66 protein-coding genes, 1 tRNA gene and 2 pseudogenes (1 of these 69 cut by a window edge) are annotated in these 56,011 nt (G+C 43.9%); 56 read left to right on the top strand and 13 right to left on the bottom strand.

Features of this window, described 5'->3' with window-relative positions; translation table 11 throughout:
• Positions 1-45 precede the first annotated feature (45 nt).
• Both EAE92_RS14580 and EAE92_RS14585 read left to right on the top strand, forming a co-directional pair.
• A tRNA-Asp gene (locus tag EAE92_RS14580) sits at positions 46-122 on the top strand.
• 137 nt (positions 123-259) lie between these two features.
• Positions 260-1,042, top strand: a complete 783-nt coding sequence (locus tag EAE92_RS14585) for an endonuclease/exonuclease/phosphatase family protein (RefSeq protein WP_046397288.1) — start codon at positions 260-262, stop codon at positions 1,040-1,042.
• 236 nt (positions 1,043-1,278) lie between these two features.
• On the opposite strand, the gene EAE92_RS14590 is transcribed toward EAE92_RS14585, so the two are convergent.
• Complete coding sequence (locus tag EAE92_RS14590; RefSeq protein ID WP_046397289.1) at positions 1,279-2,664, bottom strand: amino acid permease; 1,386 nt, start codon at positions 2,662-2,664, stop codon at positions 1,279-1,281.
• 170 nt (positions 2,665-2,834) lie between these two features.
• Here EAE92_RS14590 and queE point away from each other — a divergent pair, with 170 nt between their 5' ends.
• Positions 2,835-3,506: a 7-carboxy-7-deazaguanine synthase QueE gene (queE, locus tag EAE92_RS14595; RefSeq protein WP_105398958.1), complete on the top strand. Its 672-nt coding sequence runs from the start codon at positions 2,835-2,837 to the stop codon at positions 3,504-3,506.
• Positions 3,507-3,550: 44 nt separating this feature from the next.
• On the opposite strand, the gene queD is transcribed toward queE, so the two are convergent.
• Positions 3,551-3,913: a 6-carboxytetrahydropterin synthase QueD gene (queD, locus tag EAE92_RS14600; RefSeq protein WP_214068589.1), complete on the bottom strand. Its 363-nt coding sequence runs from the start codon at positions 3,911-3,913 to the stop codon at positions 3,551-3,553.
• A gap of 262 nt (positions 3,914-4,175) precedes the next feature.
• Between queD and cysJ the strand changes: the two genes are divergently transcribed.
• The 17 genes from cysJ (at position 4,176) to EAE92_RS14685 (ending at position 20,413) form a co-directional block, all read left to right on the top strand.
• Positions 4,176-5,978: an NADPH-dependent assimilatory sulfite reductase flavoprotein subunit gene (cysJ, locus tag EAE92_RS14605; protein WP_214068590.1), complete on the top strand. Its 1,803-nt coding sequence runs from the start codon at positions 4,176-4,178 to the stop codon at positions 5,976-5,978.
• A complete protein-coding gene (gene cysI / locus EAE92_RS14610) occupies positions 5,978-7,708 on the top strand; it encodes an assimilatory sulfite reductase (NADPH) hemoprotein subunit (protein ID WP_214068591.1) in 1,731 nt (576 codons plus the stop codon). Before cysJ ends, cysI begins: the two co-directional genes overlap by 1 nt.
• Complete coding sequence (locus tag EAE92_RS14615) at positions 7,705-8,439, top strand: phosphoadenylyl-sulfate reductase (RefSeq protein WP_214068592.1); 735 nt, start codon at positions 7,705-7,707, stop codon at positions 8,437-8,439. The genes cysI and EAE92_RS14615 overlap by 4 nt, the downstream gene beginning before the upstream one ends.
• Before the next feature lie 216 nt (positions 8,440-8,655).
• The gene (cysG, locus tag EAE92_RS14620) at positions 8,656-10,068 is read left to right on the top strand and encodes a siroheme synthase CysG (protein WP_214068593.1); all 1,413 of its coding nucleotides are present in this window, start codon (positions 8,656-8,658) and stop codon (positions 10,066-10,068) included.
• 9 nt (positions 10,069-10,077) lie between these two features.
• Positions 10,078-10,986, top strand: a complete 909-nt coding sequence (gene cysD, locus EAE92_RS14625) for a sulfate adenylyltransferase subunit CysD (RefSeq protein ID WP_036808476.1) — start codon at positions 10,078-10,080, stop codon at positions 10,984-10,986.
• A gap of 11 nt (positions 10,987-10,997) precedes the next feature.
• Complete coding sequence (gene cysN / locus EAE92_RS14630; protein ID WP_214068594.1) at positions 10,998-12,440, top strand: sulfate adenylyltransferase subunit CysN; 1,443 nt, start codon at positions 10,998-11,000, stop codon at positions 12,438-12,440.
• Between the two features lies 1 nt (position 12,441).
• Complete coding sequence (gene cysC, locus EAE92_RS14635) at positions 12,442-13,074, top strand: adenylyl-sulfate kinase (RefSeq protein WP_246545226.1); 633 nt, start codon at positions 12,442-12,444, stop codon at positions 13,072-13,074.
• A 146-nt stretch (positions 13,075-13,220) separates the two neighbouring features.
• A complete protein-coding gene (ftsB, locus tag EAE92_RS14640) occupies positions 13,221-13,541 on the top strand; it encodes a cell division protein FtsB (RefSeq protein WP_214068595.1) in 321 nt (106 codons plus the stop codon).
• Between the two features lie 5 nt (positions 13,542-13,546).
• Complete coding sequence (gene ispD / locus EAE92_RS14645) at positions 13,547-14,278, top strand: 2-C-methyl-D-erythritol 4-phosphate cytidylyltransferase (protein WP_214068596.1); 732 nt, start codon at positions 13,547-13,549, stop codon at positions 14,276-14,278.
• Positions 14,279-14,291: 13 nt separating this feature from the next.
• Positions 14,292-14,765, top strand: a complete 474-nt coding sequence (ispF, locus tag EAE92_RS14650) for a 2-C-methyl-D-erythritol 2,4-cyclodiphosphate synthase (protein WP_011145090.1) — start codon at positions 14,292-14,294, stop codon at positions 14,763-14,765.
• Between the two features lie 3 nt (positions 14,766-14,768).
• A complete protein-coding gene (truD, locus tag EAE92_RS14655) occupies positions 14,769-15,818 on the top strand; it encodes a tRNA pseudouridine(13) synthase TruD (protein WP_214068597.1) in 1,050 nt (349 codons plus the stop codon).
• The gene (gene surE, locus EAE92_RS14660; RefSeq protein ID WP_214068598.1) at positions 15,796-16,560 is read left to right on the top strand and encodes a 5'/3'-nucleotidase SurE; all 765 of its coding nucleotides are present in this window, start codon (positions 15,796-15,798) and stop codon (positions 16,558-16,560) included. The genes truD and surE overlap by 23 nt, the downstream gene beginning before the upstream one ends.
• Positions 16,554-17,180: a protein-L-isoaspartate(D-aspartate) O-methyltransferase gene (locus tag EAE92_RS14665; RefSeq protein ID WP_036778033.1), complete on the top strand. Its 627-nt coding sequence runs from the start codon at positions 16,554-16,556 to the stop codon at positions 17,178-17,180. The genes surE and EAE92_RS14665 overlap by 7 nt, the downstream gene beginning before the upstream one ends.
• A 169-nt stretch (positions 17,181-17,349) precedes the next feature.
• Positions 17,350-18,327, top strand: a complete 978-nt coding sequence (gene nlpD / locus EAE92_RS14670) for a murein hydrolase activator NlpD (RefSeq protein WP_214068599.1) — start codon at positions 17,350-17,352, stop codon at positions 18,325-18,327.
• A gap of 51 nt (positions 18,328-18,378) precedes the next feature.
• On the top strand, positions 18,379-19,377 hold the full coding sequence (gene rpoS / locus EAE92_RS14675) for an RNA polymerase sigma factor RpoS (RefSeq protein WP_214068600.1): 999 nt from the start codon (positions 18,379-18,381) through the stop codon (positions 19,375-19,377).
• Between the two features lie 470 nt (positions 19,378-19,847).
• Positions 19,848-20,126 (top strand): type II toxin-antitoxin system RelE/ParE family toxin, encoded by a 279-nt coding sequence (locus EAE92_RS14680; protein WP_036778064.1) that lies wholly within the window; start codon positions 19,848-19,850, stop codon positions 20,124-20,126.
• Positions 20,126-20,413, top strand: coding sequence for a HigA family addiction module antitoxin (locus EAE92_RS14685; protein WP_214040375.1), 288 nt, complete (start codon positions 20,126-20,128; stop codon positions 20,411-20,413). The genes EAE92_RS14680 and EAE92_RS14685 overlap by 1 nt, the downstream gene beginning before the upstream one ends.
• A 96-nt stretch (positions 20,414-20,509) precedes the next feature.
• Here the strand turns inward: EAE92_RS14685 and miaE are convergent, their stop codons facing one another.
• Together miaE and mutS are read right to left on the bottom strand one after the other, a co-directional pair.
• Positions 20,510-21,271, bottom strand: a complete 762-nt coding sequence (gene miaE / locus EAE92_RS14690) for a tRNA isopentenyl-2-thiomethyl-A-37 hydroxylase MiaE (protein WP_214068601.1) — start codon at positions 21,269-21,271, stop codon at positions 20,510-20,512.
• Between the two features lie 4 nt (positions 21,272-21,275).
• Positions 21,276-23,831, bottom strand: coding sequence for a DNA mismatch repair protein MutS (gene mutS, locus EAE92_RS14695; RefSeq protein WP_214068602.1), 2,556 nt, complete (start codon positions 23,829-23,831; stop codon positions 21,276-21,278).
• A gap of 302 nt (positions 23,832-24,133) precedes the next feature.
• On the opposite strand from mutS, the gene EAE92_RS14700 reads away from it, so the two are divergent.
• Together EAE92_RS14700 and EAE92_RS24665 are read left to right on the top strand one after the other, a co-directional pair.
• Positions 24,134-24,907, top strand: coding sequence for a type IV toxin-antitoxin system AbiEi family antitoxin (locus EAE92_RS14700; RefSeq protein ID WP_065390107.1), 774 nt, complete (start codon positions 24,134-24,136; stop codon positions 24,905-24,907).
• A 33-nt stretch (positions 24,908-24,940) separates the two neighbouring features.
• Positions 24,941-25,015, top strand: a pseudogene (locus EAE92_RS24665) (hypothetical protein); the annotation flags it as partial.
• 177 nt (positions 25,016-25,192) lie between these two features.
• Here EAE92_RS24665 and EAE92_RS14705 read toward each other — a convergent pair.
• The 8 genes from EAE92_RS14705 to EAE92_RS14740 all read right to left on the bottom strand — a co-directional run bounded on the left by EAE92_RS14705 (position 25,193) and on the right by EAE92_RS14740 (position 31,659).
• Positions 25,193-25,561: a Mor transcription activator family protein gene (locus EAE92_RS14705; protein WP_065389196.1), complete on the bottom strand. Its 369-nt coding sequence runs from the start codon at positions 25,559-25,561 to the stop codon at positions 25,193-25,195.
• Entirely contained in the window at positions 25,554-25,982 is a 429-nt protein-coding gene (locus EAE92_RS14710) for a gp16 family protein (RefSeq protein WP_214068603.1), read from the bottom strand. Before EAE92_RS14710 ends, EAE92_RS14705 begins: the two co-directional genes overlap by 8 nt.
• Before the next feature lie 97 nt (positions 25,983-26,079).
• Positions 26,080-26,271, bottom strand: coding sequence for a hypothetical protein (locus EAE92_RS14715; RefSeq protein ID WP_040153038.1), 192 nt, complete (start codon positions 26,269-26,271; stop codon positions 26,080-26,082).
• Positions 26,272-26,870: 599 nt separating this feature from the next.
• Positions 26,871-28,043, bottom strand: coding sequence for an ExeA family protein (locus EAE92_RS14720; protein WP_214068604.1), 1,173 nt, complete (start codon positions 28,041-28,043; stop codon positions 26,871-26,873).
• A 238-nt stretch (positions 28,044-28,281) separates the two neighbouring features.
• The gene (locus EAE92_RS14725; protein WP_214068605.1) at positions 28,282-30,066 is read right to left on the bottom strand and encodes a DDE-type integrase/transposase/recombinase; all 1,785 of its coding nucleotides are present in this window, start codon (positions 30,064-30,066) and stop codon (positions 28,282-28,284) included.
• Positions 30,067-30,119: 53 nt separating this feature from the next.
• The gene (locus tag EAE92_RS14730) at positions 30,120-31,076 is read right to left on the bottom strand and encodes a DUF3102 domain-containing protein (RefSeq protein WP_214068606.1); all 957 of its coding nucleotides are present in this window, start codon (positions 31,074-31,076) and stop codon (positions 30,120-30,122) included.
• Between the two features lie 19 nt (positions 31,077-31,095).
• Complete coding sequence (locus EAE92_RS14735; protein WP_040153029.1) at positions 31,096-31,404, bottom strand: helix-turn-helix domain-containing protein; 309 nt, start codon at positions 31,402-31,404, stop codon at positions 31,096-31,098.
• Between the two features lie 66 nt (positions 31,405-31,470).
• On the bottom strand, positions 31,471-31,659 hold the full coding sequence (locus tag EAE92_RS14740; protein WP_036777229.1) for a DNA-binding protein: 189 nt from the start codon (positions 31,657-31,659) through the stop codon (positions 31,471-31,473).
• A 90-nt stretch (positions 31,660-31,749) separates the two neighbouring features.
• On the opposite strand from EAE92_RS14740, the gene EAE92_RS14745 reads away from it, so the two are divergent.
• From EAE92_RS14745 to EAE92_RS14760, 4 genes are read left to right on the top strand one after another with little or no spacing between them, the layout of a single operon-like run.
• Complete coding sequence (locus EAE92_RS14745; protein ID WP_082111258.1) at positions 31,750-32,166, top strand: helix-turn-helix domain-containing protein; 417 nt, start codon at positions 31,750-31,752, stop codon at positions 32,164-32,166.
• Positions 32,167-32,182: 16 nt separating this feature from the next.
• The gene (locus EAE92_RS14750) at positions 32,183-32,719 is read left to right on the top strand and encodes a hypothetical protein (protein WP_214068607.1); all 537 of its coding nucleotides are present in this window, start codon (positions 32,183-32,185) and stop codon (positions 32,717-32,719) included.
• 39 nt (positions 32,720-32,758) lie between these two features.
• The gene (locus EAE92_RS14755; protein ID WP_214068608.1) at positions 32,759-33,178 is read left to right on the top strand and encodes a hypothetical protein; all 420 of its coding nucleotides are present in this window, start codon (positions 32,759-32,761) and stop codon (positions 33,176-33,178) included.
• A gap of 17 nt (positions 33,179-33,195) precedes the next feature.
• Positions 33,196-33,633 carry a hypothetical protein gene (locus EAE92_RS14760; RefSeq protein ID WP_105395077.1) on the top strand — a complete coding sequence of 146 codons (438 nt, stop codon included), beginning with the start codon at positions 33,196-33,198 and terminating at the stop codon, positions 33,631-33,633.
• Positions 33,634-33,680: 47 nt separating this feature from the next.
• Here the strand turns inward: EAE92_RS14760 and EAE92_RS14765 are convergent, their stop codons facing one another.
• A complete protein-coding gene (locus tag EAE92_RS14765; protein ID WP_105395078.1) occupies positions 33,681-34,451 on the bottom strand; it encodes a DNA adenine methylase in 771 nt (256 codons plus the stop codon).
• Between the two features lie 250 nt (positions 34,452-34,701).
• Here EAE92_RS14765 and EAE92_RS14770 point away from each other — a divergent pair, with 250 nt between their 5' ends.
• From EAE92_RS14770 to EAE92_RS24670, 30 genes and pseudogenes are all read left to right on the top strand, one after another.
• Positions 34,702-35,052 (top strand): putative holin, encoded by a 351-nt coding sequence (locus tag EAE92_RS14770; protein WP_040153020.1) that lies wholly within the window; start codon positions 34,702-34,704, stop codon positions 35,050-35,052.
• A 2-nt stretch (positions 35,053-35,054) separates the two neighbouring features.
• A complete protein-coding gene (locus EAE92_RS14775; RefSeq protein ID WP_040153018.1) occupies positions 35,055-35,672 on the top strand; it encodes a transglycosylase SLT domain-containing protein in 618 nt (205 codons plus the stop codon).
• Positions 35,662-36,285, top strand: coding sequence for a hypothetical protein (locus EAE92_RS14780; protein ID WP_040153016.1), 624 nt, complete (start codon positions 35,662-35,664; stop codon positions 36,283-36,285). The genes EAE92_RS14775 and EAE92_RS14780 overlap by 11 nt, the downstream gene beginning before the upstream one ends.
• Entirely contained in the window at positions 36,282-36,614 is a 333-nt protein-coding gene (locus EAE92_RS14785; protein WP_040153014.1) for a hypothetical protein, read from the top strand. Before EAE92_RS14780 ends, EAE92_RS14785 begins: the two co-directional genes overlap by 4 nt.
• Positions 36,607-36,918 carry a hypothetical protein gene (locus EAE92_RS14790; RefSeq protein WP_040153013.1) on the top strand — a complete coding sequence of 104 codons (312 nt, stop codon included), beginning with the start codon at positions 36,607-36,609 and terminating at the stop codon, positions 36,916-36,918. Before EAE92_RS14785 ends, EAE92_RS14790 begins: the two co-directional genes overlap by 8 nt.
• Entirely contained in the window at positions 36,918-37,463 is a 546-nt protein-coding gene (locus tag EAE92_RS14795) for a DUF3486 family protein (RefSeq protein ID WP_214068609.1), read from the top strand. The genes EAE92_RS14790 and EAE92_RS14795 overlap by 1 nt, the downstream gene beginning before the upstream one ends.
• Complete coding sequence (locus EAE92_RS14800) at positions 37,460-38,983, top strand: hypothetical protein (RefSeq protein ID WP_214068610.1); 1,524 nt, start codon at positions 37,460-37,462, stop codon at positions 38,981-38,983. Before EAE92_RS14795 ends, EAE92_RS14800 begins: the two co-directional genes overlap by 4 nt.
• Complete coding sequence (locus tag EAE92_RS14805; RefSeq protein WP_214068611.1) at positions 38,983-40,476, top strand: DUF935 domain-containing protein; 1,494 nt, start codon at positions 38,983-38,985, stop codon at positions 40,474-40,476. The genes EAE92_RS14800 and EAE92_RS14805 overlap by 1 nt, the downstream gene beginning before the upstream one ends.
• Positions 40,457-41,287: a phage head morphogenesis protein gene (locus EAE92_RS14810; protein ID WP_214068612.1), complete on the top strand. Its 831-nt coding sequence runs from the start codon at positions 40,457-40,459 to the stop codon at positions 41,285-41,287. The genes EAE92_RS14805 and EAE92_RS14810 overlap by 20 nt, the downstream gene beginning before the upstream one ends.
• On the top strand, positions 41,280-41,729 hold the full coding sequence (locus EAE92_RS14815; protein WP_065389182.1) for a phage virion morphogenesis protein: 450 nt from the start codon (positions 41,280-41,282) through the stop codon (positions 41,727-41,729). Before EAE92_RS14810 ends, EAE92_RS14815 begins: the two co-directional genes overlap by 8 nt.
• 204 nt (positions 41,730-41,933) lie before the next feature.
• Positions 41,934-43,028: a peptidase gene (locus tag EAE92_RS14820; RefSeq protein WP_214068613.1), complete on the top strand. Its 1,095-nt coding sequence runs from the start codon at positions 41,934-41,936 to the stop codon at positions 43,026-43,028.
• A 31-nt stretch (positions 43,029-43,059) separates the two neighbouring features.
• Positions 43,060-43,995 (top strand): hypothetical protein, encoded by a 936-nt coding sequence (locus EAE92_RS14825; protein WP_214068614.1) that lies wholly within the window; start codon positions 43,060-43,062, stop codon positions 43,993-43,995.
• Positions 43,996-44,008: 13 nt separating this feature from the next.
• Positions 44,009-44,359 carry a DUF2190 family protein gene (locus EAE92_RS14830; protein ID WP_214068615.1) on the top strand — a complete coding sequence of 117 codons (351 nt, stop codon included), beginning with the start codon at positions 44,009-44,011 and terminating at the stop codon, positions 44,357-44,359.
• A 1-nt stretch (position 44,360) separates the two neighbouring features.
• Positions 44,361-44,798 (top strand): gp436 family protein, encoded by a 438-nt coding sequence (locus EAE92_RS14835; RefSeq protein ID WP_040152993.1) that lies wholly within the window; start codon positions 44,361-44,363, stop codon positions 44,796-44,798.
• A complete protein-coding gene (locus tag EAE92_RS14840; RefSeq protein ID WP_214068616.1) occupies positions 44,798-45,265 on the top strand; it encodes a Gp37 family protein in 468 nt (155 codons plus the stop codon). Before EAE92_RS14835 ends, EAE92_RS14840 begins: the two co-directional genes overlap by 1 nt.
• The gene (locus EAE92_RS14845; protein ID WP_040152989.1) at positions 45,262-45,471 is read left to right on the top strand and encodes a hypothetical protein; all 210 of its coding nucleotides are present in this window, start codon (positions 45,262-45,264) and stop codon (positions 45,469-45,471) included. The genes EAE92_RS14840 and EAE92_RS14845 overlap by 4 nt, the downstream gene beginning before the upstream one ends.
• A pseudogene (locus tag EAE92_RS14850) lies at positions 45,461-46,887 on the top strand (phage tail sheath subtilisin-like domain-containing protein). Before EAE92_RS14845 ends, EAE92_RS14850 begins: the two are co-directional and overlap by 11 nt.
• Positions 46,887-47,411 (top strand): phage major tail tube protein, encoded by a 525-nt coding sequence (locus EAE92_RS14855; protein ID WP_011147613.1) that lies wholly within the window; start codon positions 46,887-46,889, stop codon positions 47,409-47,411. Before EAE92_RS14850 ends, EAE92_RS14855 begins: the two are co-directional and overlap by 1 nt.
• 8 nt (positions 47,412-47,419) lie before the next feature.
• A complete protein-coding gene (locus tag EAE92_RS14860) occupies positions 47,420-47,608 on the top strand; it encodes a hypothetical protein (RefSeq protein ID WP_105395086.1) in 189 nt (62 codons plus the stop codon).
• 97 nt (positions 47,609-47,705) lie between these two features.
• Positions 47,706-48,032: a phage tail assembly protein gene (locus tag EAE92_RS14865; RefSeq protein ID WP_105395087.1), complete on the top strand. Its 327-nt coding sequence runs from the start codon at positions 47,706-47,708 to the stop codon at positions 48,030-48,032.
• The gene (locus EAE92_RS25235; protein WP_112896749.1) at positions 47,992-48,111 is read left to right on the top strand and encodes a GpE family phage tail protein; all 120 of its coding nucleotides are present in this window, start codon (positions 47,992-47,994) and stop codon (positions 48,109-48,111) included. Before EAE92_RS14865 ends, EAE92_RS25235 begins: the two co-directional genes overlap by 41 nt.
• Before the next feature lie 89 nt (positions 48,112-48,200).
• Positions 48,201-50,753: a phage tail tape measure protein gene (locus EAE92_RS14875; protein WP_214068617.1), complete on the top strand. Its 2,553-nt coding sequence runs from the start codon at positions 48,201-48,203 to the stop codon at positions 50,751-50,753.
• Positions 50,753-51,637: a phage tail protein gene (locus tag EAE92_RS14880; RefSeq protein WP_105397937.1), complete on the top strand. Its 885-nt coding sequence runs from the start codon at positions 50,753-50,755 to the stop codon at positions 51,635-51,637. The genes EAE92_RS14875 and EAE92_RS14880 overlap by 1 nt, the downstream gene beginning before the upstream one ends.
• 2 nt (positions 51,638-51,639) lie before the next feature.
• On the top strand, positions 51,640-51,852 hold the full coding sequence (locus EAE92_RS14885; protein ID WP_088776127.1) for a tail protein X: 213 nt from the start codon (positions 51,640-51,642) through the stop codon (positions 51,850-51,852).
• On the top strand, positions 51,840-53,018 hold the full coding sequence (locus EAE92_RS14890) for a phage late control D family protein (RefSeq protein ID WP_040152978.1): 1,179 nt from the start codon (positions 51,840-51,842) through the stop codon (positions 53,016-53,018). Before EAE92_RS14885 ends, EAE92_RS14890 begins: the two co-directional genes overlap by 13 nt.
• Entirely contained in the window at positions 53,015-53,617 is a 603-nt protein-coding gene (locus tag EAE92_RS14895; protein WP_214068618.1) for a phage baseplate assembly protein V, read from the top strand. The genes EAE92_RS14890 and EAE92_RS14895 overlap by 4 nt, the downstream gene beginning before the upstream one ends.
• Before the next feature lie 46 nt (positions 53,618-53,663).
• Complete coding sequence (locus tag EAE92_RS14900; protein ID WP_214068619.1) at positions 53,664-54,017, top strand: GPW/gp25 family protein; 354 nt, start codon at positions 53,664-53,666, stop codon at positions 54,015-54,017.
• The gene (locus EAE92_RS14905; RefSeq protein WP_214068620.1) at positions 54,008-55,111 is read left to right on the top strand and encodes a baseplate assembly protein; all 1,104 of its coding nucleotides are present in this window, start codon (positions 54,008-54,010) and stop codon (positions 55,109-55,111) included. Before EAE92_RS14900 ends, EAE92_RS14905 begins: the two co-directional genes overlap by 10 nt.
• The gene (locus EAE92_RS14910) at positions 55,104-55,679 is read left to right on the top strand and encodes a phage tail protein I (protein WP_422616059.1); all 576 of its coding nucleotides are present in this window, start codon (positions 55,104-55,106) and stop codon (positions 55,677-55,679) included. Before EAE92_RS14905 ends, EAE92_RS14910 begins: the two co-directional genes overlap by 8 nt.
• A gap of 1 nt (position 55,680) precedes the next feature.
• Positions 55,681-56,011: the beginning of a gp53-like domain-containing protein gene (locus tag EAE92_RS24670; RefSeq protein WP_236545710.1), read on the top strand. 647 nt of this gene lie beyond the right edge of the window; the window shows 331 of its 978 coding nt (coding positions 1-331); the start codon lies at positions 55,681-55,683; the stop codon falls past the right edge of the window.

Below are 56,011 nucleotides of genomic sequence, written 5' to 3' on the forward strand. Positions count from 1 at the left end.
AAGTTTTATATCGTAGCAAGCGATATAAATCACAGAGAATTCGGTGGTGCGGTAGTTCAGTTGGTTAGAATACCGGCCTGTCACGCCGGGGGTCGCGGGTTCGAGCCCCGTCCGCACCGCCACCTTAGTTTGCAGAGAAACCCTGAGAGAAATCTCAGGGTTTTTTGTCGTTTATAAGTATTAAAATCAATAATTACCTTATTTTATTTGATAGAATCGGATAGTTTTATAGTTATTCTGTATTTAAGAGGTTTTTTACGTGGTAAAAAAAACCTATGCGATAAGGTATGTCGCGGGCCAGCCTGTTGAACGTGTTTTTCCTATGTCGACTCATCAGCTTAGGAATGCATTACCTGTAGGTACTCCTTTGATCACTGGCACAAATGAGCTTAGGGTTGTTGTATGGAATATCTATAAACAGCAGCGTCCTTCATGGAGAAAGGTTCTAAAGGAGCTAACTAACGAAAGTCAGTTGATTTTATTACAAGAAGCGCAGACTACTCCTGATTTAGTTGAATTTGCTACCTCAAATTACTTGATAGCTGATCAAGTTCCCGCATTTTTATTGCCACAACATCCATCAGGTGTAATGACGTTAGCAACTTCTCATCCTGTCTATTGTTGTCCTTTGAGAGAGAAAGAGCCTCTTTTACGTTTATCTAAATCAGCTCTCATCACTGTTTATCTTTTACAGGATAATCGTCAGTTAATGGTTATTAATGTACATGCGATAAATTTCAGTTTTGGTGTAGATGTGTATAGCCGTCAGCTAAATAATATTGGTGCTCATGTTCGTTTGCATGATGGCCCAGTAATTATGGCTGGTGATTTTAATGCATGGAGTAAGCAACGATTAAATGCTTTAAAACGTTTTACCAGATATTTACATCTTGAAGAGGTATCTTTTATTGACGACTATCGGACAATCGCGTTTGGTAAGCCTTTGGATTTTATTTTTTACCGAGAGTTGAATATTGCTGATGCTATTGTGATACCTACTGATGCTTCCGATCATAATCCTCTTGTTGTAAATTTTTATTAATTCTTTGTTATAAAAATATATTGGTCTATTTATAATGAATATAACTTTATAATTAAAGAATTATATCATTGTTGATTTATTGTAAATATTTATTATGTATTGCGATGGATTTATATTTTAAAAATGAGATTTATTTTAATTAATATGTGAAAGTGATATTGAAATAAATATCAAATATATCTTTTCTGAATAAATTAAAATAAATGCCAGAGTAATCTGGCATTTATGAGTAAAAATTATTTGTTTATCTGATGGGTTTGAGAAATATTTTTCTTTATACTAAAGAAATAGGTGACTGATAATAAGATTACCCATACGATTCCCACAATTAATGCAATGCGGGTTTTCTCAAAATAGCCTAGTAATACAATAACAAATACCATAAAGATAATAGTTAATGCAGGTGCTATTGGCCACATAGGAACGGGAAATTTCAGGGTTTTCACTTCTTCTTTGCTCATTTTGCAGCGCATAGCAACTTGAGAAAGTAGGATCATCAACCATACCCATACAGTAGCAAATGTTGCGATAGAGGCAATGATAACGAAAATCTCTTCCGGAATCATATAGTTGAGTATGACTCCAATTAACAAAACTGCTGACATAACGATTACAGTCATCCAAGGTACGCCATTACGACTCAGCTTGGTGAATGATTTAGGCGCTTGCCCTTCTTGCGCCATGCCATACATCATACGGCCAGCACCAAAAATATCGCTATTGATCGCTGAAATTGCGGCAGTAATTACGACGATATTGAGAATATTGGCAGCAGAATTGATACCTAAGCTAGAAAAAATCTGTACGAATGGGCTACCTTCTTGACCGATCTGATTCCACGGGTAGATACACATTAAAATAAACAGAGTCAGTACATAGAACAGTAGAATACGGAAAGGGACAGCATTGATTGCTTTTGGAATCGTTTTTTCGGGGTTTTTGGCCTCACTGGCAGTAATACCAATGACTTCAATACCCCCAAAAGCAAACATTACAATGGCGAGTGAAGCTATTACGCCACTGATGCCATTAGGCATAAAACCGCCATATTCCCACAAATTGGCAATGCCGGTTGAGTGATCTGTTTCTTGGCCGAATCCATAGATCATGATAGTCATGCCGCCGATAATCATAGCGATAATTGCGGTGACTTTCACAATCGAAAGCCAGAATTCCATTTCACCGAAAATTTTCACATGGCAAAGATTAATTGCGCCAATAAAGCAGACAATGCTTAATACCCAGATCCACTGTTCCACATGGGGGAACCAGAGCTTCATATAGAAACCGAATGCAGTAACGTCAGCCAGGCAAACGATCAGCATTTCGAATACATAATTCCATCCGGTTAGAAATCCGGCTAAAGGGCCGAGGTAATGGCTGGCATAGTGTGAAAAAGAACCGGCTACTGGATGGTGAACAGCCATTTCGCCTAATGCACGCATCACCATAAATACGGCAGCGCCGCCGATTAAATAGGCGAGTAATACGGCTGGTCCAGCTTGCTGAATAGCTGCTGCCGAGCCATAGAACAGCCCTGTGCCTATTGCGGAGCCTAATGCCATAAAGCGGATGTGCCGCCCGGTTAGACCCCGTTTCAGCTGAGTTTCATTATTCTGCATTATTTATTCCTGTCACTTTCTCAGTGCTAGATATATTTTAAGCACACAATGCCTCGACAAGTCGCACGTTAGCCAAGCGAAGCAAACCCCGTACCTTACCATAAAGATTGATGTTCGCGGGATAGATATCTGCAATAATGCGCCCTTGCCTAATGAAACCAGAGATTTTTATGTTTTACCCGATTAACGAAGTATTCCAGACATTGCAGGGAGAAGGTTTTTTTGCCGGAGTCCCGGCAATTTTTATTCGTCTGCAAGGGTGTCCGGTTGGTTGTAGCTGGTGTGATACTAAACACACTTGGGAGAAAGAAGCGGAAAAGCAACGGACATTGGAAACAATTTTGTTGAAGACGAGTGAAAGCAATGAATGGAGTGAAGCGTCTCCTAAGCAAATTGCAGCGCTGTTTGTTCAACAGAAATATACCGCACGTCATGTTGTTATTACTGGTGGTGAGCCTTGCCTTTATGATCTTATACCTCTGATCGAAGAGTTAGAAAGCCTTGGCTACCAATGTCAGATAGAAACCAGTGGTACGTATCATGTTAAATGTTCTGATACTACTTGGGTGACAGTTTCCCCAAAAGTTAACATGCGTGGTGGTTACCAGGTATTGCAGCAGGCTTTGCTAAGGGCTAATGAAATAAAATATCCGGTTGCTAGGGAAAGAGATATTGAAGCATTGGATGAGTTATTAGCGACACTAGATGACAACTCATCGCGTATTATTGCACTGCAACCTATTAGCCAGAAAGAAGACGCTACTCGTTTATGTATTGAAACCTGTATTGCCCGTAATTGGCGGTTTTCTATGCAAACACATAAATATTTGAATATCGCCTGAGAAAAGCTTACTGCACTGGAGGTTTCCTGGTGCAGTAAGTTGTTTCACTTACCGCGGAAAATAGCTCCCGCATTACAGGTTTCTTTCACCATAACGGCACTGAGTTGTGGAATTGTTGGTTTAACTTTATCCCAAATCCAGGCAGCTAATACTTCGCTGGTTGGATTTTCCAGTCCAGGGATATCATTCAGGTAATGGTGATCTAGCTGTTCCCAAATGGGTTTAAACAGGGCTTTTAAATCGGCAAAGTCCATAATCCAGCCACTATGAGGATCGACCTCCCCGGTAATTTCCAGTTGTACCATAAATGAGTGCCCATGCAGGCGACCGCATTTATGGCCTTCTGGAACATGTGGCAGACGGTGGGCGGCTTCAAACTGAAAATCTTTAAAAATCGTTGTGCTCATAGTGGTTCTCTCTGACTTCAAAAAACCCGCTATTCTACCCGATCTTCTGAATTAAACCTGATTTTTTCATTTTTTTGCAATCGCTCTTATTAACTGTTTTATAGATATATTAAATCTGTAAATATGGTTAGGCGTTTTGGTTATTTGATATTGCGATAGTTTCTTTAAATAGTAACAAGTCGCTGAGATAACCTTACAAACCATCCCTATTTATTTACTAAAAATAACAGACATTGGTAATCGTAAAGGGCAGCACAGGATAATGAGCATAAAACCACCTTCAATTTCACTTCTTCCGGTTTCACCTGAACAGCTAGCGCGTTTGCAGTCGGCAATTGGGGATTTTTCACCGACTCAATTAGCCTGGCTGTCTGGTTATTTTTGGGGAATGGTAAATCAGCAACCACAAGTTCAGGTTGTGGCTCCGGCAGTTCCGGCGCAGGAGACGATTACATTAATTTCAGCTTCACAAACTGGTAATGCTCGTCGTTTGGCTGAACAACTCCGTGATGATTTGTCGGCAGAAAAACTCAATGTCAATTTGGTCAATGCCGGTGATTATAAATTCAAACAAATTGCTCAAGAGAAGGTGCTGATAATTATTGCTTCTACTCAGGGTGAAGGAGAACCTGCTGAGGAAGCGGTTGCATTATATAAATATCTCTATTCTAAAAAGGCACCGAAGCTGGATGGTACGGCATTTGCGGTTTTTGGTCTGGGTGATACCTCTTATGAGCGCTTCTGCCAGGCCGGAAAAGATTTCGATAATCGTCTGAATGAGTTAGGTGCTCAACGGCTTCTGGAGCGTGTAGATGGTGATGTGGAATATCAACAGGCTGCGGCTCAGTGGCGTCAACAATTAACTGGGGTTCTGAAACAGCGTATTCCTGCCGGGACAGGGACTGTGATTGTTTCTGCACAAAACAGATCGGTAAATGAAATTTTCTCAACTTCTTATACTAAACAGGCGCCATTGACTGCTGCTTTAGCTACCCGTCAGAAAATAACGGGGCGTGGTTCTGATAAAGATGTTCGCCATATTGAAATTGATCTGGGTGATTCAGGACTGCGTTATCAGCCAGGTGATGCTCTGGGTATCTGGTTTGAAAATGATCCGGAGCTGGTGGATGAAGTGTTGAATTTGCTCTGGTTGAAAGGAACAGAACAGGTTGAGGTTAATGATCAGAAATTGCCATTAAGGGAAGCACTGATCGGTCATGTTGAGCTAACTCAAAATACCAGTGTGATTGTGGAAAAATACGCTGTTCTTGCGAAAGATGAAAAATTACTTTCTTTGATTGCTGATAAACAAGCATTACAGCAATACGCTCACAATAAACCGATCGCCGATATGATAAGAGAAGCGGCTTCTCAACCGGAGGCTCAGCAATTTATTGATTTGCTCCGGCCTTTAACACCAAGGCTCTATTCAATTTCTTCTTCTCAGGCGGAAGTGGAAAATGAAGTTCATCTTACCGTTGGTGTGGTTCGTTATGAAATTGACGGACGGGTCCGCACCGGTGGCGCATCCGGCTATCTAGCCGATCGCTTACAAGAAAATGGTGGTATTCGTATTTTTATTGAGCATAACGATAATTTTCGTCTGCCTGCTGATCCACGCACGCCTGTCATCATGATTGGGCCGGGAACCGGAATTGCGCCATTTCGGGCATTTATGCAGCAAAGGGAGGCTGATGGCGCAGAAGGGAAAAATTGGTTGTTCTTTGGTAATCCACATTTTACGGAAGATTTTCTCTATCAAGTGGAGTGGCAGCGTTATGTCAAAGATGGCCTGTTAACCCGTATTGATATGGCATGGTCCCGTGATCAGCAGCATAAAGTTTATGTTCAAGACAAACTGCGTGAGCAAGGTGAAGAAGTGTGGCGTTGGATAGAGGAAGGAGCACATCTGTACGTGTGTGGTGATGCAAACCGCATGGCGAAAGATGTGGAACATGCGTTGCTGGATATTATTTCTGAGCATGGCGGCATGGATACCGAACAGGCAGATGAATTTTTAAGTGAACTGCGTCTTGAGCGCCGTTATCAGAGGGATGTGTACTAATGAACAATAAACAACATGGTCCTTTGATTGTTGAAGGTAAACTGGCTGACAGTGAGCGTATGAAGCAGGAAAGCAACTTCCTGCGAGGCACGATTAGCGAAGATTTAACTAATGGGTTGACGGGAGGTTTTGCAGGGGACAATTTCCTGTTGATTCGTTTTCATGGCATGTATCAGCAGGATGATCGTGATATCCGTGCTGAACGCGCAGAGCAAAAATTGGAGCCACGTCATGCAATGATGCTGCGCTGTCGTCTGCCGGGGGGCGTGATTACGCCACAGCAATGGTTGGGCATTGATAAGTTTGCTGCGGAAAATACCCTTTATGGCAGTATCCGTTTGACGAACCGCCAGACATTTCAATTTCATGGCATTCTAAAAGGAAATGTAAAACCTGCGCATCAATTGCTGAATCAGGTTGGACTAGATTCGCTTGCGACGGCAAATGACGTTAACCGGAATGTACTTTGTACCTCGAATCCTATTCAATCAGAATTACATCAGCAAGCTTACGAATGGGCGAAGAAAATCTCAGAGCATTTACTGCCACGTACCCGTGCTTATGCTGAACTCTGGTTAGATAAAGAAAAAGTCGCGACAACCGATGAAGAGCCGATTCTTGGGCCGACTTATTTGCCGCGTAAGTTCAAAACCACGGTAGTCATTCCTCCACAAAATGATGTTGATCTACATGCTAACGATCTGAACTTTGTTGCCATTTCAGAAGGTAACAAGCTGGTGGGTTTTAACGTGCTGGTGGGTGGTGGTTTGGCGATGACTCATGGCGATAAAAATACTTACCCACGTATGGCGAGTGAGTTTGGTTATATTCCCCTTGAGCATACGTTGGCGATTGCGGAAGCTGTGGTGACAACTCAGCGTGACTGGGGCAATCGGACTGAGCGTAAGAACGCCAAAACCAAATATACCTTGGAGCGGGTGGGTGTTGATACTTTTAAAGAAGAGGTGGAGAGACGCGCTGGCGTGAAATTTGAGGCCATCCGGCCTTATGAATTTACTGGTCGTGGAGATCAAATTGGCTGGCTGAAAGGTATCGATGATAAATGGCATTTGACGCTGTTTATTGAGAATGGTCGCCTTTTGGACTATCCAGATAGACCGCTGAAAAGTGGCATTGCTGAAATTGCAAAAATACATCAAGGGGATTTTCGCCTGACGGCCAATCAGAACTTAATCATTGCTGGTGTTCCTGAAAGTGAGAAACAACGCATTGAAACCATCGCCCGTGAGCATGGGCTGATTGATGATAAAACCACAGTTCAGCGTGAAAACTCAATGGCTTGTGTCTCTTTTCCAACGTGCCCGTTGGCAATGGCTGAGGCTGAACGTTTCTTACCTGAGTTTGTCACTCACGTTGAACAACTGATGAATAAACATGGTATTGGCGATGAACATATTGTTTTGCGGGTGACGGGTTGCCCGAATGGCTGTGGTAGAGCGATGTTAGCGGAAGTTGGGCTAGTCGGCAAAGCGCTTGATCGTTATAACCTTCATCTTGGTGGTAATCGGATTGGCACCCGTATTCCACGCATGTATAAAGAAAATATCAGCTCACAAGAGATTTTATCTATTATGGATGAACTTATTGGGCGTTGGGCGACAGGGCGGCAGTCAAATGAAGGTTTTGGCGACTTCCTGATCCGCATGGATATTATCAAGCCGGTCTTGGATTCAGCCCGTGATTTTTATGATTGGCAGGAGGCGGTATGAGCCAATTCAACTTATCTCAATTCGCTGGAGTGACTGCTGAACAGCAAGAGCAATCACTGGCTGAGATTAATCTTTGGCTTGAAATGATGGATGCTCATCAGAGGGTAAACTGGGCATTAGAAAATTTGCCAGGTGAATTTGTTCTTTCCTCCAGTTTTGGTATTCAGGCGGCGGTATGCCTTCATTTAGTGACACAAGAATATCCTGATATTCCGGTCATTCTTACTGATACCGGTTATCTATTCCCTGAAACTTATCAATTCATCGATAAACTCACGACGCAGTTGAAACTGAATCTGCAAATATTCAGTGCTGAATATTCTCCGGCCTGGCAGGAAGCTCGCTATGGGAAATTGTGGGAACAAGGCGTAGCGGGAATAGAACGTTACAATCAGATTAATAAAGTTGAACCAATGAATCGAGCTTTGAAAAGTTTAAATGTACAAAGTTGGTTTGCTGGATTACGTCGTCAGCAATCTGAAAGTCGATCAAAATTACCGGTTCTGGCTGTTCAGCGGGGAGTATTTAAGATTTTGCCGATTATCGACTGGGATAACCGGCAGGTGCATCAATATCTGACAAAGCATGGCTTGGAATATCATCCATTATGGGAACAAGGTTATCTTTCTGTTGGTGACATCCATACAACCCAAAAATGGGAACCGGGCATGAGTGAAGAACAAACCCGTTTCTTTGGCTTGAAACGAGAATGTGGGTTACATGAAAATTAAAAACCCGGTATTTCCTGAGTGGGGATAATGATAAAGCCCTCGCTGTGTTTTAGGGCGAGGGGGATGATTAATAAAGCTATTTTGGCGAGATCGCTTATATTCCATTACAGAACATCAAATTCTTTTTTGTCATTTTATAACTTTACCGCCAACTCATATATTCATTCGAAACAGTTTCAGTACTTATAAATATTTCACTGGATATCAAGGGCAATCGTGGATTACTTACCGATATTTGTTGAGCTGAAAGGGCGGCTTGTATTACTTGTCGGTGGTGGTGATGTGGCCGCGCGTAAGGCGACTCTACTACTACGGGCAGGTGCATTATTGCAGGTTGTAGCGCCTGAATTGTGCTCTGAATTACAACAGCGTTATCAAGCGGGTGAGTTGGAATGGCATAAGGGAGAATTCCAACTTGAATATCTTGATGGCATCTTTTTGGTCATTGCGGCGACTGATGATCGCATACTAAATCATCAGGTTTTTTCTGAGGCGGATAAGCGTGGTATTTTGGTCAATGTCGTTGATGATCAAGCTCATTGCTCATTTATTTTTCCATCAATTATCGATCGTTCTCCGGTTCTGGTGGCGATCTCATCGGCGGGAAAAGCACCGGTATTAGCGCGTTTAATTCGAGAGAAACTGGAAGCGTTACTGCCTTCCAGCCTTGGCACGATGGCAAAAATCGCCGGGAATTGGCGTGAACGAGTAAAACAGCGATTGACTTCCATGCGTCAGCGTCGTTCTTTTTGGGAACAGGCTTTCAGTGGTCGTTTTGCTATGTTAGTTGCAAACGGCCAGATCCAAGAGGCGGAAAAACAGCTTGAGCAACAACTGGAACAGTCTGATTCGCAAGGAGAACTGGCTCTGGTTGGGGCAGGGCCGGGTGATCCGGGATTGCTGACATTAAAGGGATTGCAGGTTATTCAGCAGGCTGATGTGGTGCTTTATGATCATTTGGTCAGCAGCGAGGTACTGGATCTGGTTCGCCGCGATGCAGATAAAATTTGCGTCGGCAAAAGAGCGGGTAATCACTCTGTTTCTCAGGAGGAAACGAATCGGTTGATAGTGAAGTTTGCCAGGCAGGGGAAAAAAGTGGTTCGTCTTAAAGGCGGCGATCCCTTTATCTTTGGCCGTGGTGGTGAGGAATTACAGGTTGCGGCATCAGCAGGCATTCCTTTTCAGGTGGTACCGGGAATTACTGCCGCCATCGGAGCGACGGCTTACGCGGGAATTCCTTTGACTCACCGGGAACACTCCCAGAGTATCACTTTTATTACAGGTCATTGCCGAGAAAAGGGGAATGAGCTGGATTGGCCGGCTTTAGCCAGAGGTCATCAGACTCTGGTGATTTATATGGGGACGGTCAAAGCCGCCTCGATAAGTCATCAATTAATTTTACATGGGCGAGCGGAAGATACGCCGGTAGCCGTCATTGGTTGTGGTACTCGTTTAGAGCAGCAAGTGTTAACCGGCACTTTGCTTGAACTGGAACAGTTAGCACAGCAAGCCCCGTCGCCGGCCTTATTGGTGGTGGGAGAGGTGGCTCAACTTCACCATCAGATAGCTTGGTTTGGGCAGCAATCTATTGCCAAGATAAGCCGTCCGGCAGTAGTCGATTTTGCATAAGGAGTTGTAATGGATGAGAAAAGATTGACACACTTGCAGCAACTTGAAGCTGAAAGTATTCATATTATACGGGAAGTGGCCGCCGAGTTTGAAAACCCGGTGATGCTTTACTCTATCGGTAAAGATTCTTCGGTCATGCTTCATCTTGCACGCAAGGCGTTCTATCCGGGAACATTGCCATTTCCTTTGCTGCATGTGGACACGGGATGGAAATTTCGTGAAATGTACGAGTTTCGTGATCGTACTGCGAAGAATTACGGCTTTGAACTGTTGGTGTATCGTAACCCGCAAGGGGAAGCAATGGGAATTAATCCATTTGTGCATGGTAGTGCCAAACATACTGACATCATGAAAACGGAAGGGTTAAAGCAGGCACTGGATAAATATGGTTTTGATGCTGCTTTCGGCGGCGCTCGTCGTGATGAGGAGAAATCGCGGGCCAAGGAGCGGATCTATTCTTTCCGAGATCGCTCACATCGTTGGGACCCTAAAAACCAGCGTCCTGAATTGTGGCGCAATTACAACGGCCAGATTAATAAAGGCGAAAGCATTCGCGTATTCCCACTGTCTAATTGGACTGAATTGGATGTTTGGCAATATATCTATTTGGAACAAATTGATATTGTTCCTCTCTATTTTGCCAAATTACGCCCGGTATTGGAGCGTGAGGGTACGCTGATTATGGTTGATGATGATCGGATCGATCTGAAACCGGGCGAGGTTATCAGTCAGCGCAAAGTTCGTTTCCGTACTCTTGGTTGTTGGCCGTTGACGGGAGCAGTGAAATCTGATGCTGAAACATTGCCGGAAATTATTGAAGAGATGCTGATATCGACGACAAGTGAACGGCAAGGTCGGCTGATTGATAGTGATCAATCTGCTTCTATGGAACTGAAAAAACGTCAAGGTTATTTCTAAGGAGAGCAACCATGTCAGCACTTGCACAGAATGAAATAATTGCTCATCAAATTAAACAGCAGGGCGGTGTGGAAGCTTATCTGCGTGCTCAACAAGAGAAAGGATTACTGCGTTTCTTGACATGTGGCAGCGTGGATGATGGCAAAAGTACCCTGATTGGACGCTTGTTACATGATACCCGTCAGATCTACGAAGATCAGCTTTCAACGTTGCAGAATGACAGTAAACGTATTGGTACTCAAGGTGAAAAATTAGATCTGGCTTTATTAGTGGATGGTCTTGCCGCAGAGCGTGAGCAGGGCATCACCATTGATGTGGCTTATCGCTATTTTTCAACAGAAAAACGCAAATTTATCATTGCTGATACACCGGGACATGAGCAGTACACCCGTAATATGGCAACGGGGGCATCGACCTGTGATCTCTCAATTCTGTTGATTGATGCGCGTAAAGGTGTTCAGGAGCAGACCCGTCGTCACAGTTTTATCAGTACATTGCTAGGTATTCGCCATTTGGTGGTAGCAGTGAATAAAATGGATCTGATGGAATATCGTCAGGAAGTTTTTAATCAGATCAAACAGGATTATATGAATTTCGCTGCCCAATTACCGACAGATTTGGACGTTCATTTTGTCCCAATCTCGGCACTTGATGGCGATAATATTGTCACTAGAAGTCGCAATATGGATTGGTATGAAGGGCCAGCGTTGTTGGATATCCTTGAAACAGTTGATGTAAAAAAGCAAGCCTCGAAGCAGTTACTGCGCTTTCCGGTTCAATATGTTAGCCGGCCTGATCTCGATTTTCGTGGTTACAGTGGCACACTTTCGTCCGGGATTTTACGTAAAGGGCAGAAAATTAAAGTCATGCCATCCGGTATCGGCTCACGGGTGGAGAGGATAGTGACTTTCAATGGTGATCTGGATTTTGCTGTTCCGGGTGAGGCCATTACGGTGGTGCTGAAAGATGAGATTGATATCAGCCGGGGAGATCTGCTGATTTCTGCCGATGATGAGATGATGGTTACCCGACATGCGCTGGTGGATGTGGTATGGATGTCTGAGCAGCCTTTGGTGCAGGGGCAGAACCTTGATATCAAAGTGGCGGGTAAAAAGAGCCGTGGGAAAGTTGAGAATATTCAGTACCAGGTGGATATTACTAACCTGACACAGCGGGTGGGTGTTGATTTGTCATTAAATGCCATCGGATCGGTGGAATTTTCTTTTGAAGAACCATTAATGCTCGATAGCTATCAGCAAAATAGCGACACAGGCGGTATTATCTTGATCGATCGACTGACTAATGTCACTGTTGGTGCGGGGTTGGTACGTGAAATTCAGACAAATGTTTATGAAGGGCCAAAAGAATTCAGCGAATTTGAACTGGAATTGAATCGGTTGATTCGTCGTCATTTCCCTCATTGGGGAGCCAGAGATTTACTGGGAGGTAAATAAATTGGCTGACATTGAAAATCTGGTATCAGAAAACGTTGTCTGGCATCCGCATCAATTGACCAGAACGCAGCGGGAGGTTGAAAATGGACATCCTGCATTGGTTATTTGGTTCACTGGTTTATCGGGTTCAGGGAAGTCCACTGTGGCAGGGGCCTTAGAACAGGCCCTGTTTCAACGGGGAATAAAAACTTATCTGCTTGATGGCGATAATTTGCGTCATGGCCTTTGTAGTGATTTGGGTTTTTCCGAACAGGATAGGCAGGAAAATATCCGCCGTGTAGGTGAAGTGGCCAATCTGATGGTCGATGCGGGTTTAGTCGTGCTGACGGCTTTTATCTCTCCTCATAAAGCAGAACGGCAAAAAGTTCGTGAACTGCTGGAACCAGGGCAATTTATTGAAGTTTTTGTCGATACGCCGTTGGAAATTTGCGAATCTCGTGATCCGAAAGGATTGTACAAAAAAGCCCGTGCCGGTGAAATTCGTCATTTCACGGGGATTGATTCAGTCTATGAAGTTCCCGATAACCCGGAAATTTATCTTGCAGGCCAACAACCCGTTGAAGCCTCCGTGGCCCAGTTGCTGGTGGAATTGGAAAAGAACGGCATTATACGCTCAAGGATTAATCACGGATAACGTCAACAAAAAGCACATTATTGCGTTTTCAGTGATGTGCTTGTGTAAAATAACTGCATTCGACTATTTTTCTCCTACCCTGTTTTGTGATAGTAGCGTCATTCTTTGAGTTATGGGATGATTGACAGATATTTCAGGGGGCGGAAATGGGTAAACTGACGCTACTATTACTGGTTTTACTTGGATGGTTACAGTATTCACTGTGGCTTGGTAAAAACGGCATTCATGATTATGTGCGGGTTAAGAATGATGTTGCGATGCAAGAGCGTAATAACAGCAAACTTAAAGTGCGTAACGATCAGTTATCGGCAGAAATTGATGATCTTACTGGTGGACAGGAAGCTATCGAAGAGCGATCCCGTAGTGAATTGGGAATGATCAAACCGGGTGAAACTTTCTATCGTTTAATCGTTGATAAATCTAAAGAAAATACTTCGCGTCCCTCGACTCCAAATAATACTCAATAATTAAAATGAACAATCTATTACTTCATTCCTGTGCTGATATTATTGCTTTGGTACCAGCAGCGGGTATTGGTAGCCGAATGAATTCGGATTGCCCAAAGCAATATCTGTCTATTGCCGGAAAGACCATTATTGAGCACACCTTGGCTGTATTACTTGATCATCCCCGTGTTCAGCATGTTGTGATTGTTTTAAATCCCACGGACACACAGTTTCAATCCCTTGAGGTTGCATCCGATTCGCGCATTACTACGGTAGTTGGCGGTGAACAGAGGGCAGATTCTGTACTGTCTGGTTTAAATCATCTGACTCATTTGACTGGCAGTGATAATTGTTGGGTTTTAGTGCATGATGCCGCCCGCCCTTGTTTACATCATGACGATCTTGAACGTTTACTACAGTTGGCAGTAGCAGATGAACAGGGAAATATTGCATGTGGTGGTATTCTGGCAGCGCCGGTCCGCGATACGATGAAACGTGGACGGGCTGGTCGACTTATTGACCATACAGTAGAACGGCAAGATCTCTGGCACGCACTGACTCCGCAGTTTTTTCCATTGATGTTACTAAGGGATTGTTTGTCAAAAGCACTTTCGCAACACGCTAATATTACAGATGAAGCTTCCGCACTGGAATATTGTGGTTATCAGCCGGTGTTGGTTAACGGGCGTTCGGACAATATAAAAGTCACGCGCCCTGAGGATTTGGCATTGGCAGAATTTTATCTGTCCAGAAAATAAAGGAACAGACATCATGAGGATCGGACACGGTTTCGATGTACATAAATTTGGTGGTGAAGGGCCGATTATTATCGGTGGTGTTCGTATTCCTTATGAACAAGGGTTGTTGGCGCATTCTGATGGCGATGTCGCTCTCCATGCGGCAACGGATGCTTTGTTAGGTGCTGCGGCATTGGGCGATATCGGGAAATTATTCCCAGACACTGATCCGGCGTTTAAAGGGGTGGATAGCCGTAAATTATTGCGCGAAGCCTATTCACGTATCAGAGAAAAGGGTTATCGGATTGGCAATCTGGATATTACGATTATCGCTCAAGCACCCAAAATGCTGCCGCATATTCCACAAATGAGAGTCAATCTGGCAGAAGATCTGCAATGTCACATTGATGATATCAATGTTAAAGCCACAACTACCGAGAAATTAGGATTTGTTGGGCGTAAAGAAGGTATTGCTTGCGAAGCGGTTGCTTTGCTGGTTAAGGAATAATTGATGGTATTGGCTGAATTAAATTGGCTGTATGGGCAACCAGAAGCGACGGGGATACTGAAAGCCGCGCCGGAAGATTTTATTGTCTGTGAAGATTTGGGATTTTCTCCTGATGGGGAAGGCGAGCACTTAATGGCGCACATCCGTAAAACGGGTTGTAATACCCAATTTGTTGCAGATAACCTCGCTCGTTTCGCTGGTATACCGTCTAGATCGGTTAGTTATGCTGGTTTAAAAGACCGTCACGCAGTGACAGAGCAGTGGTTTTGTTTGCACTTACCGGGCAAACAGGAACCTGATTTTGCCTCGTTTCAGCTTGAGGGATGTGAAGTTCTGACGACCGCTCGTCAGAAACGTAAACTGCGCATTGGCGCATTGAAAGGAAATTCATTTACGCTGATTTTGCGGGGAGTCAGTCATCACCAATTTGTTGAAAACAGACTACAGTTGATTCAGCAAGGTGGCGTGCCTAACTATTTTGGTGAACAGCGTTTTGGTCGGGATGGGCAAAATCTGATTCAAGCGCAGCGTTGGGCAAATAACGAAATCCGAGTAAAAGAGAGAAATAAACGCAGTTTTTATCTGTCAGCCAGTCGTAGTGCTATGTTTAATACGGTAGCTAGTGCACGGATTGTTCTAAAACAGCAGAAACAGGTAATGAAGGGTGACGCCTTACAATTAACAGGGCGTGGGAGTTGGTTTGTTGCTGACGAAACTGAATTGCCTTTATTGCAACAGCGGGTGATCGATGGAGAATTACAGATAACCGCTCCGCTGCCTGGTGATGGTGAATTGGGAACACAGCACCAAGCTGCGGATTTTGAACGGCAATATTTACAGCCCTATGAATCATTGTGGGAACTTATCAAGCGTGAAAGGGTGGATGGTTCCCGTAGGGCGATTCTGGTGCAGCCTCAGAATCTGAGTTGGCAATGGCAAGATAATGACACGGTGAAAATCAGTTTCTGGTTACCCGCTGGCAGTTTTGCCACCAGTGTGGTCAGGGAAATTATCAATCAGGATCAAAATAATGTTACGAATATTGTTGAGTAATGATGACGGCGTAACCGCTCCAGGGATTCAGGTTTTAGCAGATGCGTTGCGGAAAAATTATCATGTGCAGGTGGTTGCGCCTGATCGTAATCGGAGTGGCGCATCTAACGCATTGACCCTTGATCGTTCATTAAGTGTTAAGACGTTGGAGAATGGTGATATCTCAGTGTTGGATGGCACACCGACGGATTGTGTCTATCTCGGCGTTAATCGTTTGATCCTTCCTCGCCCTGAAATTGTTGTTTCTGGTATTAATCGTGGCCCCAACCTTGGGGATGATGTGATTTATTCCGGTACGGTTGCCGCTGCGATGGAAGGGCGCCACTTGGGATTGCCGGCATTGGCTATTTCACTTGATGGCGAATTGTATTACCAAACAGCGGCAGAAATCACATGTCGTTTACTACAAATGCTACGAACAACGCCTTTGAGAGCGGGTAATATTCTGAATGTGAATGTTCCTGATTTGCCGCTTGAGCAAATTAAAGGATTTCGGGTAACACGTTGTGGTAGCCGTCATGCCGCGGAAGAAGTTTATTCTATGCAAGATCCTAAAGGCAACATGCTTTACTGGTTGGGGCCGCCGGGAGAGAAACATGATGTTGGTCCTGAAACAGATTTTGCGGCGGTGGAACAGGGATATGTATCTATTACGCCATTACAGGTAGATCTGACTGCGTATAAAGCGCAGGCGTTAGTAAGAGATTGGTTAGCTAAAGCTGAGGTTGATGGAGAATGCTGAGTCGGGCAATGAAAAATTTGCTGACACAATTACGCCAGCAGGGAATAAAAGATGAACGTTTACTGGCGGCTATTTCCGCCGTGCCTAGGGAACGTTTTGTCGATGAAGCACTGGCACATAAAGCGTATGAAAATACAGCTTTGCCTATTGGTCATGGGCAAACGATTTCTCAGCCTTATATTGTCGCTCGTATGACTGAACTGCTTCAGTTAACGCCTGATGCTAAGGTTTTGGAAATTGGTACCGGCTCTGGTTATCAGACGGCAATATTAGCGCATTTGGTCAAACATGTTTTCTCGGTAGAACGAATCAAGGGTTTACAGTGGCAGGCTAAACGGCGGTTGAAACAACTTGATTTGCATAATGTTTCAACCCGTCATGGGGATGGTTGGCAAGGATGGCCGTCGCGTGGGTTATTTGATGCTATTATTGTGACCGCGGCGCCTCCGTATATCCCACAAGAATTGATGCTTCAGCTTACGGATGGGGGAGTTATGGTTTTACCGGTGGGTGAGCGTACACAAATTCTTAAATCCGTGAAACGTCATGGCAATGGCTTTCATAGTGAAGTGATCGAAGCTGTACGCTTTGTGCCCCTTGTGCAAGGGGAACTGGCTTAAGTTCATAGTCTGTTGCAACTATTTTTCAATTAATGGTTATATTTGCTTTAATAAGCGAAATTACTTTCGTTTTGGAATTTTTTTGGTTATGTATAACCTTTAGAACTTATTAACTTTTACGCTTATCTTTGCCGTTATGGGGGAAGGAAATATGAATTCGGGAAGCCCAATGAAAAAAATACAGCGGATCGTAACGTGTTTATTGATGGGAGTCTGGTTAGTCGGTTGTACAAATACGCCAACTCGTCCTGCGCCTATCACCAGTATTGATCAAAAACAAAGCAGAGGGAGTCATCATCCGGTAATATATTCTGGCAATTCTGCTATATCTACGCCGATGCCATCTTCACCTTCATCAATGGGGGGGGCTGATAGCAATTCGCAGGAGAGAATTGTTTATAACCGTGATTATGACAGTATTCCTAAGGGCAGCTATAACGGCAGCACTTATACAGTCAAACATGGTGATACTCTGTTTTATATCGCTTGGATCACCGGTAATGATTTTCGTGATCTTGCGAGCAAAAATAATATTTCAGAACCTTACAGTCTGACGGTGGGGCAGACTTTGAGGACCAGTAATAGCGGGATGTTAACCGCTCATAACCATAATCAAATGCAAACGGCCCTGGTTGATTCTCAATCAACTAATGCGTATCCTGCAAATTCCGGGATACAAAAGAGTGTAAAAATGTTGCCAAGGGCAACTACGTCAACAGTAAACAATACGTATTTAGAATCACCGACGACAACCGCGAGCAGTGGAAACAGTGTTGTTAGCAGTTGGATGTGGCCGGCTGAAGGTAAAATGATTGAAAGTTTCTCTGATACCCAAGGGGGTAACAAAGGGATTGATATCGCAGGCAGCAGGGGCCAGTCAGTATTTGCAACAGCGGGTGGTCGAGTTGTCTACGCCGGAAACGCCTTACGTGGATATGGAAATCTGATAATTATAAAACATAACGATGACTACCTGAGTGCCTATGCTCATAACGATACGATGTTGGTTCGAGAGCAACAAGACATCAAGGCGGGGCAAAAAATTGCCACTATGGGTAGCACGGGTACCAGTTCTGTAAGATTACACTTTGAAATTCGTTACAAGGGAAAATCCGTAAACCCGCTGCGTTATCTTCCGCAGCGATAAACTGGGCAGAATGCTGAATTCTGCCTGCATTATCATGGGTAGGGGCAGCTTATGAGCCAAAATACGCTGAAAGTTAACGAGTTGTATGATGATGCGGATTTAGATGAAAGTGGTATTGAAGCTGACGACTTCGATGAGAAATTATTGAAGAACGATGAGGATGATCTAACTGATTTTGAGAATGATTTAGATGTATTGCAGGGCATGAACCAGCGGGTTCTTGATGCAACACAACTTTATCTTGGCGAGATTGGTTTTTCTCCTTTGCTGACGGCGGAAGAAGAGGTTTTTTTCGCAAGGCGGGCATTACGTGGTGATGTTTTGGCCCGCCAGAGAATGATTGAAAGTAACTTGCGATTGGTTGTTAAAATTTCTCGTCGTTACAGTAACAGAGGCTTAGCTCTTCTTGATTTGATTGAAGAAGGTAATCTTGGCCTTATCCGTGCTGTTGAAAAATTTGACCCGGAGCGCGGGTTCAGGTTTTCTACCTATGCAACATGGTGGATTCGACAAACCATTGAGCGGGCGATTATGAATCAAACCCGTACTATTCGGTTGCCAATCCATATTGTTAAAGAGCTCAACGTCTACTTGCGTACAGCAAGAGAACTTGCCCATAAATTGGATCATGAACCTAGCCCGGAAGAGATAGCAGAACAACTGGATAGACCGGTTGATGATGTAAGCCGAATGTTGCGATTGAATGAACGCATCATTTCGGTTGATACCCCTATTAGCAGTGATTCTGATAAAGCGTTATTGGATGTTTTATCGGATGAGAATGAAAGCGGGCCGGAGGGAACAACACAGGAAGACGATATGAAAAAGAGTATCGTCAAATGGCTGTTTGAGTTGAATTCGAAACAACGTGAAGTATTAGCGCGTCGTTTTGGTCTTTTGGGATATGAGGCTGAAACGCTGGAAGATGTGGGCAAAGAGATTGGTTTGACAAGGGAAAGAGTGCGTCAGATCCAGGTCGAAGGTTTGCGACGTCTGAAAGATATTATGCAAACTCAAGGTTTGAATATTGAAGCGTTATTCCGTACTTAATTGTTGAGTAGTTTAACTACTTGGGTTCTGAAGAGCTGTTGTCCCTGTTTTTGCACTATTGGTGCTTGGTATTATCAGGTTCTTCAGTACCCGGTAGGATTTCCCTAATTTTGTCTTAGATGATGATAGTAAATTTTAATCAAAGATTTCTGATATTTAAATTACGGTGGTCGACTAATTTAGGGCACTTCATTATCCTCTTCCAAATAGTTTGCCTTTTCAAGGGGACAAGTTCATCGTTATCGCCGGATAGTTCTACTCTTATTTTCGTTTGAATATAATTGATATTAATACACCACATTATATCCGGCCTCTCGGGATTAAATTCATTTCGTCTGTTTATTGCCAGCATAATTCCATCTAAGCCACGGATGGCTTTTAAAGTCTCACTGTGACTTGTAAAGGTGTTGCGTATAGTGCGGCGGCTGAGTATGATAATTGTACCGAGCAGCACTGTTCAGCGGACGGATATGATTAAGAGTTTTAAACATAAAGGGTTGAAAAAGTTTTTTGAAACAGGTTCTACAGCCGGTATTAATGCTATGCAAGCTCCAAAAATTGCTACTCGTCTTGAGGTGTTGAATAGAGCTGTAAAAATTGAAGATGTAGATATCCCAGGCTTTTTTTTACACCCACTTACAGGAAACCGGAATGGTGTGTGGTCTATTACTGTGACAGGGAATTGGCGAATCACCTTTGAGTTGTATGATGGTGATGTCTACATTGTGAACTATGAGGATTACCACTAATGGCTATGATGTATAACCCCCCGCATCCCGGAATATTAGTTAAAGAGGCTATGGAGGCTCTGAATTTGAGCGCCAGAGGCTTGGCTAAGGCACTGGGTGTAGCACCATCAACTGTGCAACGCTTGGTTGTTGGCAAGTCTGATGTTTCGCCAGAAATGGCACTGAAATTGTCTGTCGTTATTGGCAGTTCACCTCAAGTTTGGATGGGAATGCAGGTGGACTATGATTTATGGCAGGCAAAACAGCATATCGATGTGTCTCATCTTCATCGATTGCAAATAGCTTGATTGACATATTTCAATGTCCCTGATTCTGAATCATCTCAATTGTTTTGTCGTTGGTCTGAAAGGTGAGTATTAGCTCACCTTTTTTTAATCAGTATCTCAAATTACAGGAATGCCACTGTGGAATTTAAAATCGCTATCTGGATTTTGAATCAACTCAGCTTCAACACGACCAAAATAGTTCACTCGCTCGGTAATATCTTCATTAGCAATAGATTGCGCTAGTGAAAGATAGTCCTGGTAGTGACGTGCTTCTGAGCGCAGCAGCGAGATATAAAATTTACTCAGATCTTCATCCAAATGAGGGGCTAGTTTGGCAAAACGTTCACAAGAACGCGCCTCAATATAAGCGCCGATAATTAGCTTATCCACCAATGTATAAGGTTCATGGTTGGTGATATGGCTAAGCATGCCTTTAGCATAACGGCTGGCAGTGATGCTTTCATAGCTGACATCGCGTGCGTCCATGATTTCTAGCACTTGATAGAAGTGATGTAACTCTTCTTTAATCAGCAATACCATTTTATCAATCAGATCCTGGCTATAGGGTGAATTAGCTTTGGCGGTAATCTGTTTGGTCGCTTGGTTTTGACCTCTTAATGAATTGAGATCGCCAATTTTCTTGTAAGCAAAATCTTCATAAGGTTTAAACCATGCCAGAAGTGTATCCTCACTTCGCTGATCTACGGCATACTTGCGGATCAAAAACATAGCGCTCTGTGCTGCTTTCAGCTCGCATAACAGATGATCCCGTAAAAGCACAGGTAAATTTTCAGGCTGCTTTGCTTTATCTACCCACAAATCCGGGGTTTCACATTGCAAAAAACGGTATATCGGTTGTAAAAGGTTTTTGTCAAACACGTTCTTACACCATGTCTTTTAGTCGATAAATCCATTCTAATGCTTGACGCGGAGTCAGTGAATCTGGATTAAGATTTTCTAATGCTTCAACCGCCGGTGATGTTTCTTCTGTTAATAGCGCAAGTTGCGGTGTATCGACATGACTTGCCGTTGCATGGTTGGATAGCGATTCCAGCTCTTTAAGTTTCTGACGCGCTCGTTTAATCACTTCGCGTGGAACGCCAGCGAGAGAAGCAACTGCCAACCCGTAACTCTTACTGGCTGCGCCTTCTTGTACGCTGTGCATAAATGCGATGGTATCGCCATGCTCTACCGCATCCAGATGAATATTAACCACGCCTTCAAGTTTTTCCGGCAATGTGGTCAGCTCAAAATAGTGAGTGGCGAACAAGGTCATTGCTTTAATGCGGTTTGCCAGATTTTCTGCGCACGCCCATGCTAAAGAAAGGCCATCGTAGGTTGATGTCCCTCTGCCAATCTCATCCATCAATACCAAACTTTGTTCTGTCGCATTGTGCAAGATATTGGCGGTTTCGGTCATTTCGACCATGAAGGTTGAACGACCGGATGCCAGATCATCGGAAGCGCCTACACGGGTGAATATGCGATCAACTGGGCCAATAACCGCTTTTTCCGCTGGTACAAAGCTACCGATATAGGCCAGAAGTGTAATAAGCGCTGCCTGACGCATATAGGTACTTTTACCGCCCATGTTTGGACCGGTAATAATCAGCAGACGCCGCTGTGAAGATAAAGAAAGAGGGTTTGAGATAAATGGCTCACTCAGAACCTGCTCAACAACCGGATGGCGACCACCGGTGATTTGAATTCCCGGTTTATCGCTCAATGTTGGGCAAACATAATTCAGGGTTTCAGCGCGTTCTGCCAGATTTGCCAATACATCAAGTTCAGCCAGTGCTTCGGCACTGGTTTGTAATTCGGCCAAATGAGGCAGCAGCAGATCGAATAATTCTTCATAAAGCGCTTTCTCTATTGCCAGAGATTTCCCTTTAGAGGTCAGAACCTTATCTTCATACTCTTTTAGCTCAGGGATGATATAACGCTCAGCATTTTTCAGTGTCTGGCGGCGGACATAATGAATTGGCACCAGATGGCTCTGTCCTCGGCTGACTTGAATATAGTAGCCATGAACGCCATTAAAGCCGACTTTCAGAGTATCAATACCCAGTTTTTCCCGTTCACGGATTTCCAGTTGTTCCAGATAGTTACTGGCGCCATCAGCCAGTGTGCGCCACTCATCCAGTTCACTGTTATAACCCGGTGCGATTACGCCGCCATCCCGAACCAATACCGGAGGGGTTTCTACAATTGCTCTTTCAAGTAATTCCTGTAATTCATCAAACCTGCCGATATTTTTCTGCAATTGCTTGATATAGGAGGAATCTGAGGAGTCCATAATTTGGTGGATATCCGGTAATTGCTGGAATGCATGGCGCATTCTTGCCAGATCCCTTGGTCGAGCGGAGCGTAGAGCCAGGCGTGCTAACACACGTTCGAGATCGCCTATCTGTAGCAAAAATGGCTGCAACTCCAACCCAATCTCCTGCAAGGTAGAGATAGCTTGTTGACGATTTTCTAATATCTGGCGGTCCCTGACAGGGGCATGCAACCAGCGTTTCAACATTCGGCTACCCATTGGGGTAACACATAGATCAAGGACAGAAGCGAGCGTATTATCTGTACTGCCAGACAGGTTTTGTGTCAGTTCCAGATTACGGCGGGTTGCGGCATCCATAATAACCGTATCTTGCTGACGTTCCATCGTAATGCCACGGATATGTGGCAGCGCCGTGCGTTGAGTATCTTTGACGTATTGCAACAGGCAACCAGCGGCACGCAGAGCGAGAGCTGCTTTTTCCACACCAAAACCGACGAGATCACGGGTACCAAATTGTAGGTTCAATTGCTGTTTTGCGGTATCCAGCTCAAATTCCCATAAAGGGCGACGGCGCAGGCCATGAAAATTTTCAATTAGAGCCATATGCTCAAAACTTTCAGGATAGAGCAATTCAACAGGGCGGCTACGTTGCAATTCAGCGGCTATCGTTTCCAGCTCTGCCATTTCAGATATTTGGAAGCGGCCAGATGTTACATCCAGTGTGGCATAACCAAACCCTTGATTATCGTGCCAAATAGCCGCCAGCAGGTTATCCTGCCGTTCCTGTAATAGTGCTTCATCTGTCACGGTGCCGGGGGTAACGATGCGGACGACTTTACGTTCAACCGGGCCTTTGCTAGTGGCGGGATCGCCAATTTGTTCACATATAGCGACCGATTCACCTAATTGAACCAGCTTAGCTAAATAGTTTTCCACTGCATGATGTGGCACACCTGCCATAGGGATAGGATTGCCGGCTGATTGACCTCGTTTGGTCAGGGAAATATCCAGCAATTTTGCCGCTTTTTTGGCATCGTCATAAAACAGCTCATAGAAATCTCCCATTCTATAAAACAGCAGAATATCAGGGTGCTGCGCTTTAAGACGGAGATATTGCTGCATCATGGGCGTGTGAGTGTCGAAGGTTTCTGTATTAATCATGCAGTGGTCTTAGTTAAGTTTGTGAATCAATTCTTTCGTTATGGTATCGCACCAAGCTTTAAACTTACACAAGTAAAATCTGGAAGCAATTCGCAAATTTAGTTGTAATTTTGGTCTGGTTAATTTGGCTGTGTGTAGAAGATAAAGCTGCGTTGCCGAAGTGGTTGAAAGAATTTCCCAATGTTGACTGGCTTTTGCTTTCTAATACAACGATATTATCGATGAGATGACTGCTCAAAAAATTGACACCTCAGCAACCAGTGGTTTACTATTTGTAATATTGTTACACCAAGGGTGAATCTATGTCATCAAAATTAAACTGGCTTTTGCAAAACACTACGCCGGGCTCCTTAGTGTTGCAATCTTGGCTAACAAAGCACAGCATCAGCCCCTCTTTGGCGAATAAGTATATGAATAGCAACTGGCTGCAAAAATTGCGAGCCGGGGTGTATGTACGAACAGGACGTGAGCCTGAGTGGAGTGATGCTGTGCAATGTCTGCAAAATCAGCTTTCTATCCCGGTTCATTTAGCGGGACTTACCAGTCTGGCGTACCAAGGCCGTTCTCATTATCTACAGTTAAATCAGCAAAAGATCTGGCTCTATGTGGAAGACAAAGCTGCGTTGCCTAAATGGTTTAAAGAATTTCCTGATATTGACTGGTTTTTGCTTTCTAACCAAAAGTTATCCCTACTTGATGAGAAATACCTGACAGAAGTTGAAATCAAAGGAAACCAGCTAAAAGCCAGCACGCCTGAATTAGCTGCTTACGAAGTTTTAGATGCTGTGCCTGTATCGTTTTCTTTTGAACATGCTGCGGAGCTTTTCCAAGGTTTGATTAATCTCAGCCCGCGTAAAGTGGAAATACTTCTTCATTCCAGTCATGCGATCCAAACTAATCGTCTATATCTTTTTTTAACCGATTATTATGCTCACACATGGGCTAAACGTGTTGATAAAACTAAAGTTGACTTAGGGGCAGGGAAGCGTCAAGTCGTGTTAGGAGGAAAGTTGGATAAGCAGTATCAGATTACGGTTCCGGAACAGTATTTGAACAATGGATTATCTCATGGATAAATATCTCCATATTATCGACAAGTTGTGTTGTTGATGAGTGTACTGCCTGTGGTAGCAACAGAGAGCTGTTTTGCGTTGAAAGGTGGGACGGCGGTTAATTTGTTTGTTGATCATAAGTAAGATATTTGACAGGAAATTGAAAGATAATTATGGGAAAAACTTGGACTAAATGGGAAGTTATGGAGATTCAATTGTAAATCCTTTTCAGTATTTGAAAGGCAGACCGAACGAGAATCATGCTTAGTCTGCCACCTGATTTTACTAAGCTCAATCAGTTTGACCTGCCTATTCAGACTCGTTATCGAATAACTTACCTTGCAGGCGATCCAGTTCCTCCTTTCGAATACGTTTCACTACGCTGTAAATCCATTGAATAGAAACACCAAACTTACGAGCCAGGTCATGATGATTTTTACCGTTAAATTCGTTGAAAATCTCACGATCACGGAGGCTGACTTTCCAAACCATGCCCATAGGAAAATAGACATTCTGACCGCCCCAAACCTGCATCATATGGTTCGCAACAGCTTCACCAATTTGATCGGCTAACGCAGGCTCAACATGGATTATTTCACTGACCGTGCAGGCTGTATGCTGTGCCAGTTCGACCAGCAACTCAGGACCTTTGCTACGAAAGTTATTCACATCATTCATACTTTTTCCTCGTGACACGGTTCTGCCACTTCTTCAGTTTTTCAATAATGCTGCTGGCTTGGTCTGAATCTAACCACTGTAAACCATCAATATTCGTTTTACGCTTAATCCAGTGAGCTAAGGCTTGTTCAGAATTATTACGAACAATACCTATAGATGCCATTTCCAGCCACAATGCACGTATCTTCTTTGATTGGGGATGACTATCTAATGGACGTGATGTTTTGGATTTCCTAAAGGATTTAATCTTAAAACCGCGCTTTTTCATAGCTTCCAAAACGCGAGTTAACTGCGGGATATCCATTTCCCGCGTAGAGGTTTTTCCGGTTTCTGAAAATAACATCTGGCGATACGTATCCTCGTCTAGTTTTAGATCACTACGTGCAATATGAATAAGCTGAATAAGTTTCTGTTTTGCCATCTTATTCATCCTCTGCTATGTACTCTTGAATTAAGTAAACCAGAATAGCCAGTATTAACTTGATACTACTGAACTTGGCTTTTCGGTATAAGGCGTTTTATCCATGTGTGGTCTCCAATGGCTGTAAATCCCATGTTGACACAGATACACCGTATTGCTGACTGCAATGTGGACAAACCAAGATTAAATCAACAACCCACTCACCAAATTCAGGAGTCTGAATAACCTTGGCTTGTTTTAAGTTCATTTTTTCAACAGGTTGTTTGCAGTGATTACATGTTATTTTCATAAGTATGTTCCTTACTTAATTTTCTGTTCAAATAGGATAATTGAAAAATTTTCTTTACCTGAATTAATTGATATTTCATTAATATCTTTTACAACAGCTTTATTTACAGAATTATGGGGTGTAGGAAGCCGCTGCAGCTTTAAACATAATTTTTCTTTTTGCCATGTTTAATTACCTGTTACTTAATAAATGTGTTTATTAATACCAATATGTTTGCTTCTTTCCTTCAATAAGGAAACCTTGTTTTTAACGTGGACCGAAAATCAAATGCCGGACTTAATATTTCCAAGACTTCCATTTCTTTGTTTATGGTATGTTCCATTCTTGCTGCAACCAACTTGAAACCAATAAAACCAGAAATTATCCGAATATGTGTTTCTATTTTTACGACCATAACCTAGCAGCCCATCTGCTTCCTTGATATAGGCGGCAATAAACATCATACCGCCCAATGATTATTGGGCAACCTTGCGGGTTGATATCGATTCGGCTGACAGTGAATCTTTGTGTTGATAGTTTATTAATTGCATATTTAACTTGTAATAAGGCAGTTTTAATATGAATATTGTTAAGTAGAACTTTTTCTTATAATGATATCTTTAGCTAACACTGCGAATAATATTGGCATCAACCATAGGTATCTCATTAATTGCAGCCATGTTCATAGCTGCAATAATCAAGTTTCCGATAGCTAATGGATATAATAAACTAACAGTTTCTTTACCACTATGCCGACTAAGACATAAACGGTCACGGATAGCACCAATAGCGCTATTATCTAAAATCTTGTTAGTCTTCATGCCTACGCGACCAAATTTAAAATCCAGAAATGTTTCCAGATAATCATTAAGAGGAAATAAATTAACAACTTCACAACGTTGTACTACTTCACGAACCTCTTGATTACGTTCAGATAGTTTCAATTCCAGTTCAGGCTGACCAATCAAAATGATCGATAACAGTTTTTTAAATCCATCTTCCAGTTCAAAGAATCGTTTAAGGTGTTTTAATGTCGGTAAAGGCAACGAGTGTGCTTCTTCTATTATTAACACATGTTGGTAGCCAGCCCGTGAACTGTCTTTCAATATTTTGTGCAACTGGCGGAAGCGTGCTTCAGGCGATCGTTTCAAGTTTTCCAATGGCGCTAAGGTATTCACAATAGCTTCAGCAATGTTTGATGCTTTCAAGGTCTTACCTTTTACATCATTGTCTTCCATTGCTAATACATAGGGTTCAATAACAATAACGGGGGTATTTTCCCTGTTAATACGGTCAATAAGGTCACGACGCAGTGTCGTTTTACCTGAACCCGATTCCCCTGATACTGCCAGAAAACCACCATAGCGGGCTGTTTGATACATGGCTTCCCGCACATAACGGCTATCTGGAGTCACAAAAACATCTTCAGCACTTTGAATTGCACTATCTTCAAATGGATCACGAAATAAACCAAAGTGCTTTTTCGTAGCTGGAAATAACACTTGTTTTTTTAGTAACATGATTTCCTCCTCAGAAATGAGGGTTGTATTTTTATTATCGGTATAGATATCTGATTGATTGGTTGTTTGTACCACCTCAAAACTTTTTGCAGTATCAATACCTCTTTTTGCCAAGAAATCAGTAATACGCTGACGAATTGCACTTGCGTTCTGTCGTGGCCATATATTGTGGTTAACAATTTGAGCCAACGCCGCCGCTGAAATTCCTGCCGCACTTGCTGCTGCACTTTGCGTTAACTGATGTGCCTGTAACTGCTGTTTAAACACCAGCATAATAATCCCCCGTTAAGCGGCTATCTTTATTTCTGCATATGCCATTGATAATAAGAGATAGCAACATCACTCCCTGGAAAAATATCCTATATACTTCCTACGTTATAATGAGTTTCACGAAAACAAATTGGGTCACTTTTATAAATAAACCTCAGTTGTATTTTGAATTGTCAATGAAAGTAGCGGATCATGAACTTTAATTGCCATTTTTCTTTTCCTTAATATACAGCATGAAAAACTAATTACCGTTAACAATATTACGTACAACAGTTGTTGATTGCCCCATGAATTCATCAACCAACTCATCAATTTGATCTGTTGGAACACCATTAGGAAAGCGTTTAACTATTTGCTGATAAAATTCACCACGCCATGTCTTACCATGTAATTGAAACCGTTCACGTAAAATTTTGACAACATCAACGGGGTTCATAAGCTGTTCGATTCGTGGACTATGTACCGTAGAGGCTTGTCCACGTTTTGGCATATACGTTGGTGCATCATTACGTTCAATATCCAAATATGGATCAAACCGACCATTGAGGGGAAGTGTTTTCAATTTACGTGCTATTTCAGTTTCAGCCGTGTTGTTTGTCCCCATGATTTTCTGTTCAACTTCGGCTAAATTACGTTGTGCAATTGTTTGAGGAATGGCTTGGAATTCACTACCAATTACAGGTGCGCCGATGGCAAAGCCGTACTCATCTTTAGTGACTTCATTAACAAGATGGAAAGCCTCAAAGCCATCTTCACCAGTAATGACTACCTGTGCCTCTTCGTCACGCCACGGATTGCGGGTGATCATGATAGAATCACCAACACTCACGCTAGGAACAGTACTGACGTTATACTCACGTCCCCTGAAAGATACTCGCAAGGTTGCCTGTACTTTACGGCTTTCTGGGGTGCTAATTGCCAATTCACGACAAATGTTAATGGCAGGTGCTTTTACTAACTGTTCCGCTGTGATTTTTAGCCAGCAATCTGTACGGGTTTGTCCATGTCGGCTATGTATTGCACTGCGGTTAAACTTCATACGCCATAGCCGTGCCAGGCGGTTAAGTTCATCAATATCATCAACCTGTCGAAAGCGTAAACCAGATTCGAAATTGCGTTCGATGATGTCACGTGCTTTTTCAACAGACCCCGTAGCACGGGCGTTACGGGCCTTGTGTTGTATCATTTGAATGCCTAGGGCCTTACACAAGTTACGTAGTGTAGGTGCTGTCAAAGCAGAACCGGGGTCAGTAAATAAAATTTGGGGTACACCGTGTAATACATCTGCGTCACCACGATCTTGCATTGCGTTAATCAACACAGAAGTAAAATTCTGACTGGTTTCACCGCCAAATAAGTATTCAACATATATCCAGCCACTTGTGTGATCTGTTAATTCAAACGACCAGACGCGATCATTAATGATACGAGCCAGATTTTTCGGCTTATTTTTATTAAATTCAGCCACAGGCATCATGCGTAACCCACTGTCACTTCTATTGTTTTTATTAGGATTTTTTAGGTAATACAGTACACAAATTGAGGCGTCTAATTCCCAGACATGATTGGGATGCAGGCTAGCCAATTGTAGGCTGGGCGCAGGCACTTTCAACTGTTCAGGATGAAGTTTGTACTGGCGCAATGCACGACTAATAGCGTCAACGGATAACGGAGAAAATTCGCCCGTTTCAGTATCAATATGGCCTGCATTAATCAGGCCATTTGAACGCAGATCATTAATGGCCTGTTCGAGGCTATATAACCGTTTCCCTGTATTACGAGTGGCTTCCATCAATACCCCTGAGATTAGAGTTGCTTCTTCACGTGTCAGTGCGCTATTACCTGCATCAGAACGTTTCTTGCGTGGCTTTTTGCCAGAAACTTCACCAAGTTTTTTAATCAATGTTGAACGTGACATACATAGCTCTTCACAAGCCGCCCGATATATTGCCTCTTTACTGCCATGTCCGGCTTTATGTGCTGCTTGTGCAATAGCAACTAATCGTTCGGTCATTGTGGTATTCATGTTATTGCCCTTATTTCTTCAATTTCTTTTCAAGCATTTTTTTCAATTCAGATTTATTCATGTGCCTCTTCCTTATCCATCCATTCTGGTCGTTCGAATCTTTCCTCTTCTGCTTCCGCGCCTTCTTTAGCCCAATCAGGAACAATGCTGTGTTCTCTGTACTCAGGCAGATTAAAGTGATTACGTAGGTTACGAATTTTGACTTCAAGGTCATCGAGTACTCCTGCCATAAACCCAATATGACTAATATCGGTGCGTGTGGTATGGTCATTAAGCGTTTCAAATCCATTGAAAAGATTGGTGATAGCGGCATCAATAGCAAAAGACAATGAATTAACCTCTTGTGTCAAAGCTGCACCTTCTTCTTCCGGTTTTTCATGATTGATTCGGCGCTGAAGTTTGTGCTGGATTTCAGATTTCTCCTCAATCAAACTACTAACAAGTTCCTTTTTTTCTTGTACCGTCTGACGTGAAATATCCAGATCAGCACGTGTATCACGCAGGGCTTTACGTAGTTCGCGGACAGACATGCGATCAATATCATCTAATGTCAGACCAGCTACAGTGCCACCTTCAGCCAATTCAGACAGTTCATCATCGTCTTCAAGCATCAATTCATACAGTTTGGAACGTCCCAAAAGCGAAAACGTTTTCGCTTTTGTTTCTAATCCAGGTGAAAGAAATTTGAGTGCAGCTTGTGCCATTTTTTGGGCAATACGGGGTTCCAGACCGAGTTGATCCTTAACGATGTTAACAAACTCGCCATGAGGTTCATTCTCTTTAAGAATAATGAGGCGCTTCCCAGCTTCTAACATCGCTTCAGCACTCTGAGCCATGTAGAAACGGGTTTCATGGACGATGCGATCACGTTCATACGGCAAACCATCACCAAACTGTTCCATGATTTGCAGACGGTGTGTTGTCATAGCGTTGAGATTGACCTGTAGATCGTCGGCAAGTTGAACATCTTCGGCCAGTTTTACTGATGTTGTATTTTTTGAGCGTGCCATTATATAAATCCCCTGTTAATTAATTTCTGCTACCAGCGAGAACGCGCTGATTCATTTCCGTAATTCTGGCTTGAGTGTTAGCCATTTCATTTGAGAACGATTGTGCTATTTGTAGTAATTGCATACCTGGTGCATATCTGCCGCTACTCAGTTTTTGCGCCAGCCCTTCTTCTATTAATGTATTTAGTGCACGATTAATATTTGCGGGAGATTCCCCCAGTAATTCCGCTAATTCACCATTACTCAGCCCAGACAAGGAATGACCACGTAGAGCCTTAAGAACCCGTAATATGCGCGTACCAGAACTGGAAACGTTAATTTTGCGCATGTCACATTCTCCCTTTTCAATATGTGATAATCTGTTACATAAAGTGATAAAATAGTTAGGCTAAATTTAAATGCCTAAACTTGGCGTTTTCAGACCTAGCTTTACAGCTATTTCATGGGCCTTTCCGTAATTAGCTTTGGATTGTCCATTAAGAACTCGGTATACAGCTTCACGGGAATACCCGTTCTCCTGTGCCCATTGGGTAATAGTGATGCCGTGTTGATGAAAGCGGCTTTTAATTTTCTCGGGTGTCATGCTATGGCCTCCGGTAATGCAATGATGTTTGTACAATACATGACATTATTGTCCCATTAATGGGACTTGTAAAGGGTTTTGGTGACAAAAATGTCTCTTGGTGAGAGATTAAAAAAAGAGCGTGAGCGATTGGGGTTTAGTCAGTCTGATTTCGCGGAGATGGTTGGCGCATCAAGAAAATCACAGATAAGGTGGGAAAAAGACGAATCTGCACCAGGAGCTGATGCTATAAGCCTTTGGGCAAAAGCTGGTCTTGATGTGTTGTACCTAATAACAGGGCAAGTTCAACAGTCAGCCTCTACCGCTTACAAAAACAGTGAGATAGATGCAGAATTACTGGGAAAAATTGTTCATAAACTAGATTCGATGGCACAACAGGCTAATCGCCGCTGGACGCCCGATGAACTCGTCCTGCAATCATCAAAAATATATAACTTTTTAATTAAAGAGTCGGTTGTCGATGACAGTAGAATTGACAGAGTATTAAAACTGGTTGTTAATCATTAAAAAATAAAGGATTTGCATGGACAGAAGAGATGAAGAATTACAAACATTAGCAGGACAAGTTTTTGATAGCCTTAAACAACTTCCCCAAGATGGGCAGGAACGACAGATAACCATCAGCGTTGGTGGCAATAATCATGGCTCTATTCATGTAGGTTCAGTCGTCAATATTAACCCCATGCCATCTCGCCCACGTGAGCTTCATGAAAGGGATAGTCGGGAATTACTTGCTATAAAACGAGAATTACTTATAAAAAATAAAGATGCTAAATGGCGTTATTACATCAATACACCTTGCCTGCTGTTACTTAGCCTCATTCTTATAGCATTCACGTTTGCCCTATGGAACGCTTATATGATGTTTTTCGGTGGAGGATTTACTAATGTATTGGTACTTAATGATAAGACATTGATAATCTTTATTTCTTGGGTCGTGTTGATAACGCTTTGTGGAAAAAAAATGGACAAGCACAGGAAGATAGAAAATAGAATAATAGATGAAAATCAGAATGTTATTGATACCATAGATGTCATCTTACAACGTAGAAATTCTTAAAAATATAGTTATTTTCTATTTCATATAAGGGTATGGACTGTGCGTAACTTATTAATTCCCACAATATTTCTTTTGGCGGGGTGTGGTGATGAGACAGAAAATAGCGTTCAGATTGAGCCTGAAAAATCTCCAGCCCCTGTGTTCTCAATAGCAACAGATGATCCCACTATCAATCAATTATTGCCAACTATTAGGAAAATGTGCCCAGGATTGGATAAATATGCTGATCAATTTACTGACATCACAGTTTACGAAAACAGTTATCCTTCACGCACAACTATCAAATTCCATATTGATGAAAATGCCAAACTTCTCAATGATTATATGGCTAATGGAAATAATTGTTTTCTTGATATAGAGGATAACGAAACAGTTTTATCTATATCTAAATCAGCTTGCCAATCTGTTTGTTTAGATCAACAGAATGTACCTAGTGGAACGTTGAAATTGAAAATTTAGAAACAAATAGGATATTTATGTCTACTACAAACATAGAAAAGTTTAATGAAATTGTAGGTATTATATTTGGGAAGCTATATGAGTCATTTCCTTTAAAGATAGATCTTTTATCTATAGAGGTAATCGGTGAACCCCTTCAATATTCTGATGGAATATACTCTGACGAACTTTGTACTACAGTAGAAGATCATAGATTCTTTCTGGATACAGTGGATTGGCTTATGACAAATGGTTACTTGGCAGGGACTATGAGCTCAGCAGGTTGTCATAGAGCCGTATTAACTGCTGAGGGTTTAGAAGTTCTCAAAGCAATCCCTGATAGCTTAGAAACCCCATTAGGTGATCGCATTAAGGAAACATTGAAGACTGAAAGTAAAGAAGCGTTAAGGTCTTTAGTGAGCCAAACTCTCGGAATAGGCTTACAGTTTGTATCCCGTTCTATTGGCTTAGGTTAAAGGTAAAAAATGGCAAAGCAAATATATTGCCTTGCCATTCTCGGTTATTAGAAATTACAAATAATCAGCTCTTTACTCTGTTTAGCTTTCCCCGTAACTTTCAAGTTGTAACCGATATTGACTACTTGCGTTTTCAATCCTTTGAATGCCTTACGCATTTCTGGAATATCGTTCACCGAAATTACCATTTCCCCTCGAATGGTATGTGCTAGTTCTGCTAATAGATCATAGTTCTCAAGTCCGAAATCTATGCCATATCCTTCAGTACCCCAATACGGCGGATCACAGTAAAACAGCGTATGTGGCCTGTCGTACCGTTGGACGCATTGTGCCCAGCTCATATTTTCAATGATCGTTCTTGCCAGTCGCAGGTGGGCCATTGATAGCTCTTCTTCTATTCTGAGTAAATTAAATCGCGGTGGGCTGGTGGTGGAAGTACCGAAAGTATGTTCAGCAACCTTGCCGCTAAACGCCTGCTTTTGGAGATAGTAGAAACGTGCTGCTCTCTGAATATCGGTTAGCGTTTCTTCGGGGGTAATCTGCAACCATTTATATATTTGGCGGCTGACCAATGCCCATTTAAATTGCCGGACAAACTCTTCTAAGTGATGCTTTATCACGCGATAAAGATTCACCAACTCACCATTAATATCATTAATCACTTCACATTTGCTCGGTACTTTTAGGAAATACAGCGCGGCAGCACCACAGAACGGTTCGACATAACAGGTATGCTCAGGAAATAACGGTAAAATATGTTTTGCTAATCGGCGTTTACCACCAATCCACGGAACGATAGGTAAAGATTGTTCTTTCATTATCCGTAAGCCTTTTCCATTAGTTGAAAATGAGTTCGGCTTTCCCGGTCATCAATAATCAATAACTGAAAGAGCCTCGGTTGACTCACAGTACATACCTGTGAGTTGATAGCCTACCCAGTATTCGAGTGTTAGGCAGGCCGCTCTTATCCTGTCTTTTACTTTTCTGATGCGCTCTTAACGCCCTTTAAAATCCTTTTCCCGATAAATTGGCAAAACTGTTTCCATCAACGACTACGGAGACAGTTCAGTGAAAACTTTCAAATCGTTTGTATCACTTATCAAAAAATTACGCCTCGGTGGCTGGTTGTTAACAGCTGTTCTATTGCTGATCACTATCGGTTTAGTTTCCCCTCAACAAGTCCCTGTTGTGATCTACAAATTGTCGCTTATTGCTCTGTCTGTTGTCTTGGGGTACTGGCTTGACCGCAGTTTATTCCCGAAAGCAAGGCCCGGTCAGTATCTGAAATATGATGAAATACTCATGAAAGAAGGAAAATATCCCGTTCAGGCTGGCTACCATATGGTGTTTGCAGCCGTTCTGATACGCCGTGCACTGATTGTTGCCGCCACCTGTCTGAGCGTAGCTACAGGGTTGTGATTATGAATTGGCGGCAGATTATCGGAATTGTTCTGTTGTGGTGTAGCGGTATGGTCAGCCCAGCATTGGCTGACGAACTGCCACACCGTTCGCGGCAATACCGCAATGACCTGATACGTGCTTCTCGTGTGATCTGGGGATTGAATGCGCCTGTAGCTGATTTTGCCGCTCAGTTGCATCAGGAGAGTGACTGGAAATCACGAGCTATTTCGCCTATTGGTGCTCAGGGTATGGCCCAGTTTATGCCCGCAACAGTGGATTGGATTAGTCAACGCATTCCTGAATTATCCAATAAAGATCCCTTCAACCCAGTCTGGTCTATACGGGCAATGGTTCACTATGACCATTGGCTATGGCAACGCATTAAAGCTGCCGATAAGTGCCAAAGAATGGCGATGGTGCTGTCTTCCTATAATGGAGGCTTAGGCTGGTTACTACGGGATAAGAAGAAAACCGAGGCAGTTGGTCTCAATCCGTGGGTCTGGTTCGGTCATGTTGAATCTCAGAATGCTGGGCGTAGAGCGTCAGCATGGAAAGAAAATCGACATTATTCCAAACGCATATTACTGGAACTCGCGCCTCGTTATTTGGCTTGGGGAGGTACCAGCTGTGCCAATTAAATTATGGGCTAAACCTGTTGTATTGATTTTGTCGCTAATTGGCATGTTCGCTTTGGCCTACTGGAGAGGCCATACCATAGGCTTTCAGAAAGCAACGGAGACAGGAAACACCGCATTAGCACAGCAGAAAACTGAATTTCTTCAGCTGGAAAAGCAACGGACAGAGCGGGAACTGTCAGCACTCAATGCCTTGCAGCAACGTTACCAAATGCAGGTCAACTCAGCGCATCAGGCAGAATCTAATTATCTCAACGATATTGAACAACTCCGCACTCAAAACCAACAACTGAAGAGGAAAATTGACCATGTTACCCAGAGTTGGATGGATGAAAAACAACAGTTTCATCCTGTTAATTGTGTGTTTACTCGTGGCTTCATGCAGCAATACAACGCTGCCCTCGGCCTGTCCAGTGAACAAACTCGCTCTGCCTCCGTTACCTCCGGCGCTGATGAAACGTTCCGTGGAAATGAAAGCTCTGATGCCCAACTACAGCCATCCGGTATCACGCAACGAGATATCCTCGCCAATATCATTGACAACGGAGAACAGTGTCTTGCATTGAAAGCGCAGGTCAATGGCCTGCTGGATTACATCGAAGGACTACAACAATGACACTACAGATTGAATTTTGGGCTGCCGTAGGTTTTCTGCTCTCTTTCCTCGGTTTCGTTTTTGGTATCGCAAAGTGGTTATTCAGCAAAGCCGAAGAGCGACAGGAGGAAAGACATACCTCATTAGAACAGGCGCTTAAGAATTCCGTAGACAATTGGTCTCAACTCGAACGTGAGTTTATGCAGTTTAAGGCTGACTTGCCGCTGAATTACGTGCGCCGTGAAGATTACATTCGTGGTCAGACAGTAATTGAAGCCAAGCTGGATGCTCTTTACAGCAAATTAGAGGTGGTGCAGCAGCACCGAATTGCCGGAGGTAAAAATGATTGATGTTGCTCGTGTTCGTCGTGAATCATTGCGCTGGAGTCTGTTGGTCGCACTGAATAAAACCCGCCCATATACCGCCAGTGAAACTCTGTTATTGGATATATCTCGCGCGATTTATCCTGACGTCACTGCATTGGAATTACGGAAGGAGTTGGATTATCTGGCAGACCGTAAATTAATTGACCTCAATAAACAGCCATCGGGTAGTTGGTTTGCTGACTTAACTCGTATTGGTGTTGATGTTGTTGAATATACGATCGAATGCGGCCTTGGTATTGCTCGTCCTGAAAAGTACTGGAGTGAATAATGGCGCGTCGAAGCACAATCGATAAACTCCCAGAAGACGTTCGGCGTTGGTTGGAACGGGCGTTGACTGAATCAGGGTTTAGTGGATACCAAGAACTTGAAACCTTGCTACGTGATCAAGGTTATGTAATCAGTAAGTCCGCTATTCACCGTTATGGACAAAAAATAGAAAAGCGATACGGTGCAATACGGGCGGCAACAGAAGCAGCACGGATGCTCACAGAAGGTGCAGTGGATGATCAAGATGCACGTTCTGAGGCAGTGATTGCTTTAATTCAGACTGAACTTTTTGAAAGTATTATTCAACTTCAGGAAGCTAAAAACGGAGAAATTGCGCCAAAAGAGCGTGTCACACTGCTTTCAAAGGTGGCAAAAAATGTAGCTACACTCTCTCGCGCTAGTGTGAATCTGAAAAAATTCCAATCTGAAGTCCGGGCACGGACTGAAGCTGCCGCAAGTAATGCAGAGAAAATTGCACGCAAAGGTGGATTATCTGCCGAAGCAGTTGCTGCATTACGTCGGGAAATATTGGGAATTGCTACATGAGTCAGCTTGCACCTGTTCTACCAGATACTTCCTCAATAGCAGCACCTGTTGTCTTATTGCCATACCAGCAACGATGGGTGGCCGACTCGTCTCCTCTTAAAGTCAATGAGAAGAGTCGTCGAACGGGAATTACTTGGGCTGAAGCGTCAGATAATGTACTCATCGCCGCATCTTCTGCCGCTGCGGGTGGTATGAATGTGTATTACATCGCCTATAACCAAGATATGACCATTGAATATATTCAAGCCTGTGCAATGTGGGCTCGTGCTTTCAACTATGCGGCCAGTGAAATTGAAGAAGGGTTCTGGGAAGAAGACGAAGATGATAAGCACATCAAAACTTTCACTATCAAATTTCCAGATTCTGGATTCCGTGTAGTGGCGCTTTCTAGCCGTCCGTCTAATTTGCGTGGCCGTCAGGGGATCATTGTCATTGATGAAGCTGCTTTCCACGAACAGCTCGATGAATTACTGAAAGCGGCGCTAGCCATGCTTATCTGGGGCGGTAAAGTGCGAGTGATCTCCACCCATAACGGGGATAGCAACTTGTTTAATGAGTTGCTGAACGATATCCGGGCAGGACACAGAGACGGCGTTATCCACCGTATTACCTTTAAGGAAGCTGTGGTTGAAGGACTATTCCACCGTGTCTGCTTACGTACCGGACGTGAATGGTCACAAGAGGCTGAACAACAGTGGATGATGTCGGTGTACAAGTTCTACGGAGCTGGAGCATCAGAAGAATTGGACTGTATTCCTGCTAATGGTGGTGGAGCATGGTTGTCCCGCGCTCTGATTGAATCTCGGATGTCTCCCGATACGCCACTGCTGCGACTGACTTGTCCGAAAGGATATGAGCTTAAATCCGATGAAATACGCCGCACAGATACCGAAGAGTGGCTAAAAGCCAACCTGAAACCGTTGCTAGATGCATTGCCTTCTGATGCTCGTTCGTTTCTGGGACGCGATTTTGGCCGCAGTGGAGATTTGTCCGTGGATTATCCATTGCTGCAACAAAAAAATCTGGTACGTAGAGTGCCGTTCGTGCTGGAGCTGCGCAACGTGCCATTTAAACAACAGGAACAAATCACTTGGTATCTAATGGATGGACTTCCTAATCTGCTGGGTGCAGCCTTTGATGCCCGTGGTAACGGTGCTTATCTGGCCGAATATGCCATGCAAAAATATGGTGCCAGCCGTGTGCAGCAAGTCATGCCCACAGAAGGTTGGTACCGTGACAATATGCCCCCGGTGAAGGCTGCGCTGGAAGACGGCAATCTGGAGGCACTGCCAAAGGATGAAGACACTTTGGATGACCTGAGAGCAGTACAGGTCATTAACGGTGTTCCCCGTGTACCTGATCAGCGCTCAAAAGCAAAAGCGGACGGCGGCAAGCGCCACGGTGATGCAGCGATAGCCCTTGCCCTAGCATACTTCGCCAGCCGTGAAATTAACAAAGGTCCGGTGAAGGCAAGTTCCCGCCGACGCCGTCAGTCTGCACGTATGCTGGAGGGATACTAATGGCACGTGGTATCTGGGTTTCACCAACAGAATTTATTAACTTTTCCGAATCAAAGCAGTTGTTCACTGAGCAAATTGCATCACGTAGCCGTTCCATTGACTTCTACGGTCTGGGGACATATCTACCTAACCCTGATCCTATTCTCAAAGCCCAAGGGCGAGATATTCGTATCTATCGTGAATTACGTACTGATCCTTTAGTTGGTGGATGTATTCGCCGCCGCAAGGCCGGAGTGAAAGCATTGGAGCGTGGTGTAGAACGCAGCAATGCCCCTGTGCAAGTCTTTAACTTTATCCGCGACATGCTCGCGGACTTGGATATGTCACGTATCATTGGCGAAATGCATGACGCTGTTCTATACGGCTATCAGCCTTGTGAATTGATGTGGAACCAGAATCAATCATGGTCAGTGACGGATATTGTTAGCAAACCGCCTGACTGGTTCCACTATGACCGTGATAACCAACTGCGTTTTCGTGCCCGTGATGCAGGCGTTGAAGGAGAACTGGTTCCTCTCTATAAATTTGTAACACCACGTCAAGATGCTACTTATGACAACCCTTATGGATTTCCAGATTTATCCATGTGCTTCTGGCCCGTCACCTTTAAGAAAGGCGGCATGAAGTTTTGGGTGCGCTTTGCTGAGAAGTATGGTTCACCGTGGGTGATTGGAAAGCATCCACGAGGTACGCCACAAAGTGAAATTTATCTGTTATTGGATTCGATGGAAGCGATGATTGATGATGCAGTTGCCGCCATTCCTGATGATTCCTCCGTTGAGATTAAAGAGGCAGCAGGTAAATCAGACAGCTGTGATATTTACCAGAACTTAATTACCGTTGCTCGCAGTGAGATCTCTATTGCGTTACTGGGACAAAACCAAACAACCGAAGCAAACAGCAATAAAGCCTCTGCACAAGCGGGATTGGAGGTAACGGATGATATTCGTGATGCTGATGCTGACATTATCACCAGTGCCATCAATCAGGCTATACGCTGGGTTGTAGAACTGAATTTCGGTAACGTTGAATGTCCAGTCTATCGTCTTTGGGAACAACAATCGGTAGATGAAACACAGGCTAATCGTGATGTTAAGTTGAGTCAGGCTGGTGTCAGATTTACTCCGCAATACTGGAAACGCGAATATCAATTGCAGGATGGGGATATTGATGAAACGACCTTGTCAACCACGTCTATTCCATCACTCCCACTGGCGTTCTCTGAAGCTGTTCACGCAGATTTAGCAGCACAAGACACCTTAGATGAAGCACTGGATATTTTGATGAATGAAGGATCATTGAATGAATCATTGGAATCTCTGCTGCTTCCTTTGTTCCATCGTATTCAAAACGGTGTTAATCCCAGCGATCTAATAGGAGAGTTAGCCGAGCTTTATCCACAAATGGACGCAGATGGCTTGCAAGAGCGGCTGGCACGGGTTTTGTTTGTGTCTAACATCTGGGGGCGCTTGCATGAGCATAACCACGCCTGAACTGGCGTATTGCATGACATTACCTCCCAAGCGAGCCATTGGTTACCTGCAATCTAAGGGCTACAAGATAACGTGGAATTGGGAAGAACTTTGGCAAGAGACTCATTCCCGTGCATTCACGGTGGCGAAAGTCACGCGTCTGGATATTCTGGAAGATATCCGCCAGGCGCTACAGCAGGCACTGGATGAAGGCAATACTGATCGTTGGTTTCGCCAAGAACTGGAGCCAACATTAAGACGTAAGGGATGGTGGGGAACGAAAGAAACCGATGACCTCGTCACAGGGGAACGTGTCACTGTTCAGCAAGGTAGCCCGTGGCGCCTTGAGACTATCTTTCGTACCAACATGTCGGTGCTGTACAGTGCGGGCCGTTGGGCCGAACAAATGGAAAATATTGATGACCGACCGTACTGGATGTATACAGGGATCAACGATAACCATACACGCAAGAGCCATCTCGCATTGCATGGTTTGGTATTTCACTCTGACGACCCATTTTGGCAAGCCTTCTACCCTCCTAATGGCTGGCGTTGCCGTTGCAGTGTAATTGCCCTCAGTCATGATGATGTTCGTGCCAGAGGGATAAAAGTTATGCATTCAGGTAAAGCAATGGGCTGGGAGTTGAAATTGGTTTCACAAAAAACAGGTGAGATGCAGCCCGTTGTTACATTCAACACCGGCATAACAAAAGTGGCGACTGATGTAGGTTGGTCATATTCGCCGGGGGCAGCATATCGTCCCGATTTGGCCAGGTATCAGGGGGAGCTATCTGGACTGGCCCGCCGCGAACTGAGAGGACAGAATGAGTAATATCACTGTCACTATTAATGATGGAGACCTAAGACGTGGACTGCGGGCATTAGAATTGGCTACTAATGATCTGACACTTGCCATGCGTAAAATTGCTGGAACATTGTCAGCAGAAACCGCTTTTAACTTTGAAGCTGAAGGACGCCCTGCATGGATACCCTCTGTGGCTGCAAAGGAACGTGGTGGTCAGACACTGCAAAAAACTGCTCGTTTGATGCGTTCAGTCAGTACCCGATATGATTCCCACACGGCAGTTGTCGGTACAAACTTAGTCTACGGGCGTATTCATCAATTGGGAGGTAAAGCTGGCCGCAATCAATCTTTATTGCTACCAGCCCGGCCTTATCTGCCCGTAACAGAACAAGGCGAATTATCACCAGAAGCAGTAAGAGCCGTATTAAGTACCATTCAACGACATCTTGAATCAGCGGCGCATCGTTAAACTGTGCTTCCCTATGCGGGTGATTTATCATTCTCATCCGCAAAAAACTTTATAAAGCGTTTACAGACTCAAATTTTCGGTATCTAATTGCATGCAGTTCTCCACTTTTCTATTTCCTTCCCCAATCCTTTTCTAAAGCAGATTAAAAGTCGTTTTTTCTGATTGTAGTGAAACTGTCTCTATTAACGTAATAGAGGCAGTAAAATGAAGTCACTTCACATTTTCAAATCCGGTACACATACCGATATGAATGGCAAACAATTGCCGTTCAGCCCCGCAGATTTGCAAGCTTGTGCAAAGGCTTATGACTCATCGTTGCATGAAGCACCGATTGTGATTGGGCATCCAAAAGACAATTTACCTGCCTATGGTTGGGTTAAATCGCTGACGTCTTCTGGTGATGACTTGATTGCAGAGCCTCAACAGGTTGATGTTCAGTTCGCCGAACTGGTCGATGCAGGCCGCTATAAAAAAATTTCTGCTTCTTTCTATTTACCTGATTCCCCAAACAACCCTAAACCCGGCGTGCTCTATTTGCGTCATGTCGGCTTTTTGGGGGCGAAGCCGCCCGCCATTAAAGGATTGAAACAGGTTGAATTCAGTGAACAAGAATATGGTGTCGTCGAGTTCTCTGATTGGAGTGATATCACCAACGCCTCACTTTGGGGGCGTTTGCGAGAATTTTTGATTAGTAAATTCGGTATGGACGAAGCAGACAAAGCGCTTCCTTCTTGGCAGGTGGATTCATTACGTGAAGAAGCTTATAGCACGACTCAGCCTGCTCCTGCCTTTCATGAACCCAATAACACACATCAACATGAGGAAAACATCGTGACAAATGAAGAAAAAAAGGCGCTCAAAGATGAAAACACTCGCCTGAAAGAACAGCTTGTTGCCCGTGATGTTGCCGACGCAAAGCGCAAACAAACTGAGCAACATGCTGGAAACATGGCATTTGCCGAAAAGCTGATCGCAGACGGCAGATTGGCACCTGCTGCTCAATCTGTCGTGGTCGCCTTGCTGGACGCTATAACCCAAGGAGATTCCCCTGTCGAGTTTGCTGAAGGTTATGTGAAAAAACCATTGGCTACTGCGTTTAAAGATCTGCTGAGTTCTACCCAGCCTATTATTGATTTTGGTGAACATGCAACAAAAGATCGGGTTGATCAAAACACATCATCAGATATTGCTGAGTTTTCTGATGCAGATCCTGAACGTCTGGCGTTGCATCAAAAAGCCGTCGCTCTGGCGAAGAAAGAAGGTATCAGTTACGACGTAGCCGTTACCCGCTGCCTGTAACACAACAGACGTAACTATTGAGGTGAAATAAATGTCTGATTATTTGAAAGGCAAACGTATTGTTGACCCTGTGCTAACCAGCGTGGCGCGTGGCTATAAAAATGCGGTGTTTATTGGTGAACATATTTTTCCCATTGTCGAAATGGAGAAAGAAGGTGCTAGTGTGCCGACATTTGGCAAAAGTGCTTTTGTGGAATATGACACCACGCGTGCCGTTGGTGCCAACAGTAACGTTTTGATCCGTGAGAAAGGCTCTTCGTTAGATATCGTGCTCAACGAACATGATCTAGCTGCACCTGTTGATTATCGTGAGAAATCGGAATCTTTATTTAATGAAGAAGCAAAGGCAATCCGTCGTTCCACCAATGGCGTGAATCTCAAGCGTGAACTGTATGCCGCTCGATTGGCACAAGACCCTGAAGTTTATCTTAATGACTCGGTGAAGAATCTGACAGCTAATGAACGTTGGGCTGGTGGCAAAGGTAATCCAATCAAAGTCATTGAAGCTGGAATTGATGCTGTTCGTACTACCATTGGTGTACGTCCAAACCTCATGACGATAGGGGCTAGCGTGATGTCACTGTTAAAATTTCATCCTGAAATTCAGGCAGCTATTGGAGCCAACGAACGTAAACGTATCACAATAGAAATACTCAAAGACCTTTTCCAAATCCAAAACGTTGTCGTTGGTGAACCTGTTTCTACCCCAAGTATTAAAGAAAATCCCGTTGATATCTGGGCCGATAATTTGATGTTGCATTACGTATCACCTCCGCAGGCAGGAGCAGAAAGCGCTGATGAATATGAACCCTCCTTTGGCTATACATTTCGCCGCAAAGGGATGCCTGTAGCGGATAAATATGAAGGTGTGGGCGGTAAGGTCAATTACTGTCGTTATACCGATATTTATAAAGTTGCGGTTGTTGGCGGTGATGCCGGCTATCTGATTACCAATATTGTGAAGTAAGGGAGACATCATCATGGCAGTAACACAACAATCCGTATTGACGACAACAATTATCGCCAGTGCAAACATCATCCAGCATCGTTTAGTTGGTACTGATAATGCACCGTGTCAGGCTGGAGCCGTTGCACTTGGTATAGCAGAGGTGGATGCGAAGGCTGGTGATGTCGTTCCAGTTAATGTCTTGGGCATTATTGCTGTTGAAGCTGGTGGGCCAATAACCCGTGGGCAAGTCGTACAGTCGGATAAGGATGCCTGTGCAGTACCACTGAGTTCGGCTGAAAATGCTGCCGGCACATCTGTCGGGTTTGCGCTGGATGATGCCACAGCGGCAGGTAATATCATTCGCATCTTACGTGGCATATGACATGTATTGCTCATTGAAAGACTTGCAAGAGCAGATACCAACGCAATCATTGATATGGCTGTCCAACGAAGAGCCTAATGCCCAGACAATCAATGAGACTGTGGTTAACAATGTCATTCGCTATGCCGATGAACTTATCGATGCCCATTTACGTGGACGTTATATCCTGCCTCTGGCGGAAGTTCCCACGGTATTACGTGATGCCGCCATTACGTTAACACGCTATCGGCTGTATGCCCGCCGTCCAGAGGGTTCTATTCCTGAAGCCGTGATAGATGATTACAAAATTGTTTTGCGCCAACTGGCTGACATCCGAGATGCCAAACTGACACTGGGCCTGCTTTCCACAGGAAAAGATACCCCTGAACCGGGGGAGTTTCGTGTTCGGGCGCGTCGTCCCACCTTTGGGGGGAGTAAAGGAATGTTGGAGAAATACTGATGGATGTTTCGCCGATCATTGATGCCATTGTCATGAGGCTAAGAGAAAAACTACCTGGCTTACAGGTGGAGTATTTCCCTGAAAGACCAACTGAATTCAGGCTGAACCATCCGGTGGGAGCCATTTTAATCAGCTATCCCGGTTCTCGCTTCGACAAGCCTGAAGATGTTGGGGCGGTATTGCAGACACAAACTGTTATGCTCAATGCCACCATAGTTTTTCGTCAGCTTAATGGACGTCACGGTGCCATTGCCACATTAGATGATGTACGCCGGGTTCTCGGCGGATTCCAACCACCGAACTGCCAACGAAAATGTTGGCTGGTACGGGATACATTTCTCGGTGAGATAGCTGGTTTGTGGCAATACACGCTGGATTTTGCGACTGAAAGTGTATTTATCGAAGACTGTGAGTTACCGAATGGTTCGCCGTTAGCCCAAATCAATTATGAGGGAACTGAACAATGAAATACCTCTATACAGGCCCAGCAAGCGGCGTCACTTTAGCTGATGGCACTGAAGTCTTGCTCTGGTCAGGAAAAACTGTTGATTTACCGCAGCAGCATGATTATGTGAAGACATTGATAGCGCTGCGATATCTTCATCCACTGTCAGAACAGCAAAAAAATATTCTGAAGAAAGAAAAGCCTGAGGAGGTCACTGATGGCCGCTAATTATTTGCATGGCGTCGAAACTATCGAAGTCGAAAAAGGCTCACGTCCTGTCAAGACAGTGAAATCCGCCGTGATCGGCTTAATTGGTACTGCACCGATAGGGCCAGTAAATGCAGTGACACTTTGTCTGTCAGAAAAAGATGCCGCTCAATTTGGTACTCAAATGAATGGTTTTACCATCCCACAAGCACTGGATGCTATTTATGATCATGGGGCGGGAACTGTGCTGGTTATTAACGTTCTTGATCCTGAGGTGCATAAAGCTAATGTTGCCAGTGAAAGCATTAGCTTTGATAAAACCACAGAAACAGCGAAACTGGCTAATCCCGTGGTCAGTAATGTCTTACTAAAAGCCACCTCTGGTAGTGCCCCTTATGTAGAAGGGCAAGACTATTCTCTGGATGCTCAAACAGGCAGCCTCAAGAATATCGGTAAAAAATTGCTGCGGGTGCAACCGTGATTGCCAGCTATGACTTTGCCGACCCTACATTAGTGACGCCTGCTGACATTATTGGCAGCATCAATGCAGCGGGTAATCGTACAGGTATGAAGTTGCTGAATGATACTTATAACCTGTATGGGTTCTTTGCCAAGATTTTGCTGGCTCCTGTCTACTGTACCCAGCTAAGTGTGACAACAGAACTGATTGCCCTTGCAACTAAATTGGGTGCTATGACTTATATTGATGCCCCGATAGGTACCACTTTTGTTCAGGCTATCAGTGGCCGCGGCCCGTCTGGCACAATCAATTTTAATACCAGTTCTGATCGTGTCCGGCTGTGTTACCCACACGTCAAAGTCTATGATGCGGAAAGCAATAGCGAGCGCTTGGAACCCTTGTCATCTCGTGCAGCAGGGCTGCGTGCCAAGATTGATGCAGACAAAGGTTTTTGGTGGTCATCCTCCAATCAAGAAATTATAGGGATCACAGGTATTGAGCGCCAGCTATCCGCCATAATTGACGATCCACAAAGTGAAGTGAACCAGCTCAATGAACAAGGGATTACTACAGTGTTCAATAATTATGGCTCTGGTTTGCGCTTATGGGGCAACCGTACCGCCGCATGGCCAACTGTGACACACATGCGTAACTTCGAGAACGTGCGCAGAACGGGCGACGTGATTAATGAATCCCTGCGTTACTTCAGTCAGCAATATATCGATATGCCGATCACGCCAGCGCTGATAGATGCCCTGACAGAATCTGTGAATGCCTATGGTCGTAAATTGATTGCTGATGGCGCTTTGTTGGGATTCAAATGCTGGTTTGACCCTACACGTAATGAAGAAACTGCGCTGACTGCTGGTCATCTGTTATTCAGTTATAAATATACACCACCGCCACCACTGGAACGACTGACATTTGAAACTGAGATTACCTCTGAATATTTGCTGAATTTAAAGGGAAATAGTTAATGGCTGGAAAAATTGAAATTAACCGTATTACCAATGCCAACATTTATATTGACGGCAATAACCTGCTGGGGCGAGCTGAAGAAGTGAAACTGCCAGACGTTTCCATGACCATGCAGGAACATAAGGCGCTGGGGATGGTCGGTAAGGTGGAGCTACCAGCAGGCTTCGATAAGCTGGAAGGCGAGATCAAGTGGAACAGTTTCTACCGTGACGCTATGTTATCCGCAGCCAATCCCTATAAATCTCTGGCATTACAGTGCCGTTCCAGCGTCCAGAAATTCAGTTCACAGGGGCGCATTGATGAAGTGCCATTGGTGACATATCTGACCATTTTATTTAAGAAGAATCCGCTGGGCACATTTAAACAACATGAAAATGCTGATTTTTCCAGTAGCTTTACCAGTACCTATATTAAGCAAGTATTGGATGGGGAGGAACTGTTAGAACTGGATTATCTGGCCAATATCTTTCGTGTCGGCGGCATTGATCAACTGACCGATTATCGCATCAATATTGGAGGTTAAACTAAATAATGACAGTAGAATCAGTGGATAAAGACCAGAATATTCCCAGTGTTGGATTGCCTAATGGTACATGGTTGGCTGTCTTAAACATTCCAGGTGTGGAGACTTTGGGTTGGTTTTCCGATATCGGAGCAGAGAAAGGGAAAGAATATCTGATAGACTTTTTCCGTAACTGTAAAGGCTTTCGCACTCACTAATGACAGGGGCATCAGCCCCTTTCTTCTTTAATCCCCTTTAATATCTCTGTTTACATACATGAATGATACTGAATGAAACTTACAGAGGAGTATCATCATGTCAGAAACGACTTACCATCTTCAATTTCCCTATACCACGGCTGCTGGCGTTCGCATTGAAGAGCTTCAGTTATCACGTTTGAAAGTTAAAGATATCAAGGCTGCCCGGCGAGCCAGCGAAAATCCTACTGACTGGGATGATATTTTGATAGCACGTTCGACAGGATTGTTACCAGAAGATATCGAACAGATGGATGTCGCTGATTATCTGGCATTACAGAAACGATTTCAGCAAGTTATCGGATTGGATCAGGGAAATAAAAACAGTGTGGCAAGCATCGGCGATGTTGGCACGATGGTTCCGGTTCCAGCCGAGCGAGATTGATAATCTGGCGCTGGATGAATTTGAATGTTGGTTGAATGAGGCTAACACTCAAATCAAACGAGAGAATGAAGACGGTTAATTAATACAGACAAATATTGCCATTAATAGTGTCTGGAATACTGGAAGTGAATTTTTCATTTTATTTCCCATTTAATGAGAGCTTAATTCGTGTCAACAGAATTTTCCATTGGTGTCATTATTGGTGGAGCCATTAGTAGTGCGTTCAGTTCTGCCATGTCTGGTACACGCCGTACTCTAGGAACACTGGGAGAAACGACTCGCCAACTGGAGAACCGACAGCAGGCACTGAACCGTGCTGTTGAACGTTACGGTCAACTTGGTTCCCGTAGTGCCCAGCGTTTGAATGCGGATCTACAACGCATCAGTCGAACACTGGAACAGTTGAACCGCCAGCAACAGCGCTTACAGTCTGCGGCTAGTATGAGTGATGCAGCCAAAGCGAATCGTATGGCGCTATATGCACGGGGAGCCGAAATCTATGCATTAACTCGCACGATATCCTCTCCCGTTGTTCAGTCCGTAACAAAGTATGCCTCTTTTGAATCAGGATTAAGGGATATAGCTGTCACGGGCAATTTGTCTCCGAAAGAAGAGCAAAAAATCGGAATCATCTTGCGCCAGAACGCCAAGCAAACAAACCAATTACAAGAAACTCTGCTGGAAGGTATTGGTACATTGGTTGCCGCCGGAAAATCTCCCATGAAATCGACCGATATGAGTAGATTATTGGGCCACGTCGCCACGGCATCCAAAGCTAATATTAATGACTTAGCCAAAATGGCTCTGTCCTTTGAGTCCCTGAAAATTGAAGGCGATCAAGCGCTCAAGGAAGCCTTTAACCGAGCCGTTTTCGGTGCTAAATCGGGTCGTTTTGAATTAAAAGATCTCGCCCAATACTTTCCAGAAATGGCGCAGCAATTTGCTGGTAAGGGAATATATGGTCAGGAGGCAGTTTCACAGATTATAGCCAGCTTGGAAGTTGGCCGTGAAGGCGCAGGAACGGAAGGTGAAGCAGCTACCAATATGAGGAACTGGCTAGCTTCAATGGGACGTGGTGATATTGCCAAAAGATACGCTGAAGCTGACGTCGATTATCAAACCTCAATGAGCAGATATGTTTCTTCGGGGTACTCACAATATGAAGCCTCAATCATGATCGCAGACCGCTTTATCAAGAGTAAAGGCGCTGATCTCATGAAAGAGTGGAAAAAAGCGGGAGCCAGAGGTGATGAAGATGCACAGCGTATGCTCATGGAATCCTTCGGGCTATCCTCTATTTTCACCGACGTACAGACAGTCAACCATCTCTTGGCCATGCGGCAACGTTGGGGAGATTATCAGCGTATCAAAACAGGCATGGGGACTGATTCGGCACAAAAATCTGTTGATACCGATTTTGATAAACAGAACGATACCTTAGAAGCACAGTGGCGGCGTACTCAAATTGAGTTTAATGATTCGGCTATTAGCATTGGTCAGTCGCTGCGTCCAGCATTAATACAGTTAGCCGAAACCTTTATTCCATTGATGGACAAGACCGGAAAATGGCTGGCCGCTAATCCTGAACTCATCAGCAATGTTGTCACGTTGGTCGGCGGGTTCCTGGCATTCAAAGCAGCTTCAATCGGTGTCAGATTAGGTCTTAATCTTTTGCTTTCCCCTATAACCGATATCTGGAAAGGCGCAATGTTAATGCGCACACGGTGGTTACTGTTTCGAATGGCTATCGGCAGTGGCGGCAGATTTGGTGTCGTTGCAAACATCTTGGGAAAAATAGCCGGAGCAGCTCTCTGGTTGGGTAGAATCCTCGGTAGTGCTCTCTATAAGGGCTTGATGTTAGCTGGCAGAGCTATTTTGTGGATTGGACGCGCACTATTAATGAATCCTATCGGATTGATCATCACTAGTATTGCAGTGGCCGCTTATCTTATCTATCGCTATTGGAAGCCCATCAGTAATTTCTTTAAACGGCTTTGGGTCTTAGTAAAATTCGCTTTCCAAATGGGATGGCAGGGAATCAAAAATATTTGGTCTAACGTCAAAGGTTGGTTTACAGCTCGATGGAATGACATTACTAATGCGTTTGATGGCGGAATATTTGAGGTCAGTAAATTAATTTTAAATTGGTCGCCATTGGGATTGTTCTATAAAACATTCGCTGACGTTATGAAATGGTTTGGCATGGATATGCCCGATAATTTTACTGACTTTGGTAAAAATATCGTTAATGGGTTGGTTAATGGTATTTCTAATATGCTGACCACGGCTAAGGACACCATTAAAAACTTTGGTGGCAAAGTTTCTAGCTGGTTTAAAGAAGCATTAGGTATTCAATCTCCCAGTCGGGTATTTATGGGATTTGGCGATAATATTGTGCAAGGTACGGTTGTTGGTATTGATCGTACTACGCCGTTGGCTGCTCGTGCCTCTCAGCGTCTGACTGAGGGAATGACCCCTGATGTCCCACAAATCTCACCTCCTGAGGTGATGTCGGGCAATCCAATTAAACGAACAGGTTATAAAGATGCTGGCAACAGCAATAATGGTTTTTCTATCTCTTTCGCCCCGCAAATATACATTGGTGATAAACAACAAACGGCTATACCCGATATTAGTCAAGCCTTAAACCTGAGTATGCGTGAATTAGAAAAACTGCTGGAGCGTATTGTTATTCAGAGAGAACGTCGGAGGTACGGATAATGTTTGCTGTATTAGGTGATATTGAATTTGAGCTAATCACATATTGGGATGGTTTTGATGTAACGTTTGGTGTTGATTATGCTGAACATGCCCGAATTCAGGGTAAGCCCGGCTTGCAGTTCGTAGGTGAGAAACTGGATGAAATTCAAATTAGCTTGGTCTTTCATCAACATTATTGTGCGCCGGATATTGAATTGAATCGGCTGCGTGAAGCAATGCGGAAACATCAAGCACTCGCGCTAATATTCGGAAATGGTGATTACCGTGGCTGGTTTGTTATTACTGATGTGACAGCCTCCAGTGAACAAACGGATTCAGTAGGTAATATATTTGCCCTCAATGCCTCGGTGACATTACGTGAATATATCGGTGATCCTAAAAAACCACTGAAACCGCCTGCCATTAAATCTCATGTCCCGAATACAAAGGCGTTGTCTAATGCAATACCGAAACCATCAGGTATGGCTAAAAAAGTCAGGGATGGAGTGAATTATGCCAAACAAGCACAATCAGCACTGCAAACGACTATCAGTGCGGTACGTATTGCACAGAAGATGAAAGACAACCCGGCCGTAGCGTTAACCCGCGTACCAGGTCTTCTTACCGGACTCAACAATATTGCTGGTCCATTAGGGAAAAGCTATCCGGCTTTTCAATTACTCAGTGACTCATTGCCAGATGCAATTCAATTGACCAGAGCAACGGGGCAAGCAGTAACATTTGTTAACAATGCTCAATCGTCATTAAGCCGTGCAGATAACAGTAATATCTCTGCTGCATTAGATTCTGTATCAGCTCAACTTGAATCGGCAAGTTCAACATTTACATCAATATCACCCGCGCTCAGTAAGATGGCCGCGCAAATTACCACAAGGACACTTTGATCATGTTTCTTGAACACATAACGAAAGAGGGAGATAGATGGGATTTATTGGCTCACCATTATTATGGTGACTCTTTAGGTTATGCTCGCATAATTGCTGCCAATCCGCACGTTGCAGTTACACCTGTATTGCCATCTGGGATCGTATTGTTGATACCTATCATTGACGCTGACAATGTAGTAACTGAAGAGGATACACCACCGTGGCTGAGATAATTTATCCTAAGCAAACACCATCTATAACGGGTGTCTCAGAGGTTTTAAGACCGACATTCACGTTACGATATTTGCAAAAAGATATCACAAGTGACATCACTCCTTATGTCACTCGTGTCAGCTATACCGACAACATCAAAAGCGAATCTGATGAAATAGAGGTAGAGTTGGATGATACTGATGGTCGCTGGCTAGATAAATGGTATCCGGGCAAAGGTGATACGTTGACATTGAAGTTGGGCTATTTCGGCGAACGGCTACTGAATTGTGGCTCATTCTACATTGATGAAATTGAAGTCAGTATCCCTCCTTCTATTGTATCTGTTCGAGGTGTAGCAACGTCTATCAATACGGCATTGCGTACCAAGTCTAACCGTGGATTTGAGAATACAACACTGGCCGCTATTGCTAGTCGTATCGCCAAGAAACATCGGTTAAAGCTGATCGGCAGTATCGAAATCATCAAGATTGACAGGGTGACACAATATTCTGAAACCGATGTGGCGTTCCTGAAGCGGCTGGCTAGTGAATATGGTTATGCCGTTAAGGTTGTCAGTGAACAGCTAATTTTCTCTCGCTTAGCTACTTTGCGCAGCCAAGAACCGATAAAAAAATTACACCCTCGCGATGTTGCCCGATTTTCACTGCGGGACACGATTAATAAAGTCTATAAAAAAGCCAAAGTGAAGCACCAAAAGGCTGATGATAAAAAGTTGATTGTCTATGAAGCTGATGGCACGACCAGTACAAGTAGTCAGTCTAATTCAAGAGGCAAAAGTAGCGGTAAAGAAACCAGCGCAGATACCTTAAAAGTAAACAGCCGGGCTGCTAACAAGGATAGCGCTGAAATAAAGGCCACGTCAGCACTGGATTCACATAATGAGTATCAGCAGAATGGCTCACTTTCATTGATGGGAGCCCCTCAGTTAACCGCCGGAAATAAAATTGAGTTGATTGAATTTGGCAAGTTATCTGGACAATGGTTAATTACTTCAGCTCACCACTCTTTTGATCGCAACAGCGGATATATAACTGAACTTGAAGTTGCTCGTGGCCCTGTTACATCAAGCAAATCCAAGAAAGATAAAAAAGATAAGACTCAGAAATTGGTTGTATATAAGCCCGATGGTTCTTCCGACACGATCATCGAGGAGGAATCCAAATGAGCAGTGTAACTCGTCAAGTTGGTACGATTAGCGCCGTAGATCCTGCTACTGTTCGTGCCCGCGTGCGATTGCCTGAATGCGATAATATGCGTACTAATTGGCTGAATGTGTTGCAGCGCAATACCCAGAATAACAAAGACTATTGGTTGCCCGATGTTGGGGAACAAGTTGAAGTATTATTGGATGCCAATGGTGAAGATGGTGTTATTTTAGGTGCTGTCTATTCTAGTGTTGATAAACCGTCAGCTAACAATAAAGACGTCCGTGGTATGACTTATGCAGATGATGCAGCTTTTTACTATGATCGTACCTCACACACCCTGACTATTAATGGTGGCATTCAGCACATTAAGATCGCAGCGGGAGCCAATGTTGTTATTCAGACACAGCAGGCAACTATTGATGCGCCGGAAACAATCGTAACCGGAAATATGTTAGTGAAAGGCCAATTAACTTACCAAAATGGGCTGTCGGGTTCTGGTGGTAATGGTACTACGAACATTCAGGGTAATGTCAGCGTCGATGGCAACATCCATGCAACAGGTAGCATCATGGATGAAGGCGGTAACTCGAATCATCATTCTCATGGGTTTCTTTAAACGTCTTTAATATTAGATATACCTACAGGGGATGATACTGTTCCCCATGAATACGAACTCACACTCTGTTTTTTGGCAACCCGCTCTCCAGAACTCAGGCAAAACTGCCTGTGGGCTGGATGATATCGCCCAAGCAATATTCATTATTCTACGTACACCACGTGGCAGTGATCCACATCGACCAGAATTCGGCAGTAACTTGCACCTTTATATGGATTACCCAATAGACCGCGCTATTCCCCACGTTGTCAGGGAATCTGTTGATGCTATTACACGTTGGGAACCTCGTTGCCAGTTGTTATCGGTGAAACCGAATGTTGAGGCAGAGCACCTGACTCTGCGTGTGAATTGGACAGCAGTTGATGGCATTACACAATCTACGGAGTTGCTATGGCGCTGACAGAACCTGATTTTATCGAGCGTGATATAGAGAAAATCACAACCGAAATGATCGCAAAGTATGAGGCTGATGTAGGTAAGACTTTGTACCCAGCACAGGCAGAACGCCTGCTGATCAATTTATTTGCATATCGTGAAGCACTGACCCGAATGCAAGTTCAGGAAGCCGCCAAGCAAAATCTGGTCGAGTTTGCCCGTGCGCCCATTTTGGACTACTTAGGGGAATTGGTCGGAGTATATCGGCTACCCGCCCAGCCTGCACATACAACACTGCAATTTAGTGTTGATGAAGCATTAGAGCAAGATGTACTCATTCCAGTTGGAACTCGTGTTAATGCATCGGACAGTATTATTTTTGCTACTAATACAGATGCTGTTCTGAAAGCAGGCACACGTTTCGTTAATGTCACAGCTACTTGTACAGATGCTGGATTATCAGGGAATAGCTGGCAACCAGCACAAATCAGTACATTGTTGGATGAAATCGACGACATTGACCTGCAAGTGATCAACACAATAGTGAGTAGTGGTGGTTCGGCAGAGGAAAGTGACGAGAGGCTACGTGTACGAATCAAGATGGCCCCTGAATCGTTTACTAATGCGGGCAGTCGTCAGGCTTATCGATTTCATGCCATGCGTGCTCACCCCAATATTGTTGATGTTGCAGTCAGGTCTCCCATTCCGGGTGTTGTTGAACTGTTTCCACTATTGGCAACAGGGTTGCCAGATGAAAGCATTTTAACGCTGGTGAAAAGTTTTTGTTCTGATGAAAAAATCCGCCCGCTGACTGACACTGTATATGCAAAACCTCCCGTGAAGATTGATTATACCATCAAGGCGAAACTAACCTTGTACAGTGGCGTTAATACGCTTGGTATTCAATCAGCAGCAGAACAAGCCATACAAACATGGGTAGCTGAACGAGCAACAACGCTAGGGAAAGATATTGTTCCCAGCCAAATCATCTCAACACTGTCTGTTTCTGGCGTTTATCAAGTCGTACTGGAGTCTCCTACGTTTCAGGTTGTAGGTGAAAATGAATGGGCGAATTGTATCGGTATCACTGTTGTAGTCACTGGAGTCGCTGATGGTTAAGTTACATCTACCACCTCCACTAGAAGCTGATATCAGTATGCGTGCATTAGGTCAGTTGGCCTCCCGTTTTGATGATATCGATTTAACTCAATTAATGGTTTATCTCATTGATACTGTTGATAGCAACGCGCTGCATTGGCTGGCAAATCAATTCTCCCTATTTGGCGATGGCTGGGAGCTTGTCGAATCAGACAATGCTCGCCGCACGTTAATCAAATCAGCTATAGAATTGCATCGATATAAAGGCACACCGTGGTCAATTCGTGAAATTATCCGTCGTTTTGGGTTTGGTGAAGTTGATTTAATTGAAGGCACTGGTCAAATCAATTATGACGGTCATGCCAGCCATAACGGTAATTATGTTCACGGAGATTCAACATCTTGGGCAGATTATCGCATCATACTTCAGCAACCTATTACCAATGATCAAGCCTCGCTATTGCGCACTACACTGGCAGCGTTTGCGCCTGCACGCTGCCACCTTACCAGCTTGGAATATCAGTCTGTATCAATTCGTTACAACAATACTGTCAGTTATGACGGTAGTTACAATTATGGGAGCAGTTAAAATGGCTAATTTGCCGGAAACCCCACAGTGGTCAGAGGGAGTGTATCAAATAGAAACCTCAGATCCCGTGTTAGGCGGGCCTGATGGTATTTCCAATCGGCAGGCTAAACAGTTGGTCAACCGCACAAGTTATCTTAAACAAAAACTAGAACAAAATGGGAATGAGTTGAGGGAACATTCTGAGGTGCAAAATCCGCATACTCAGTATGCACCGAAAGCCAGTCCCATTTTCACAGGAACGCCAATCGCCCCCACACCTGCTAAAAACGCTAATAATACTCAGATTGCAACAACAGCATTTGTGCAATCACTGACGGATACGGCGAATCAAA

This window comes from Photorhabdus hainanensis, assembly GCF_018448965.1.
GTDB classification, from domain to species: Bacteria; Pseudomonadota; Gammaproteobacteria; order Enterobacterales; family Enterobacteriaceae; genus Photorhabdus; species Photorhabdus akhurstii.

What these genes read in the sequence shown, in the direction of transcription:
- ftsB (WP_214068595.1), top strand. Translation starts at nt 13,221, where the DNA reads ATGGGTAAACTGACGCTACTATTACTGGTTTTACTTGGATGGTTACAG.
- EAE92_RS14665 (WP_036778033.1), top strand. Translation starts at nt 16,554, where the DNA reads ATGCTGAGTCGGGCAATGAAAAATTTGCTGACACAATTACGCCAGCAG.
- EAE92_RS14730 (WP_214068606.1), bottom strand. Translation starts at nt 31,076, where the DNA reads ATGGCACGCTCAAAAAATACAACATCAGTAAAACTGGCCGAAGATGTT.
- EAE92_RS14905 (WP_214068620.1), top strand. Translation starts at nt 54,008, where the DNA reads ATGGCGCTGACAGAACCTGATTTTATCGAGCGTGATATAGAGAAAATC.
- EAE92_RS14865 (WP_105395087.1), top strand. Translation starts at nt 47,706, where the DNA reads ATGTCAGAAACGACTTACCATCTTCAATTTCCCTATACCACGGCTGCT.
- EAE92_RS14880 (WP_105397937.1), top strand. Translation starts at nt 50,753, where the DNA reads ATGTTTGCTGTATTAGGTGATATTGAATTTGAGCTAATCACATATTGG.
- cysI (WP_214068591.1), top strand. Translation starts at nt 5,978, where the DNA reads ATGAACAATAAACAACATGGTCCTTTGATTGTTGAAGGTAAACTGGCT.
- EAE92_RS14910 (WP_422616059.1), top strand. Translation starts at nt 55,104, where the DNA reads ATGGTTAAGTTACATCTACCACCTCCACTAGAAGCTGATATCAGTATG.
- EAE92_RS14790 (WP_040153013.1), top strand. Translation starts at nt 36,607, where the DNA reads ATGATTGATGTTGCTCGTGTTCGTCGTGAATCATTGCGCTGGAGTCTG.
- EAE92_RS14700 (WP_065390107.1), top strand. Translation starts at nt 24,134, where the DNA reads ATGTCATCAAAATTAAACTGGCTTTTGCAAAACACTACGCCGGGCTCC.
- nlpD (WP_214068599.1), top strand. Translation starts at nt 17,350, where the DNA reads ATGAAAAAAATACAGCGGATCGTAACGTGTTTATTGATGGGAGTCTGG.
- EAE92_RS14785 (WP_040153014.1), top strand. Translation starts at nt 36,282, where the DNA reads ATGACACTACAGATTGAATTTTGGGCTGCCGTAGGTTTTCTGCTCTCT.
- EAE92_RS14895 (WP_214068618.1), top strand. Translation starts at nt 53,015, where the DNA reads ATGAGCAGTGTAACTCGTCAAGTTGGTACGATTAGCGCCGTAGATCCT.
- queE (WP_105398958.1), top strand. Translation starts at nt 2,835, where the DNA reads ATGTTTTACCCGATTAACGAAGTATTCCAGACATTGCAGGGAGAAGGT.
- EAE92_RS14845 (WP_040152989.1), top strand. Translation starts at nt 45,262, where the DNA reads ATGAAATACCTCTATACAGGCCCAGCAAGCGGCGTCACTTTAGCTGAT.
- EAE92_RS14825 (WP_214068614.1), top strand. Translation starts at nt 43,060, where the DNA reads ATGTCTGATTATTTGAAAGGCAAACGTATTGTTGACCCTGTGCTAACC.
- EAE92_RS14745 (WP_082111258.1), top strand. Translation starts at nt 31,750, where the DNA reads ATGTCTCTTGGTGAGAGATTAAAAAAAGAGCGTGAGCGATTGGGGTTT.
- EAE92_RS14685 (WP_214040375.1), top strand. Translation starts at nt 20,126, where the DNA reads ATGGCTATGATGTATAACCCCCCGCATCCCGGAATATTAGTTAAAGAG.
- EAE92_RS14735 (WP_040153029.1), bottom strand. Translation starts at nt 31,404, where the DNA reads ATGCGCAAAATTAACGTTTCCAGTTCTGGTACGCGCATATTACGGGTT.
- EAE92_RS14840 (WP_214068616.1), top strand. Translation starts at nt 44,798, where the DNA reads ATGGATGTTTCGCCGATCATTGATGCCATTGTCATGAGGCTAAGAGAA.
- EAE92_RS14885 (WP_088776127.1), top strand. Translation starts at nt 51,640, where the DNA reads ATGTTTCTTGAACACATAACGAAAGAGGGAGATAGATGGGATTTATTG.
- EAE92_RS14830 (WP_214068615.1), top strand. Translation starts at nt 44,009, where the DNA reads ATGGCAGTAACACAACAATCCGTATTGACGACAACAATTATCGCCAGT.
- ispD (WP_214068596.1), top strand. Translation starts at nt 13,547, where the DNA reads ATGAACAATCTATTACTTCATTCCTGTGCTGATATTATTGCTTTGGTA.
- EAE92_RS14860 (WP_105395086.1), top strand. Translation starts at nt 47,420, where the DNA reads ATGACAGTAGAATCAGTGGATAAAGACCAGAATATTCCCAGTGTTGGA.
- EAE92_RS14855 (WP_011147613.1), top strand. Translation starts at nt 46,887, where the DNA reads ATGGCTGGAAAAATTGAAATTAACCGTATTACCAATGCCAACATTTAT.
- EAE92_RS14740 (WP_036777229.1), bottom strand. Translation starts at nt 31,659, where the DNA reads ATGACACCCGAGAAAATTAAAAGCCGCTTTCATCAACACGGCATCACT.
- EAE92_RS14715 (WP_040153038.1), bottom strand. Translation starts at nt 26,271, where the DNA reads ATGAAAATAACATGTAATCACTGCAAACAACCTGTTGAAAAAATGAAC.
- EAE92_RS14815 (WP_065389182.1), top strand. Translation starts at nt 41,280, where the DNA reads ATGAGTAATATCACTGTCACTATTAATGATGGAGACCTAAGACGTGGA.
- EAE92_RS14800 (WP_214068610.1), top strand. Translation starts at nt 37,460, where the DNA reads ATGAGTCAGCTTGCACCTGTTCTACCAGATACTTCCTCAATAGCAGCA.
- cysD (WP_036808476.1), top strand. Translation starts at nt 10,078, where the DNA reads ATGGATGAGAAAAGATTGACACACTTGCAGCAACTTGAAGCTGAAAGT.
- EAE92_RS14835 (WP_040152993.1), top strand. Translation starts at nt 44,361, where the DNA reads ATGTATTGCTCATTGAAAGACTTGCAAGAGCAGATACCAACGCAATCA.
- EAE92_RS14795 (WP_214068609.1), top strand. Translation starts at nt 36,918, where the DNA reads ATGGCGCGTCGAAGCACAATCGATAAACTCCCAGAAGACGTTCGGCGT.
- ispF (WP_011145090.1), top strand. Translation starts at nt 14,292, where the DNA reads ATGAGGATCGGACACGGTTTCGATGTACATAAATTTGGTGGTGAAGGG.
- EAE92_RS14725 (WP_214068605.1), bottom strand. Translation starts at nt 30,066, where the DNA reads ATGAATACCACAATGACCGAACGATTAGTTGCTATTGCACAAGCAGCA.
- EAE92_RS14615 (WP_214068592.1), top strand. Translation starts at nt 7,705, where the DNA reads ATGAGCCAATTCAACTTATCTCAATTCGCTGGAGTGACTGCTGAACAG.
- cysN (WP_214068594.1), top strand. Translation starts at nt 10,998, where the DNA reads ATGTCAGCACTTGCACAGAATGAAATAATTGCTCATCAAATTAAACAG.
- EAE92_RS14820 (WP_214068613.1), top strand. Translation starts at nt 41,934, where the DNA reads ATGAAGTCACTTCACATTTTCAAATCCGGTACACATACCGATATGAAT.
- EAE92_RS14805 (WP_214068611.1), top strand. Translation starts at nt 38,983, where the DNA reads ATGGCACGTGGTATCTGGGTTTCACCAACAGAATTTATTAACTTTTCC.
- EAE92_RS14900 (WP_214068619.1), top strand. Translation starts at nt 53,664, where the DNA reads ATGAATACGAACTCACACTCTGTTTTTTGGCAACCCGCTCTCCAGAAC.
- EAE92_RS14680 (WP_036778064.1), top strand. Translation starts at nt 19,848, where the DNA reads ATGATTAAGAGTTTTAAACATAAAGGGTTGAAAAAGTTTTTTGAAACA.
- EAE92_RS14810 (WP_214068612.1), top strand. Translation starts at nt 40,457, where the DNA reads ATGAGCATAACCACGCCTGAACTGGCGTATTGCATGACATTACCTCCC.
- cysJ (WP_214068590.1), top strand. Translation starts at nt 4,176, where the DNA reads ATGAGCATAAAACCACCTTCAATTTCACTTCTTCCGGTTTCACCTGAA.
- EAE92_RS14710 (WP_214068603.1), bottom strand. Translation starts at nt 25,982, where the DNA reads ATGGCAAAACAGAAACTTATTCAGCTTATTCATATTGCACGTAGTGAT.
- truD (WP_214068597.1), top strand. Translation starts at nt 14,769, where the DNA reads ATGGTATTGGCTGAATTAAATTGGCTGTATGGGCAACCAGAAGCGACG.
- EAE92_RS14765 (WP_105395078.1), bottom strand. Translation starts at nt 34,451, where the DNA reads ATGAAAGAACAATCTTTACCTATCGTTCCGTGGATTGGTGGTAAACGC.
- EAE92_RS14590 (WP_046397289.1), bottom strand. Translation starts at nt 2,664, where the DNA reads ATGCAGAATAATGAAACTCAGCTGAAACGGGGTCTAACCGGGCGGCAC.
- EAE92_RS14775 (WP_040153018.1), top strand. Translation starts at nt 35,055, where the DNA reads ATGAATTGGCGGCAGATTATCGGAATTGTTCTGTTGTGGTGTAGCGGT.
- queD (WP_214068589.1), bottom strand. Translation starts at nt 3,913, where the DNA reads ATGAGCACAACGATTTTTAAAGATTTTCAGTTTGAAGCCGCCCACCGT.
- EAE92_RS25235 (WP_112896749.1), top strand. Translation starts at nt 47,992, where the DNA reads ATGTTGGCACGATGGTTCCGGTTCCAGCCGAGCGAGATTGATAATCTG.
- EAE92_RS14750 (WP_214068607.1), top strand. Translation starts at nt 32,183, where the DNA reads ATGGACAGAAGAGATGAAGAATTACAAACATTAGCAGGACAAGTTTTT.
- EAE92_RS14705 (WP_065389196.1), bottom strand. Translation starts at nt 25,561, where the DNA reads ATGAATGATGTGAATAACTTTCGTAGCAAAGGTCCTGAGTTGCTGGTC.
- mutS (WP_214068602.1), bottom strand. Translation starts at nt 23,831, where the DNA reads ATGATTAATACAGAAACCTTCGACACTCACACGCCCATGATGCAGCAA.
- rpoS (WP_214068600.1), top strand. Translation starts at nt 18,379, where the DNA reads ATGAGCCAAAATACGCTGAAAGTTAACGAGTTGTATGATGATGCGGAT.
- EAE92_RS14720 (WP_214068604.1), bottom strand. Translation starts at nt 28,043, where the DNA reads ATGCTGGTGTTTAAACAGCAGTTACAGGCACATCAGTTAACGCAAAGT.
- EAE92_RS14760 (WP_105395077.1), top strand. Translation starts at nt 33,196, where the DNA reads ATGTCTACTACAAACATAGAAAAGTTTAATGAAATTGTAGGTATTATA.
- surE (WP_214068598.1), top strand. Translation starts at nt 15,796, where the DNA reads ATGTTACGAATATTGTTGAGTAATGATGACGGCGTAACCGCTCCAGGG.